This is a genomic window from Gilliamella sp. B3023, from assembly GCF_026536845.1.
In the GTDB taxonomy this organism is placed as follows: domain Bacteria; phylum Pseudomonadota; class Gammaproteobacteria; order Enterobacterales; family Orbaceae; genus Gilliamella; species Gilliamella apicola_E.
In genome coordinates, this window is the sequence record NZ_JAFNNH010000010.1 from 1 (window position 1) to 57,671 (window position 57,671).

Below are 57,671 nucleotides of genomic sequence, written 5' to 3' on the forward strand. Positions count from 1 at the left end.
ATTAGAGGTGTAAGTCAGCCATTGTCTTGGTCTCCTGTTTCTCTGGGTGGTATCACAGTCACAATGTCTAATCCTACAGCTACAAACGTTCGTGTTACTTTAACTGGTCCTAGCGCTAGTCTTTCTTTGCCTCAGACTTTCGAGTTGGTCGGTCGTGATACTAATGGTGCTCCTGTCGTCAAATATGGTTTTACTTTGAAGCAGTGGTTCTTCAACAGTCCTGCGAGGACAAATTATTCTTCTGCTTTATCTTGGTGTAATAGTATTGGTCGTCGTCTGCCTCGCGTAGAGGATTTAACCAATGCAGTTCGTACAGATGCAGTCGTACCTAGCGCCACCCCTTCCTCACGGGGTAATTATTTTATGCGTCATATAGGTTCTGGTTTTTTAGCTGAGTGGGGTCGTATGCCTGATTATTCAGGCGCTGGCTTCAACAACTACTACGTTTGGTACTGGACTAGTGACCTGCGTGGTTATGAACACTTTTCCGTGGGCATAAAAGACGGTTACGTGCGTTGGAACTTCTACGAAAACTCCACACTTTGCTCCTCTTAGTTTTTATTCCTTCGTCCTTAATCCTTAGGGCGGGGATGGGGGTAATTAAAAATAGTATTAAGTCATTAAAAGTAAACTAAGAGTCAACGCCTATCGAGTGATAGAAAACGATATTGTTGTTTTAAAGCGATAAGTCATCCGCCTCATTTGAGGCGGATTTTTTAAGAGGTTTAAAAAAAGTTGAGGAGCGGGGTTTTTGAAACCTTGATATTATTCGGCAAATTTATTTTTATGATCATAACGATTGTAATGAATATCATCACTAATTAAATAATTATAGATATCATCAACTATCTCTATGCCATTTTTTAAGTAATCGGCTTCACGTTTTTTGCTTCTTTCGCCTGGAAAGAAGATTTCACTATTGCCTTTGGCTGGTTTGGTTTGTTTTAGTTGGTCAAGCATAGCTGACATGGTTTGTTTAAAGATTTCGAGTCCAACAAAGTATTGTGGGTTGATCACAATATGCAGATGACCAAGGTTGCGCCCTTGGGATAGATCCGCATACATTGATGACACGTTTTTACCAAATGGTAAGCCAAGTAATATGCCTGAAAGTACATCGACCATCATCATTAGTCCATAACCTTTGGCATCGGCTATTGGTAGTAGGGCGTTTACTTTGTGGGGATCGGTTGTTGGTTCACCATGTTCATCAACCGCCCATGTTGGGGGAATGGAGGCGCCTTTTGATCTGGCGTATAAGACTTTTCCCCAAGCTTGGACAGTGGTTGCCATGTCAAATGAGACAATCCTTTCGTCGTTCGTTGGTGCTGCAAATGCGATTGGGTTGGTTCCAAAAAATTCTTCCGCGCCACCATATGGAACCGCCATTGGGTCAGATTGGCACATGGATATGGCGACTAAGTTTTGTTTAGCTGCCATTTCGGTAAAGTAACAAAGCGAGCCACTATGTGACATTCGACGAATTCCGACTACGGCAACGCCATTTTTCTTCGCCATTTCTATGGCTTTGTCCATACCAACTTTAGCGGCAACTAATCCGCATCCGTTATCAAAATCTAATATTGCTGATGATGGACCGGTTTCTTTATAGGTGACATTGGGGGAGTGAGTCATGCCTCCTTTTGCAATGCGTTCAGCATAATATTCAACTCGTACGGCGCCATGCGAGTGGATGCCTCGTGCATCGGCAAATGCAAGCGTATCGGCAGCAATATCGGCGTGCTCTTGAGTTAATCCAGCTTTATGTAGTTTTTTGGCAATTAAGTTGTGTAGTGTTTGTCTGTCTAGTCTCATTTTATCACTCCTATCTATAGTCGCTATTTGGTGATGATAGTGCCTTTTGTTTGTGCTAATAGCGATTCGATATCTGTTAAGTTGCCAATATAGGCGGTATTGCCAGTTTGTTCGACAAATTCAATAACGGATTTGATTTTTGGTCCCATAGCACCATCATCGATTGCCATTGGTTGTATTCGTTTGGTATCAACCTTGCCTAGAGCGGTTTGCTCAGGTGTGCCCCAGTTTTCATATACGGCGTCAGTGTCGGTTAATATCATTAAGTGGTCCGCCTTTAGTTCGATTGCCAGTTGGGCGGCGCTATGATCTTTGTCGATAACCGCCTCGATACCTTTATAACCCGATTTGTCTTTTATTACGGGAATTCCACCCCCACCATTGCAGATGACGATGGTATCTTGGTTAATTAGCTCTTTGATGGTATTAAGTTCGATAATTTTTTTCGGTTTTGGGGATGCAACAACGCGTCTTAGGTATTTGCCATCTTGTTTAAATTGCCAACCATATTGGGCTTGTAGTTTTTGTTGTTCTTCAGGTTGATATACTGGGCCTATAAATTTGGTTGGATCTTTGAATGATGGGTCGTTGCTGTCTACTTCGACTTGTGTTAATACGCAGGTCACTTGGTTGACATATTGCTGTAAGCTTCGCTGTATCATATACCCTAACATGCCTTGTGTTTGAGCAACAAGGACATCGAGCGGGTAGGCGGGTACGCTTGGGTAGCTGGCATTTTGTAGAGCAAGTAATCCAACTTGTGGTCCATTGCCGTGAACAATAACAAGTCGATATTTATTGGCTAATTTGGCAATAAATTGGGTCGTGCTGTTGATGTTTTGGTATTGGTTGTCAATAGAGAGTAATTCATTTCGTTTTGAAATCGCATTACCACCTAATGCAATAACTATTAGTTCCATACGGTGTCCTTTATTTTTGTTTAGATGTCCACATCCCGATGACAATCTTTTGAGTAGATATAACTCAGTGGTTGTTGGCCAACAGCGTAACACGCTTGTAGCGCATAGGCTCCCATAAAGATGTAGTCGTCTTTTTTAACCGGTATCCACTGGTTATCAAGTAGGTACATACCTTCACCACTAAGTAAGTAGGCGCCGTGTTCTTGTACATGGGTTTCGATATAGCCATGACTTGCACCCGGTAGGAAGGTAAGAATATGGAAGTTCATATCAAAACCGAGTTCTTTGGGGAGAAGGTCTTGTATAAATACGTTATCCATATTTTCATAATTCATGCGCTCTAGTTGTTGAATATGATTAGCAATCACACGTGTTTGATAACCGGAAATAGGGTTGTAGCGACGTTTGTACAGGAATAAGCGTGATGAAGCGGTCATATTTTGTAAATAGAGTTTAACCCCAGCGGGGCAGTAGATGTAGCCACCAGTTTGTAAACGGTGTGATTGGTCATTGGCTTTTGCGTTGACGTCACCCTCTATCACATAGGCAAATACTTCAATATCATCATCCCCAAATCCTTGTAAGTTTTGACCACCTTGGTGCATGGTGACAAGGTAATCGACAAAGGATGCTCCTAGTTTAGGTGTGGCTAAGATGGTGATGTCACAATTTTCAAAACCGGGAATGATATTTTTAACTAAGCCATCAGGCGGTATTAAGGCAAAATTATGACGTTTGATTATCGCGCGGGACGCTAATAGGTCTTTTGGGTAGCCGATGTTGTTATTGATATATCCCATAATGATCTCCTTGGAACATATGCTTTAGATTTAGGCAAGGTTTGCCGTGAGTACTACTTTTTTCGACTATTTATCAAATATCGATAAATAGTCGATGCTTTTGCGTGAATCAGTTGGTTATGTGTTTACGCAAATTAATTAAAAAGAATAATGCTGTTGCAATAACTAAGATTGCAATAGCTACATAGAACCCCGTAATTTTGGTTCCTGTTATATCCGCTAATAATCCAGTTAATGGTGGTGCTATCACTGATGAACTCATGCCAAAGAAGTTAAATACACCAAATGCTGTGCCGTAACTGCTTTTTGGGGCAATTTCAGCCACGTGAGATATTAGAATCGGTTCAACAACAAACTTGCCAAATAATCCATAGAGGATTAATCCCATCAGTAATAAGGTGATGGTGGATGATTGGACTGCCATAAATAGTGTTCCGGCTGAAAGCAGTTCTAATACGATAATAAAGAATAGTCGTTTAGCACGAAATTTATCCGAGATTTTACTGATGACAAGTGCGCCAGGAATAGCGGCGAATGCGACTAAAGATGATGCAGAGCCAATGCTTCCGCCAGTAAAGCCTCGTTCAGTTTCAAGAAAGTTGGGTAACCAGCTTACCACCATGTAATAGCCATAGCATGTTGCAAAGTACATAATGTAACAAGCCACCATTGGGCTACTAAAGAAGTTATGTTTTTCTTTCGGCGCCGTTTCCGTTTTCTGTTTTTGGGTGATGACGCTTTTAATCGATGGCTCTTTAATGATAATTGCAAATCCAGCAATTAAGCAGAGTGTTAGAGCCGCAATAATATAGAGCATATATTGCCATGGCATATCCAACGCTTTAACTAAGAAGCTGGTGGATAATAAGCAAACGCCCATACCTAACGCCGCACCAGTGTTGATAATGGCAGAGGCGAAACTACGATTTTCAGCTGGAATATTTTCGGCTGATAGTGACCAAGCAGAACCATAGTAAGAGCCACAACCAAGACCTGCCAGTAAGCTACCAATATAGATCATCATCATTGAGTGTGCATTACCAATCATGATAGCGGCAATGGTAAAGAGTATGAAGCCAGGAATCACGACGGCTTTTTTACCATATTTGTCAACTAAGATCCCAGCTGGAATTTGCATTAAGGTGTAGGAAAAAAAGTAACAGCTAGCAATTAAGCCCAGCTCAGTATTTGATTGTGGTCCTACAGTTTGTTGAATTTCAGGAAAAATCGCTGCTAATACGGGGCGATAAATCCACATCACTAACCAACCGAGGAATAATAAAGCGACGATTTTATGCCAGTACTGTATGCCACCTTTTTTTTCTGTCATTTTAATTCCTTATTATTCTTGATAAGCCAATTGGTAAAGGGCATAAGTTAATGCTTTTATTCCTTCAACTAAGTCTTCGGTTTTAGTATCTTCAGCAGGGTTGTGGCTGATGCCTTTGATGCTTGGTACAAATAACATGGCGGTCGGTACTCGTGGTGCAAAAATTTGTGAGTCGTGACCGGCACCACTATGCATTACGCGATAGCTTAGTTTTTCTTGGTTGCAGATGTTTTCGAGCATTTTTATGAGTTTGTCATCCATTGGAATTGGGGCTTCATCCATCCAACGATTTATTTCGATCTCAAGGCCTAGTTCTTTGGCGATGCGGATCATGTCAGCTTCAATCTCTTCGGTAAAGCTTTTAAGTTCTTCTTGGTTAGTGTGACGACAATCTATTGTGAACATCACTTCCCCCGGAACGACGTTAACCACATTGGGTTTTGGTTCAACATGACCGAAGGTTAATACTAATGGATCACCCACTTTAATTGCTTTGTTAATGGATTCGTTGCAAATTCGGCTAAAAGCGTAGATAGCATCTTTACGGTAACTCATTGGTGTGGTGCCCGCATGATTTGCTTCACCTATTAAGCGGATGTTGTAACGACGTTGTCCAACGATGCTGGTTACAATCCCTATGCTTTTTTCTTCCCGCTCAAGTACGCCTCCTTGTTCAATGTGTAACTCTAAAAAGGCTTTGATATCGGTTCGTGCTTTTTGGGTGTTAAATTTAAATCCGCAGTTGTTCATCGCATCGACAAATTTAATGCCATTGTTGTCTTCGATATCGGCAACATCATCATTGTTGGCGATGGCAAATACGTTTTTGCTTCCCCAAAAGACATAAGGAAAGCGACTACCTTCTTCTTCTGCCATGGAGATAAGTTCTAAGGTTCGTAATGGTTGGCCGTAGTTCTCTTTTAGGTATTTCATGGCAAGCATAGCTGCAATGATGCCAAGTTGGCCGTCAAGTTTGCCACCATTAACAACGGTATCAACATGCGAGCCAGACATGATGACTTGTTCTTTATATTTACTGCCTTCAAATCGACCATATAAGTTACCAATATCATCAAAATAGGTGTTCATGCCAATTTGTGAGAGTTTTTCTTTAATTGCATTTTGGGCAGTAAGCCATTGTTCAGTATAAAGTAATCGAGTTGTTCCGCCTTGTTCTAAACCACCAAAGCTCGATATCCATTTAACTGCATTAGCAACATCATCATATAAAATATTCATAAATATTTACCTGCTATTTAAAACTCCATCATCGTTAACATTTTGCTTTTAATGTTAACCGCACATATCGTGTCGATACTACGGATCATTTTAAATGTTTTTTTTGTTTACCATACTATTAATATCAAATAATAATGTGATCAAACTAGCTTTTTTATATTTGTGAAATTTAATTAAATTAAGTAGTTATTATTATAAAAAATTTTTTAACAATCTTTTATGATACTGATTTTAAATAATATTATATTTTTGATATCGTTAATGTTTTGTGATGTATAACCTGCTTATTGTTTATTTTTTCCGTAATATATAAATATAATCTAACTATTAGATTTTTTTAATGAGCTTAATGAGGTTCAAAGTTAACAGTATTTATCCTATTTGAGGGGCCTATTCTCATGATTCAATCTTTTATAAAAAAGGGAAGCTTTCAAGATTCTGTTAGTTTGATGTTGATATCAAAAAAACTGAGTAATCTTGATGAGGTTGATGAAGTATCTGTCATGATGGGTACTCCTGCCAATAAATCTTTATTAACCGCAACAGGTTTTTGGAGTGATAGTTTTAATGATGCAACGCCAAATGATATTTGTGTCGCGATTAAAACCAAAGATGATTCTAATGATGTTGTCGAGTTGATTAGTCAACAACTTGAGGATGCACTAAAAAATATCGCTCAAGCTCAGCAAGGTGGTGCAAAACTACTTAAAGCAAGGCGTTTAGCTAGCGCAACGAAAAAATTACCTGATGCTAATTTAGTGTTAATTTCGATTGCTGGGGAGTACGCCGCTGAGTTAGCTGATCAAGCTTTAGATGATAATAAGAACGTGATGATTTTTTCTGATAATGTATCAATCGAAGATGAAATCCGTTTAAAAACTAAAGCGTCTAAAAAAGATTTAATTGTGATGGGCCCCGATTGTGGGACGGCCTTTATCGCGGGGGCACCCTTAGCGTTTTCTAATGTTATTCCTAAAGGGAATATTGGGGTAATTGGGGCGTCTGGTACGGGTATTCAAGAAGTGGTTTCACAAATCGCTCTATTGAATCAAGGTATTACGCAAGCTATCGGTTTGGGTGGGCGTGATTTGTCGCTTGAAGTCGGGGGGATTAGTGCGCTTACTGCCTTAAATATGCTCGCTGCCGATGCTGATACACAAGTGATTACCTTTATTTCTAAACCGCCAGCAGACAGTGTGCGGGAAAAAGTGATTTCAGCCATGAAGTTAATCCCTAAACCGGTGGTGGCTTTATTTTTGGGCTCGAAAATCGATAAACCTCAAGACGATAATATCTATTTTGCACGCACATTAGATGAAGCAGCTCGATTAGCCTGTTTATTAAGTCCAGTTGAAGCGATAGCGAATAAGTTGCCTAATTTAGCCAATAAAACGATTACAGGATTATACACTGGCGGTACCTTAGCTTCAGAAGCGGCGATGTTGCTTGCTCAAGAACTAAATCTCACTACCAGTCATCATCACGATAAAGGGATTATGTTAGATCAACAGGGGCATAAAATTATTGATTTAGGTGATGATTTTTACACTGTAGGTAAACCTCATCCTATGATTGATCCATCTATTCGCGAAGATAAAATTGCTCAGCTTGGTGAAAATCACGACGTAGGTGTATTACTTGTTGATTTGGTTATTGGCTATGGCGCAAATGCCAATCCGGCTGAGTCAGTCATTTCAGGTTATCAAAAAGCCTGTGCTAAACGAGGTGATAATCATCCACTGATAGCTATCGCAACCGTGACTGGTTCAGAGCAAGATCCGCAATGTCGTAGTAAGCAAATTGAAGCGTTAGAATCAGCGAATATTGTTGTAATGAATAATTTACCGGAAGCTATTTTGTTAGCCAAAAAACTGATTACACCGGTTAACTCAAATAATTTCATTAAACCATATCCTTTATTAAGCCATATTAGTGTGATTAATGCTGGTTTAAGAAGTTTTGCTGAAGATCTTCAATCATCGAATATTCCTGTTGTGCATTATCAATGGGCGCCAATAGCCGGCGGTAATAAAAAATTAGCGGCTATTTTGCAAAAATTAAATTAAGAGGTTTTGATATGTTACGTACTGCAATAAATGAAGCAAACCAAAAAATTATTGAACGAATTAAAGCTGCTAGACCTCATTGGGTAGGCGTTATATCCGCCAAAGAAGCTGTACCAACCTTGGCGCAAGGTAAAAAATTACTTCACGCTGGACCACCGATTGTTTGGCATGATATGACTGGGCCAATGCAAGGTGCTTGTATTGGTGCTTGCTTGTTTGAAGGCTGGGCTCAAGATGAGAAGCAAGCTTTGCATTTGTTAGAGTCAGGCCAAGTTGAATTTATCCCTTGCCATTCTGTTAATGCAGTTGGTCCAATGGGAGGAATTACGTCAGCCAATATGCCAATGATTGTGGTTGAAAACATTACCCATGGTAATCGTGCTTACTGCAATTTAAATGAAGGTATTGGTAAAGTGATGCGTTTTGGTGCTTATGGTCAGGAGGTTTTAGACCGTCATCGTTGGATGAAAGAGTCGTTAGGGCCAGCCTTGAATGATGCATTAAAACTGTTTGATAATGGTATCGATTTAACCGCTTTGATGGCACAAGCTATTACAATGGGTGATGAATTCCATCAACGTAATATTGCCGCTTCAGCATTATTATTAAGAACGCTTTCACCAAAATTAATTTTACTTGATCGTAGTAAAGCGGAAATGGAGAAAATCTTTAGCTTTTTAAGCGTGACAGATCAGTTCTTCTTAAATGTTGCTATGGCATTTTGTAAATCAATTATGGATAGCGCAGCGCAAATTAAAGAGGGATCTATTGTTACAGCAATGACGCGTAATGGTAAAGAATTTGGTATTAAAGTCAGTGGTCTTGGCGATCAGTGGTTTACCGCGCCAGTTAATACTCCACAAGGCCTATTCTTTACTGGTTATTCACAAAAAGATGCAAACCCAGATATAGGTGATAGTGCTATTACTGAAACCTTTGGTATAGGCGGGGCGGCTATGGTTGCAGCGCCAGGGGTAACTCGCTTTGTTGGTGCCGGTGGCACGGATGTTGCATATGAAGTATCTGAAGAGATGAGTGAAATCTATTTAGAACATAATATGTTATTCCAAATTCCTACATGGAATTTCCAAGGATGCTGTTTAGGCTTAGATCTTCGTTTAGTTGTCGAAACCGGGATCACGCCATTAATTAATACTGGTATTGCCCATAAACAAGCAGGAGTGGGCCAAATTGGTGCAGGTACAGTTAGAGCACCGTTAGCTTGTTTTGAAAAAGCACTCGAGGCATTAGCAAAAAAATTAGACGTATAGGCTATGAGTTTGATGTATGTAGATGATGAATGCTTAAATAAGTCGCTAAATAATCAGCGACTTACTATCCCCGCTGTTGATTATTTGCAAGAGCGTGGTTTGTCGCAAGCATCTCATATTATCAAACCACTTTTAGTTAGTGCGGATATTCCGATAAAAGCGGGTGAGTTGTCGCTCTTTAGTTCTCATCAGCAAACGATTAATTTAATCAATGATGATCAGCAATTAATTACTATACATCGTTATAACAGCGGTTTGTCGCCCATGGGCATTGTACTTAAATCGTCTGATTTTGATTATGTTTTGTCGTTAGTTAGTGATTTATCTATTTATCAATCGGCTACGGGTGATTTGCAAGTTGGGATTTTTTTAATTTCACTTGATACGCATGTTTGTCAATTAAATGTAAAAAAACATTCATTAGTTAATAAATCACAAATTGCTAATCTATTGAAAGAGATAGAAAATCCTACCGGCTTATTTGGTAAATTAAGCGACAATTTATCGGGTCAATATCAACTCGAATTATTATGTAATACCATGACTAATTTGATGAATGGTAAAGCAGATGATATTACGCCATTTATTGGCTTAGGACCGGGTTTAACGCCAAGTTTTGATGATATTATCGTGGGGATGTTGGCGGTTATCTCAAGCGATTGCCGTTTTGACAATCAAATTCGACAGCTTAAATTCGCCTTTGAGCGTTTGTCATTACATTTGTTAACCACAACTGTTAGTGCTAGTTTTTTGACTTATGCACTGCAAGGTAAATTTTCGTTGTTGGTGCTACAAGTGATTAATTCATTTGCACAACATAAATATCACCATTCATCAATAAAAAATTTATCGAATTATGGTCACACCTCTGGATCCGATCTCTTACTTGGTATATGGTTAGGTATTGATCGTTTTGTTTTAAGGGATTAAATCGTGCTAGATACAGAAACCATGCGGACCTTTATTAAAGTAGTTGAGAGCAATAGCTTTTCAAAAGCGGCTAAGCTACTTTACAAAACACCAGCAGCAATTAGTTATCGTATTAAATCATTGGAAGCTGATCTTAATACTCAACTTTTTGAACGAACCACACGGACTGTGACACTAACGCTGGCAGGGCAACATCTTTATGAGCAATGTAGCCAATGGTTGCTTTGGTTATCAACCATGCCTGATGAGTTACAACAGATTCGTGATGGTGTTGAGCGAAAAATTAATATTACCATCAATAATCTGCTCTATGATGTTGAGGCGGTAGCCGATTTGTTGACGTTTTTAAAAGAGAAATTCCCTTTTACTACTTTCAATATAAATCGACAAGTTTATATGGGAGTGTGGGATTCGTTATTGCATGGTGAGTGCCATTTAGCGATTGGCGCAACAGGCACTGAATCGCTTGATACGATGATTAATATACTACCTCTTGGTGAAGTAAGTTGGGTGTTTGTGGCAGCCAAAAATCATCCGATCACCCAAATTGATGGGGCGTTATCTAATGATACTTTACGTAAGTATCCGGCAATTAATGTTGAAGATACCTCTGTGCATATGAATAAACGAGTGGCTTGGTTATTACCTAGCCAATCTGAGATTATTGTGCCAAATATTACCACTAAGTTGGCTTGTCATTTAAGAGGATTAGGTATTGGTTTTTTACCCAAATCAATCTGCCAATCTTATTTAGATTCAGGTGAATTGATTGCCTGTAAAGTGGTTAATGAACGTAAGCCATCGCCATTGTCATTAGCATGGAAAAAATCGCATATGGGCAAAGTGATGAATGAAATTGTTAATCTGTTTAAGTTTCATCATCCCATTGCCAATAATTTTTTGAAAAATATAGATAAGAGAAGATGAGTTAGTGTAATCTTCAAACAATTAACTCGATATTAATAAAGGAAAAAATAATGTTAGACCTAGATAAATATGACCAAATTAATCCGCCTACGCGACTATTAATGGGACCAGGTCCAATCAATGCTGATCCTCGTGTCACTAGAGCGATGGCTGCACCTTTAATTGGCCAGTTTGACCCAGTTATGACTGATTATATGAATCAGACTATGTCACTTTATCGAGATATTTTTAAAACCAAAAATGAGCAAACTTTTGTTATTGATGGTACTGCAAGAGCCGGTATTGAAGCCGTTCTTGTGTCAACAATTAAACCGGGTGAAAAAGTATTAGTACCCGTATTTGGTCGTTTTGGTTTATTACTTTGTGAAATTGCCCACCGTTGTCGTGCTGATGTGCATACTATTGAAGTGCCATGGGGTGAAGTTTTTGATCCTAATGTTATTGAAGATGCTATCAAAAAAGTCAAACCCAAACTATTACTTTGCGTGCAAGGTGACACTTCAACCACATTATTGCAACCATTGGATAAAATTGGTGAAATTTGTCGTCGCCATGGTGTGTTGTCTTATGTCGATGCAACTGCTTCGATTGTGGGTAACCCACTTGAAGTTGATAAATGGCAACTTGATGGCGTTTCAGTGAGTTTACAAAAATGTTTAAGTGGACCTCCAGGTGTTGCTCCTCTTACTTTAAGTCCAAAAATGGTCGAAATTATTCAAGCTCGTAAATGTGTTGAACTGGGTATTCGTGCTGAAAATGATGCGGGTGGCCGAGATGAGATGATCTATTCTAACTATTTTGATATCGATATGATTATCCGTTACTGGAGTTCTGAACGTATCAACCACCACACTGAAGCGACCTCAATGCTTTATGCTGCACGCGAATGTGCTCGAATTGTGTTACAAGAAGGTTTAGATAACGTGATTGAGCGTCATCGCGTTAATGGGGCTGCAATGGTTGCTGGTTTACAAGCTATGGGACTTGAGCTGTTTGGCGATCTCGATCATAAAATGAATAATGTCGTTGGTGTGGTTCGTCCGGAACATATTAATGACCTTGAAGTTCGCAATTTAATGTTAAATGATTTTGGTATTGAAATCGGTGCTTCATTCGGTCCGCTTAAAGGCAATGTATGGCGTATTGGTACTATGGGCTATAATGCTAGAAAATCTTGTGTCATGCAAACATTAACCGCGTTTGAAGCTGTGTTAAATCGAGTTGGTTTTAAAACAGTACAAGGGGCTGGTTTACAAGCTGCCTGGAACGTTTATAACAGCTAATAATTAAATAATAATAAAAGTTCACTGAAGTGAGCGGAATTATACCCATTGGATTTTTGAGCTTTTAATTTAGAACGAAGTAATTTGTTGGTCAAAATGTCAACAAATTACTCTAAAAATAGAGTAAATTTAAAATAGTAGCAAAAATGTTAACTTTAAGTTAATTGGGATGATATTATTTAAGGAAATTTTATGAATAAATTGAATACTAAAATTCCTACCTCTGGGTATAATCAAAAAAAATGGAAAGGGCGTTATACCATTTTATTACTATTATGGTCAGGTTGGTTACTTTCGTTTCTTGATCGTATGGTAATGAATGTATCATTGCCGTTTATTGGCCATGATCTTGGTATCGATAAAACTGTACAAGGTTCAATTATTAGTGCATTTTTTATTGGTTATGCACTGTTCCAAATTCCCGGTGGTTATTTATCAGATAAATTTGGTCCGCGTAAAGTGATGGCTTTTGCCATTATTTGGTGGTCGATGTTTACGCTTTTTACCGGTCTAATTTATGTATTGCCATTAATGTTACTGACTCGCTTCATGTTTGGTGCCGGTGAAGGTTGTTTCCCAGCTTCGTCTTGGAAAACTATCGCCACTTATTTTCCTGCCAAAGAACGAGGACGAGCAACAGCAATTCAATCTTCCGTCAACACATTAGGACCAGCAATATCTGTAATTGTGGCAGTTGCCATTATTGAATGGTTAGGTTGGCGCGATGTATTTATCATCTTAAGTATTCCTGGTTTTATATTAGGCTTTTTTATCTATAAGTTTATTCGCAATAATCCATCTGAAAATAGTCTGATTGGTGCTGATGAACTGCAAGAATTAGAAATAATCAACGATAATGTCTCAGTCGAAGAGAGCTCGTCTTCGTTAATAGATGTATTGAAAATGCCAATACTCTGGAAGTTATCGCTAATTTGGTTCTTATTTGATATCACATTTTGGGGATTCACCACATGGTTACCAAGTTATTTACTTGAGGCAAGAGGATTATCGCTCTCCAAAACCGGTATCTTAGCTGCAATCCCATTCTTATTTGGTGCATTAGGGACCTTAGTTGGTGGCTATTTTGCTGATAAGTTCGAACAAAAATTAAAATATGTATATGGTTTAACCGCTTTTATCTCTGGGATATTTCTTTTCTTAATGTTCCAAGTCGATAATCTTGAGGCTGCTATAGTCTTCCAATGCGTATCAGCACTCTTTATGTTTATCGCATTTGCTATCTTTTGGGGAATGCTAATGCATATGATTCCGCCGGTAATCATGGGCAAAGCCTCAAGTATTGTCAACTTTGGTGGACAAGTTGCAGGCGTATTATCACCATTCATCATCGGCTTCCTTATCGACAACGCCAACGGAGGCTACAACCACGCCTTCTTATTTATGGTGATCGCGTTAATAAGCTCAGCGGTATTGACCTTTTTCATTAAAAAAATGAATATTTAGTTAATCTACATGATGAGATATATTGGGAAAATACTCAAACTTGGTTTGAGTATTTTTTCTTTGATGAATTGTTTATTCTAAAAGTAATTTAATTTTTTAACCGTGCATTTTTTAAACGTAAAAAAGTTGAGGAGCGGGGTTTTTAGCCTCTATAAAAGCATTAATTAATCACCAATCAAGTTAAATATTCTGTTGAAATATTTTGCTTAAAAGTTATTATGTTGCAAATATTTATTTATAGATAGGAATCTGTATGCGTAATTCTTTTTTTTCTGTAATTTTGTCTTCTCTTTTATTATTCACATCTTCATTTAGTTTTGCCAGTGAGCAGACTTATGTGGTTGGAGCAGGGGGAACATATCGTCCTTTTGAGTATGAAAATAGCGATAAGCAGTTAGAAGGCTTTGATATTGATCTTATTAAAGCGATTGCTGAAGCTCAAAATTTTAAAATCAAATTAATTAATACGCCATGGGAAGGTATTTTTGCTACTTTAGATAATGGTGAGCGCGATATTATCATTTCAGGTATTACTATAACTGAAAAGCGTAAAAACTCTGTTGATTTTTCATTACCGTATTTTCCTGCTGAACAAGTTATTGTTTCTCAAAAAACAACTGAAATTAAGTCAATTGCTGATTTAAGTAATCATACTGTTGGAGTAGTTAATGGTAGTACGGCTGATGTGGTTGTTTCTAAAGTACTCGGTAAAAATAGCACTGCAATTAAACGTTTTGATAATACGCCATTATTGCTACAAGAGCTTTATGAAGAGGGTATAAGTGCAGCCGTTGCTGATGTTGGTGTGGTTAAATTTTATATTAAAATGCATCCCGGTAAAGATTTCAATTTAGTTTATGATAATAGTTTTGAATCGCAATATTTTGGTATTGCCGTTGCTAAAGGTAATACTGAATTACGCAATAGCATCAATGAAGGCCTGAAAAAAATTGTTGCAGACGGTACTTATGCTTCAATTTATAAAAAATGGTTCGATAATAATGTTCCATCTTTACCATTAGATTCTAAAGAGTAAAGTGGAATAGTCATGGCATTTAATTGGCAAATTATTGAAGAATATACGCCCCTCTTTATCGAGGGGGCAAAATTAACCGTTCAATGTACTATTATTTGTGTCATTTTAGGGACATTATGGGGATTGACGTTAGGTATTGGGCGAACCGCATCAGCTAAATTTGGTTTTTGGAAATGGGTGCTTCACTATGGTGTACAATGGCCTGTTAAAATTTATGTTAGTGCTTTTCGTGGTACACCACTATTTGTTCAAATCATGGTAGTGCATTATGTGTTAATGCCATATTTTCTAAACCCACGTGATGGATTATTGGTTTCCGATAATCTTATTTCAATGTCCACCGCTCGTTATTGGCGTACTGAGTATGGGGCGTTTATTTCCTGTGTTACGGCAATTACGTTAAATGCAGGTGCCTATATTTCCGAAATCTTTAGAGCAGGGATTGAATCAATCGATAAAGGACAAATGGAAGCTGCAAGGTCACTTGGAATGAGCTATGGTAGTACCATGCGTAAAGTAATTTTACCACAGGCTTTTAAACGTATGCTTCCACCTTTGGGTAATAATGCAATTGCTATTTTGAAAGATTCGTCACTCGGTGCAGCGATCGGTCTGGCTGATTTAGCTTTTGCTGCAAGAACATCTGGAGCTGCATATGGGTCTTATACTGAACCTTATATTGTGATTTCTATTGTGTATTGGGTAATGACATTCTTGCTTTCATTATTAGTAAAATATTTAGAAAAAAGGTTAGGCAAAAGTGATTCACATTAAAAATCTACAAAAACAATTTGGCGATATTCATGTGCTACGAGGTATTTCTTGTGATATTCAGGAAAAAGAGGTGATTTCTATTATTGGCCCTTCGGGCTCAGGTAAAAGCACCTTTTTACGTTGCATTAATGGATTAGAAGATATTACTTCAGGCGAGATTGAAGTTAATGGGTTTAAATTGCCTGATGCTAAAACCAATATCAATCAACTCCGTGAATCAGTTGGCATGGTTTTTCAGCGTTTTAATCTTTTTCCACATATGACGGTATTGGAAAATTTAATTTTGGCACCAATGGATGTCAAGAAGATGCCAAAAAATGATGCAATTAATAAGGCTGAAGGTTTATTAGTTAAGGTTGGTTTGATTGATAAGATTGATGCTTATCCAAATCAATTATCCGGTGGTCAACAACAACGTGTCGCGATTGCTAGATCATTGATGATGGACCCGAAAGTTATGCTTTTTGATGAACCTACTTCGGCGTTAGATCCTGAGTTAGTCGGTGAAGTTTTAGCCGTGATGAAGGCACTTGCTCAAGAGGGGATGACCATGGTGGTTGTCACGCATGAGATGGGTTTTGCTAGAGAGATGTCAACTCGTGTTATTTTTATTGATCAGGGCATCATTCAAGAACAAGGTTCACCTGAGCAAATTTTTAATAATCCTCAAAATGAAAGAACACAGCTGTTTTTAAGTAAAGTATTATAATTGATCTACTTGATTGATTAAGCTATAAAAAAACCGCACTAATGAGTGCGGTTTTTTATTAAACATTAACTATGAGACTTAAGCTTTATATTTTTTCATGACAATTGAAGCGTTAGTGCCACCAAAACCAAAGCTATTTGACATTACTGTTGTTAATTCACGTTCAGTTGGCTCGGTAATAATGTTCATTCCAACTGCTTCATCAGCGAGTTCGTCGATGTTGATACTTGGTGTGATAAAGCCATGTTCAAGCATAAGTAATGAATAGATTAATTCTTGAGCACCGGTTGCACTCAATGAGTGACCTGTCATTGATTTAGTCGAAGAGATAGCTGGAATGTTATCTCCAAATACTTGTTTGATTGCCCATAATTCTTTAACGTCACCAACTGGTGTTGAAGTTCCGTGAGTGTTGATATAATCAACTGGTGCGTCAAGATCTTGAATAGCGAGTTGCATACAACGCATAGCACCTTCACCAGATGGTGCAACCATGTCATAACCATCAGATGTTGCACCGTAACCAACTAGTTCACCATAGATATGTGCACCACGTGCAAGGGCGTGTTCAAGTTCTTCAACAACTACCATTCCAGCACCGCCAGCGATAACGAAACCGTCACGGTTTTTATCATAAGCGCGTGATGCTTTTTCTGGGGTGTCGTTGTATTTGGTTGATAATGCGCCCATTGCGTCAAATTCACATGACATTTCCCAGCAAAGTTCTTCTCCACCACCAGCAAATACAATGTCTTGTTTGCCAAGTTGGATAAGTTCTGCTGCGTGACCAATACAGTGAACTGATGTTGCACAAGCAGATGTCATTGAGTAGCTAACACCTTTAATTTTAAATGGTGTGGCTAAACATGCAGATATTGCAGATGACATTGATTTAGTTACTGCGTAAGGGCCAACACCTCTTAAACCTTTTTCTTTCATGCCGGCAACGACATTATATTGAGTTTTGGTTGAGCCACCATAACCAGCGATTAGACCTGTACGAGGATTGGATACTTGTTCTGGGGTTAATTTTGCATCTTCGATTGCTTGCTGTAGAGCCAGATAACCATAAATAGATGCATCGTTCATAAAACGGACAACTTTGCGATCAATAAGCCCAGTTGTATCTAATTTTACATTACCACATACATGACTGCGCATTCCGCTATCTTTCATTTCTTGAGAGAAAGTAATACCACTTCGGCCCACTTTCAATGATTCTAAAACTTCTTTGGTATTATTCCCAATACTTGAAAGAATACCTAATCCTGTGATTACTACACGTTTCATCTAATGCTTTACTCCTAAGTTAACCAGCTTCGTATGAAAAATTGGTGTGATTATAGCGTACACTTGTAAGCTGAACAATACCCTATGATTGATTTTATTTCACAATTTTTAAATAAGATAGGGTTAGTGGAATAAGTAATCAATAATACTCCCGCTTTTTACATTTTATTTATAGTCTCTTAATAAAGTAGAGTTTATATGCAGTTTTATTGAGCAAATATTTCCTATTTTTGATCTGATAATTTACTTGCACATGCAAGTAAAATAGCTATAATACTGTAAATATATACAGTTATTGGTGGTGATTATGATTCAAGACAAAATGATGTCAAAGCTTGAGATATTGGCAGAATCAGCAAAATATGATATTTCGTGCGCATCAAGCGGTACCTCTCGCAATAATAAAAATAAAGGTATTGGTAGTGCTTCTCGTTGTGGTATCTGTCATTCTTTTACCGCCGATGGTCGATGTGTCTCGTTATTAAAGATTATGCTAACCAATTACTGCATGTTTGATTGTGCTTACTGTATTAATCGCCAAAGTAATGATATCCCACGAGCTGGATTTACTCCAAAAGAGTTAGCGGATTTAACCATTGAGTTTTACCGTCGTAATTATATCGAAGGACTTTTTTTAAGCTCTGGTATTATGCGTAGCGCTGATCACACAATGGAAAAAATGATTCGGGTAGTCAAAATTCTACGTCAAGAATACAATTTTAATGGTTATATCCATATGAAAGCTATTCCTGGAGCAAGTAATGAGCTTATCAAAGAAGCCGGTTTATTAGTAGATAGAATGAGTGTCAATCTAGAGATTCCTACTGAACGTAATTTAAAATTACTTGCACCAGATAAAGATCATCAAACGATCTATCAACCAATGCGTCATATCCAACAAAATTTGATGGAAAATATTGAAGATCGCAAAAAAATTAATTCTACTCCAAAATTTGTACCAGCAGGGCAGAGCACCCAGGTTATTATTGGGGCGACAGATGAAACCGATAATCAAATATTACAACTTACCGCCAAACTTTATAAACGCCCAAGCATGAAGCGGGTTTACTATTCGGGGTTTATTCCGGTCAATAGTTATGACAAGCGATTGCCGGTGTTGCAAGAAGTTCCACGCGTTCGCGAAAATCGTTTGTACCAAGCTGATTGGTTACTTCGTTTTTATGATTTTAGTGTCGATGAGATTGTTAATGATGAACATCCTGATCTTGATTTAACTGTCGATCCAAAATTGTCTTGGGCGATTCGTAATCCGCAGTTTTTTCCGGTAGATATCAATCGTGATAGTTATCGAAAAATTTTGCGAGTTCCTGGCATTGGTGTTAAATCAGCAAAATTAATAGTGATGGCAAGGCGACATCGAAAACTTAATATTGAAGCGTTAAAACGTATAGGCGTTGTGCTTAAACGTGCGCAATTTTTTATTGTATGTCACGAAATGAGTACCTATAAATTGCTCGAGTCATCTGCTGAATATATTCGACTGAACCTGCAAGATCCGCCATTACTTGAAGCTAAAAAAGATCCTATTCCTCAGCAGCTTGTGATGGGATGGTAAGTTATGCTAGCTTTTTATTATGACAAATCTTTCGAAGGATTGTTATGCGCGGTTTTTGATGCGTTTAAACTTAAAAAAATGCCAGAATGCTTGTTGTCGGATGATGATGTTGTACCGCTATTGGTATCTGATTCTCACCATGTTGAATTTCGTAATAGCAAGTATGAAAGGGTATACTCGGCGCTACAAAAAAAGTTATCCAAGATTGCACTAAATCAGATCTTATTTACTTGGTTATCAGAGCTGCCTGAAAGTGATTTAATCATTTTTCGTTATATTTGCAAAGTATTTAAATCTAACTATTCAATTGAAACTGATTTTGGCGATCCAGATGTATTAGCCATTCATGATATCGCTAAAAAAGTGAATAAAGAAAAACACCATATCCAACAATTTGTTCGATTTAATGCTATCAAAAATCCAACAAGTGATGAAAAGATCTATTTTGCGGTTATTGGTCCCATTTATAATGCTTTACCATTAACCACACGATTCTTTAAAGATCGTTATGCCGACCAAAAATGGGCAATTTATGATGAAAAACGCCAGTATGGCTATTTTTATGATTTAGAAAAATTGGAGAAAATATCGCTAAACGATGATCTGATTGTCAATAACAAAATTAACCAAGATTATTTAACTGATGATGAAAAACTTTTTCAGACCATGTGGTACCGTTATTGTAATGCACTAACGATAAAAGAAAGAATTAATCCAAAATTACAACGACAAAATATGCCAAGACGATTTTGGCAACACTTACCAGAAATGCAGGAAAAATAAAAAACGCCGAACAAGCCGGCGTTTTTTATTAATGTAGGGAAAATTCTATTGGGCGTCGATATCGCCAATAATACCGTTGATACTTTCTTGACGTTGTTGCTCTTTTTTCTCATCAACTTTACCGCCTGACGCATTAAAGTCATTACGTTGGAAGTAAGCATTACGCATAAAGTTATAAGGGTCATCACTATTTTTAAGCAGATCTTCATACTCAATAGCTACGGCACGAGCTTCAACGCCATCAACAACGCCTCGAACTAGTGCCCATTCCCAATCTAACCAAACAAGTGGTGGGTATAAGGTGTCAACGATGTCACCACCTTCCTGACGAAGTGTCGCAGAACCATAGAAAGGTAATACAACATAAGGACCATAAGGTACATCATAGTGACCTAATGTTTGACCAAAACTACGTTTAGAGCCTTTTTGCAATTGAGGATCCGCCATTCCAGCAACATCAAATATACCCGCCACACCAAAAACGGTATTGATAAAGAATCGAGCTAAATGTTTACCAGATTCACGGCCTTCACCTTGTAGTGCACTATTAACTACTGAAGCTGGCTCAGAAAGGTTAGATGAAAAATTAACAACGCCTTTACGCACAGGTGTTGGTACATAATCTTTCCATACCACAGCTGCAGGGCGTAAAATATAAGGATCAAGGGCATAATAGTTAACATCAAACATGGTTTTGTTAAAACCCGATAATGGGTCACTATAACTGTTGGTTTCAGCTTGATAAGTGGCACAACTTGTCAGTGCTAAAACCGAGAACATCATACCTATTATTCTTTTTTTCATAATGTTATAAATCATAATTGACGAATGTTAAGATTGTATCATGTTTGTTCAAAATAGAAAATTTTTCATTATTTAAATAGTAATATCTTGATAAATTTATTAGAATAACCGCCCGAGATGACCTCATAGTTAAATGGATATAACGAGCCCCTCCTAAGGGCTAGTTGCAGGTTCGATTCCTGCTGGGGTCAAATTCCCTTATATTCATTATGACGCCTTTTTACTTTAATCCTGCCTATTAATCTTGTAATTTATTCAATTAAAAAAGTTGAGGAGCGGGGTTTTTTGAACATCTTCTGCATCTCTTTTCTTAATCTTTCTCTTGTACGATAAAAGATTGTTGATATATAGATAATATTTATCTAAAAACAAAAAGCTTAAACCTTTGCTGTTAAAGTATTGTAATGAATGAAAATATATGTATAAATATAAAATGTATTTTATATGAATTATTTAGGAAATAATTAATGGCTAAATTAATAAGAATTTTTATTTTAACGCTGATGGTTATTAGCGTGAACTCCTGTTCAAGTAGAGGCGATTTATGTTTGTTTGGCTATACTGACAGTGAATTTCCAGATTATGATAAAGAATATTGGCGATCAGTTGTAAAGAATAAATCAAAAGCTTCAAAAAGTGATCTTGAAAAATGTAATCAAGAAACAGAAAATACAAGAGTAATTATGGTTAATATCTTTACCGAGTTGTGTTCAAGTGGGCATATATCTCAGGAAAATTTACCTAATGCAATTGCGATTCAGCACAATTATCTTGAAGACCATTTTAGATCAAGACCTAAAAATTTGATAGGAACAACGGACCAAATTTTTCTCCGGCTTTTAGGCGAAAATATCGAAAATAAACCGCTTAATGCAGATTTACTTCATAAAGCATGTGCTCGTTATATACCCCAAAATAACATACGTTATCATTATCAAGGAATCGGTCCCGATTCTCAGTTTTTCTATTATTTTAATAAGTATCATTTTCAACAATGTATGCGCAGAAATAACTTTGAGTTAATTACTCCTACAAAAACAGAGAGATGGTGTAAGGGAGTTATGTGGTAAGTTTACTATACTGATATTTGGCTTTGATATGCAGTTGGACTGATTATTTGAGACTTAGATAATTTGTAATAATTGATAGTTAATATAATTAATATTAATTCTGTTTTACTAATTATTTCTTGAATAAAAATTTTGATTTCAATTTTTGTAACAATAGGGTAGTTAGCATAATCACTATGAAATTATTAGTTTGATTTAAGGCTGCTATTTAATCCTAATTTAAATTCATTAATGAAGATAACTATCTCGATTAAATATAAATTGAGATAGTTATATTTATACTTTAAATTGATTATTCAACAAAAGTCACAATAACTTTTGAGGAGCGGCTTTTATCTGAAGCAGTAAGCAACGCTTCTTCAATTTCTTGGTAATTAAATTCACTTGAAATTAATGGTTCAGGATTAATTATTCCTTTTTCTAACCATTTTACAGCGACAGCAAATTCATCAATAAATCTAAATGATCCTTTCCATATTATTTCTTTAGCTAACATTTGAGCAACAGGATATTGAATAGGACTGGCTCCCATACCAACTTGAACAATAATGCCGTTTGGCCTAGTAAAATACACAGTTGATTCAATTGCCGAGTTTGCACCACTAGCTTCAAAGGTAACATCGAAATAACCTTTATTTTCCATAAACCGTGCATAAGTTTCTTTATCTGATGGATTTATTGTTAGATCTGCTCCCATTTGTAACGCAACGTTTTGACATCTATCACTAATATCAGACGCTATTACTTCTATAGCACCGGCTGCTTTTGCTGCAGCTACAATTAATCCGCCGATAGGTCCTGCGCCAATAACTAAAACTTTTTTACCAACCAATGAACCTGCAACATTAATTGCATGGATAGCAACACTAGTAGGTTCACTAAATGCCATGATTTGGGAAGGGATTTTTTCATCGTAAGTAAAACACTGTTGCTCAGAAACAATAACATATTCTGAAAATCCACCATGTACATGGGGGTTAAATTGAGCACTCCCCATGAATCGCATGTTTGGACATTCGTTTTGCTTACCTTTAAGGCAATAATCACATTTATTACATGGCTGAGATGGATTAATTGCGACTTTTTTTCCAACTTTTAATTTTGAATTTGTTGGTGCCTTGTAGACTTCACCTACAAATTCATGACCAATTACCATTGGGTGTTTTAAGACGGATAAACCAGCTTGACCTTCTTGATAATAGTGAATATCTGAACCACAAATTCCACCGGCTTCTACTTTAACTACTACATCATCATTAGTATAAGCAAGTTCTCTATTTTCGATTCGAATATCCTTTTTTTTATGTGCAAAGCAAGCTCTGCATGTTAGTTTTTTACTCATTTTTTTACATCCTTTATTTATAATACAGCCAACCACCCACCATCAACATAGATAACTTGACCATTGATGTAATCAGATGATGGTGCAGCAAGAAAAATTGCAGTACCAATAAGCTCTTGCGGTTTTCCCCAACGTTTTGTTGGATTGCTATTTTTCACCCAACTATCAAATGCCTGATCTTTGATTAAAGCCTCATTCATATCGGTTAAGATATAACCTGGACCAATAGCATTGGCTTGTATATTGAACAGTCCCCATTCAGCAGCCATTGATTTTGTTAACATTTTTATACCTCCTTTTGCTGCTGTGTAAGGCGCGACTGTGGGACGAGCTTGTTCACTTGTTAGCGAACATATATTGATAAATTTTCCACCAGAATTACGTGCTATCATCCTTTTAGCGGCCTCACGAGAGACTAAAAATGTACCTGTTAAATGAATATCAATAATTCGTTGCCAATCTTTTAATTCAATTTCAATTATTGGCTGGCGATGTTGAATGCCAGCATTGTTGATAACAATATCTATCTGAATATTGTCTTTATCCATCGAATTGAAGGCATCAATTATTTGTTTTTCATCTGATACATCCATAACGTATCCTGATACTTTGTACCCTTTATTTTTTAGTTTATTTACTGCTGAATCTAAAACTATTGAGTTGATATCACTTAGAATGATTGTGGCACCTGCTGAAGCTAACCCTTCTGCATAAGAAAAACCTAGACCTCGAGCTGCTCCAGTAATTAATGCTGTTTTTCCTGTTAAATCAAAAAGTTCATGCATAATATAAAATCCTGTTATAGAAAAAATTAGTTTAATAAATGAATATAAGCGAAATACATTGTCATACATCAACTTGTAATACAACATACAAGGTATTTGGTAAAATGCGCCTATTTTGTTGTTTATGCAACAACTAATATTAATTTTTGTGATCTAGGCAACAAAATAGTATTAATTTATATTCATTGTATTTGTTAAAGACGTTGATAAAGTTGATGAGATAAGTTGTAATATGATGAAAAAGAATTTTAAGATGACAAAAACTAATGATTAAATCGATTTCTAAAACAAATATAGTCGATGCTGTTTATGAACAGATGCTAAAAAATATACTCGACAACAGTTGGCCAGAAGAAAGCAAATTACCCTCTGAATTTGAGCTAACAGAACTATTTAATGTTAGTCGTACCAGTATTCGTAGTGCCGTACAAAAACTTCGTGATCTTGGTATTATTTATACTAAACATGGAATGGGTTCATTTGTTTCGAAAAATTTAGATAAAAATAAAATTGTTTCTATAAATCAACCTATTATGCATTTAAGTCAGGAAGAATTTTCTGATATGATGATTTTTAGACAGACGGTAGAATTTAAATGTATTGAATTAGCTACAATTAATGCTAACGATGATGATATTGTAGCTATTGAAGAAGCTCTAAATCGAATGTTGATTAATAAAAATGATTACAAGAAATACTCACAAGCTGATTTAGATTTTCATATTGCAATTATAAAATCCTCACACAATAAAATATTTATCAATATAATTCATGATATTAAAGATATCTATTATTATTATTTAGAAGAACTTAACCGTGTCTTTGGTCCAACGTTGGAAAGTATTGAGGCTCACATCAAAGTTTTTATGGCAATCAAAGAACATAATGTTGAAACAGCTAAAGAAGCTTTAAATAACGCCATGAAAACAAATACTCTCGCAATTAAAAAGTTGCAAGAAGGGGCATAAAAACAAAAAAACACTTGCAACATTTATTTCCTTAATGTTATTTTTAATATGCGAAATACGATGTCATACAAGTTGATTATATAACTTAAGTATGAATCGGAGATTTTTATGTTAAAAATAACAGATGTTAAAACTATTTTGACAGCACCAGGAGGTATCGATTTAGTTGTTGTTAAGATTGAAACAAACCAGGATGGTTTATATGGATTAGGTTGTGCGACATTTACTCAACGAGTTTTAGCTGTTCAGTCCGCGATTGAAGATTATATAAAACCATTTTTACTTGGAAAAGATCCTTGCCGAATAGAAGATCTTTGGCAATCAGCTATTGTTAGTGGTTATTGGCGAAATGGTCCAATTATTAATAATGCAGTGTCTGCCATGGATATGGCGTTATGGGATATTAAAGGCAAAATGGCAAATATGCCAGTATATGAATTACTAGGCGGTAAATGTCGTGATGCTATTCCACTTTATCGACATTGCGATGGTGCTGATGCTGTTGAAGCTGAAGATAATATCCGCGCTGCAATAGAAGAAGGTTATCAATATGTTCGTTGTCAAATGGGAATGTATGGAGGAGCTGGTACTGAAGATTTAAAATTGATTAACACTCATTATGATAAAGCTAAAAATATACATCCCAAACGTTCTCCTCATCATAAAACCTCAGGAATTTATTTTGATCCTGATGCTTATGCGCGCAGTATCCCTAAATTTTTTGATCATTTACGTAACAAAATTGGTTTTGATATCGAATTCATTCATGACATTCATGAAAGAGTTCAACCTATCACCGCTTTACAAATGGCAAAAAGCCTTGAAGATTATCGACTATTTTATCTTGAGGATCCTGTTGCGCCAGAAAATGTCGATTTCTTAAATATCATACGTCAGCAAACATCAACACCTATTGCAATGGGTGAGTTGTTTGTTCATGTCTCAGAATATAAACATCTAATCACACAACATTTAATTGATTTTATTCGTTGTCATATCAGTATGATTGGAGGCATAACTCCAGCAAAAAAACTTGCTGCATTATGTGAACTTCATGGTGTACGTACTGCATGGCATGGCCCAGGTGATATTTCTCCTGTTGGAGTGGTAGCGAATATGCATATAGATCTAAGTATTACGAATTTTGGTGTACAAGAATATACACCAATGAATGATCAACTTAGAGATGTCTTTATTGGTTGCCCAGATATCATCGATGGCTATGCTTATTTAAATAATAAGCCAGGCCTTGGTATTGATATAAACGAAGAAAAAGCCAAAAAGTTCCCAATAACTGGTGGTTTGCCATCTTGGACAAATGCTCGAACACCGGATGGAACAGCTTCTAGACCTTGAGTCTAACTTGTTCGTATTTAGATTTTTTAATTTTTTATTATTGGCAAAACAATTGAGTTGTTTTTCCAGAATAATCAAAGGTAGTACATTATGAGTAAATCAATAACGTTAGACCCGAAACGTAATACAGGGGATTTGGTTAAGGCTGCAATGTCTGGTTGGTTAGGAACAGCTTTAGAATTTATGGATTTCCAATTATATTCACTTGGAGCTGCATTAGTTTTTCATCAGGTTTTCTTTCCTGAACAATCGGCAGCTATGGCATTGATCTTAGCTATGGGAACTTATGGAGCTGGTTATGTCGCTCGTATTATAGGTGCATTCTTATTTGGGCGGATGGGAGATAAATTAGGACGAAAAAAAATATTATTTATTACAATAACCTTAATGGGGCTTTGTACTACTTTAATCGGAGTATTACCCACTTATGCTCAAGTTGGGATTTTAGCACCATTATTGCTTATTTTATTAAGAATTATTCAAGGATTAGGTGCAGGAGCTGAAATTTCTGGTGCGCGAACTATGCTAGCTGAATATGCGCCAAGAGGAAGAAAAGGTATTATTGCTTCACTCGTTGCAATGGGCACAAACTGTGGCACACTTGCTGCTACTGCTATTTGGGCCATAATGTTTTATTTTTTTGATAATGAGCAATTGTTATCATGGGGCTGGCGTATTCCATTTCTTGCAAGTTCAATTGTGATGTTGTTTGCTATATGGTTACGGTTAAATTTAAAAGAAAGTCCTGTTTTTGAGGAAGTTAATGAAAATGATAACATCATCAAAAATAAATCTTATTTAGAAATTTTCAGTGGTAAGTCTTTTTGGTTAGCTACTGGTCTAAGATTTGGTCAAGCAGGTAATTCAGGATTAATTCAAACTTTTTTAGCTGGTTATATGGTCCAAACATTACTATTTAGTAAAGCAATACCTACTGATGCTATGCTAATTAGTTCTTTCATTGGATTTTTAATCATCCCTTTATCAGGTTGGTTATCTGATAAGTTTGGCCGAAAAATTATGTATATTTTACTTAATTTATTGACCATAATTTTAGCCTATCCAATGCTTGCTATTATATTAGATAAAAATTATCATCCAAATACTATTATGCTATGTTTAATAGTTATTCATAACGTTGCAGTTTTAGGACAAGCAGCTATTGAAGCTATTACTATGGCCGAGATGTTTGGTTCTCGTAGTCGTTTTGCATCAATGGCTATTGCTAATGAAATTGGTGGTTTATTAGCTGTTGGATTAGGACCTTTATTTGCTGGTATTTTTTGTAAAATTTGTGATGCTTGGTGGCCAATTGTAGCTATGATTATATTTTACTCAGCCATCGGTCTGTTATCAGCTATTTTGATGCCTGAAGTCGCAGATCGCAATTTACAAGATGTAAAAGATGCAACAGAGAATTAATTTTTATTAAAAATTATTAAAATAAATAAAAAAGCCATTATATTGATTTATTGATGGCTTTTTTAATTTTATAGATAATAGAATTTTTTCATGTCTTAGAAATAGGTTAGGTATTTTTCAATACTATCAAAAGCTAAATAGCCAGTTGATAAAAGCTATTCTTATAACTAATAACTGAAACCAATAAAATGTGAATCATAACTATAAAATAAATATTAATATATTATTGTTTGATATAAATAGTATGAAAATAAGAATCTGGTTGAACAACGAATAAATTCTATTAAATCTGGCGCTGCTGTAAAAGTAGAATTGAGATACGTAGTGATAAAATCTATTTTAAGCGTCTTACCCAAAAACTACTCACAACCCTGTTTCATTTTTACATCAAATGAAGAATAAATATTTCTATGCGTTCCACTCTGGATAAAGAGTTTATTGTGAGCAAGTTATGAAAGTTTAGTTAGTTTTATTCATCATAAACTAATATTTTTCTGGAGTGTGAATTGAAGTGAAAAGTTGGGAAGTGGATCGCAAAAATTTGATAAAAATGGTATGAGTTTTACCCCGGTTTTACCCCAGCAAAAAAATGATGTGAAACAGAACCTTTATGAAGCCTTTTAGTATAAGGCTTTAGGATGGTACGCCCGGGTGGACTCGAACCACTGACCCCCACCATGTCAAGGTGATGCTCTAACCAACTGAGCTACGGGCGTATATTTAGAAAACACGCAAATATTAGCGGGCAAATAGTTTTGTTTCAAGTAAAATAATTAAAAATAGCTGTTTTTTTAATCTTTTGAACTAGATTGGTGATAAAATAGGCAAAACCAATATTGAAAATTCAGATATTTGTCACATTTTTGTACTTTTTATTTTCACTAATTCATTTAACAGTTCGATATGGATTCTGTTTTTTATATTGTTTATAGGTAAATGCATGTTCTCGGTGGTTTGTTAGTGCTAAATTAGCTATACTCCACAGCGTCGTTAAGTTATTACTGGTTCAGGTTGTTATGTCGTTTAAAGATCAGATTGAAGATGTTCTACATAATATTTTTGGTTATAAGTCGTTTAGGAATCAACAAAAAGATATTATTGAATCAGTGATTGACGGGCGTGATGTTTTGGCCGTTATCCCTACCGGTGGCGGTAAGTCGCTTTGTTATCAAATTCCAGCGGTCGTATTACCAGGCACAGCTATAGTCATTTCGCCACTTATTTCATTAATGAAAGATCAGGTCGATCAATTGTTGGTGAATGGTATTCCTGCTGCATTTTTAAATGCAACTCAATCAGGTATCGAACAACAAAATGTTATCAACCAGTATTTAAACCATTCAATTAAATTGTTGTATATTTCCCCCGAGCGCTTGACAGTATCATCTTTTGGTGCGTTGCTTGATCAGCATCCTCCTTCTTTAATTGCGATCGATGAGGCGCATTGTATTTCACAATGGGGACATGACTTTAGACCTGATTATCGCCAATTAAACCAGTTATCAAAACGTTTTCCTGATGTACCAATTATCGCGCTTACAGCCACTGCCGATGAGATGACACAGAGGGATATTCTTAATCAGCTCAATTTAGTTGATCCGTTGTTTGTGGTTCGTAGTTTTGATAGGCCGAATATTCGCTATACCGTGGTAGAAAAGTTTAATCTTACTGAACAAGTTGTGTCGTTTATTGAAACGCAAAAAGGGAATAGCGGGATTATTTATTGTTCCAGCCGTTCTAAAGTTGAGGACATGACAACAAGGCTTGTGGCAAGAGGGTTTTCGGCTATCGCTTATCATGCTGGATTGTCTACAAGCGAACGGCAAAGCGCTCAGGAGAGTTTTTTAAAGGATAATACACAAATTATTGTGGCAACAGTTGCTTTTGGAATGGGGATTAATAAGCCAAATGTTCGGTTTGTTGTTCATGCAGATTGTCCGCGTTCAATTGAGGCTTATTATCAAGAAACAGGTCGTGCTGGGCGCGATGGTGTTCCTGCAGAAGCGATGCTATTGTTTAAAAGTAATGATTTAAGTTGGTATAAGCAGCAAATCATTGAAAAGTATGATAACGATCAGAAGCAAGTGGAGCTTCATAAGATTCAGGCGATGGAGTCATTTGCGCAATGTATGACGTGTCGTCGTATTGTACTGTTAAATTATTTTGGTGAACATCGAACTGAGCCTTGCAATAACTGTGATATTTGTCTTTATCCACCTAAGCAATATGATGCGTTGATTGATGCGCAAAAAGTTTTGTCTTGTGTTTATAGGGTTGAACAGCGTTATGGTGCCCAATACATAGTGGATATTTTACGTGGTTCGGGGCGTTCACAAATTAAAGATAATCGACATGATAAGCTTTCAGTTTATGGAATTGGTAAAGAGCATAACGCTGATTATTGGCTTAGTGTAATAAGGCAGTTAATTTTTTTAGGCTATTTGCGGCAAAATATTTCCAATTTTAATACTTTGCAATTGACTGAAAACGCACGGGCAATATTGAAAGGTGAGGTGCAGTTAAAGTTAGCAAAACCACGATTAGAAATTGTTAAGAAGAGTCGTTTAAATCGTTATGCTCGATCAATTAATTTAACGACTATTCTATCTTATGAAGAGCGAATTTTATTTAATAATCTTAGACGATTACGTAAAGAGATTGCCGATATGGAAGATATCGCTCCTTATATTGTATTTAGTGATGCAACCTTACTTGAAATGGTGCAAACGATGCCTGAAAGTAAGACACAACTTATTAATGTGTCAGGTGTTGGTAAAATTAAATTGGAGAAATACGGCAATCTGTTTTTGGATGAGATTAATGACTTTGTAATTAAAAATATATAACGCTGAGAGTTAAAATTTAAATCAATTTATTCATTGAAAAAAAGTTGAGGAACGGGGTTTTTGAGCAAAAAAATCCTGTAATATGACGCTAATTATTATATGTTTTACTCAAAATAGCGTTTTTATAATCTAATTTGTTTATAAATTAATTAAGGTCTATTATTAATTCGAAAAGTGGCATCTTAAAGACTAATTTGGCTCTTTATGATATGATTAGCAAAATTTAATCGTAATAAGTAATGGTGATTATGAGTTATCAAGTTTTAGCACGTAAGTGGCGACCAAAGTCGTTTTCTGAGGTAGTAGGGCAACAACATGTGTTGAAAATTTTATCTAATGCCCTCTCTCTTGGTCGGGTGCATCATGCTTATCTGTTTTCTGGTACACGAGGTGTAGGAAAGACGTCGATTGCTCGTTTGTTAGCTAAAGGCTTGAATTGTGAAAGTGGTATCACTGCAACACCTTGTGGTGTTTGTGATAATTGTCGTGAGATTGAGCAAGGTCGTTTTGTTGATTTGTTAGAAATTGATGCTGCATCACGAACTAAAGTCGAAGATACGCGTGAAATTCTAGATAATATCCAATACTTGCCAACTAAAGGGCGTTTTAAAGTTTACTTGATCGATGAAGTGCATATGTTGTCTCGCAACAGTTTTAATGCATTATTAAAAACTTTGGAAGAACCACCTGAACATGTTAAATTTTTGTTAGCGACAACCGATCCTCAAAAATTACCTATTACTATTTTGTCTCGCTGTTTGCATTTGCATTTAAATGTGCTTGATACATCTTTAATTGGTGATCAGTTAAATCACATTTTACAATTAGAGCATATTGAAAGTGAGCCAAAAGCTATTCATTTATTAGCCAAAGCAGCCAATGGAAGTATGCGAGATGCGTTAAGTTTAACCGATCAGGCTATTGCGCTAGGTAATGGTAAAGTCGATGCCGTATCAGTTGCATCAATGCTTGGAACATTAGATAAGGCTATTCCTTTTGCGTTAGTTAATGCACTTTACCAAGGCGATGGTAATGCGTTAATGCAACAAATTGAATTGGCGGCAATGCAAGGAGCTGATTGGGATAATTTATTAGCTGAAAGCATTTCTTTCTTACATCAAATTGCTTTATTACAAGTAGTACCTACAGCCTTAGGTGATTATTCAGATAGTGAGGAGCAATTGCGTTTTTTAGCTCAATACATTTCACCAAATGATGTGCAATTGTTTTATCAAATTTTATTGATGGGTCGAAAAGAACTCGCGCTTGTACCTGACAAGAAAATGGGCGTGGAGATGAGCTTTTTACGCGCGTTAGCCTTTATGCCAAAAGATGTTGATTCGATTTCTCAACCGGTTTCAACCACTAATCCTTCAGCTGTAGGACACGCACCTGTCCCAAAGTCTAATCCGCCAAAAGTTGAATCAGCAACATCAGCTTCTGTGCCACCGATTCCAGTAAAGAAGGATGCAGCTAAGTCATCAGTTCAATCAACGGCACATTCACAATCATCATTAGCTGATAATAATGTTTCTCCTGTGCATCAAGCTAATAATTCGATGCCAGCCCATTCTATATCGCTTCCAGATGATGCTTCGTCTATCACTAAAAATATTTTAGAGATGAGAATGCAGTTAATGGAGGAACAAAGTTCAAAAAAGTCTGAACCGGTTGGTGCCAATCAACCATCAAGCGATTTAGTTAACTCGAGCCGTGTTAAACAGGCTACTAAGACTGAAGTTAATAGTGCCGTGGTGGATGAAGTTGTAGAGGACGACGAAGAGGAAATTACAGCAGAAAATTATCAATGGCAATCGACTGGACTGTTTGAGTCTAAGAATGAGCCGGTGATTGATGCGAAGTCAGTTAGGGAGTCACTTAAGGTTGATAAAACTCCAGAGATGACAAAAAAATTGATTGAAGAGATGGTCGAAAAAGATGCTTGGAGTGCGGAAATTGAGAAATTGGAGATTGCACCGCTAATTAAACAGATTGCGGTTAATTCGTATCCTGAAATAGTCGATGATAATAGTGTAATTTTGCATACGCGTTCGGCTGTTGAGCATTTAACTAAGTCGTCGGCAAATTGTATTAAGCTACGAACTGCGATGTCAGCTTATCGTCAAAAAACACTTAATTTAGAGGTTGTGATTGATGATAGTAAGGATATAAAAACGCCATTAGAATTACGTGAAGATTTATATCAGCAGAAGCTTGAACAAGCTAAACAAACGATACATCAAGATTCTAAAGTTGAGACGATTTGTCAATATTTTGATGCCAAGATTGATGAATCGAGTATTCGTCCTGTATAATTACAGACTAAATGTTTTTAATGAGGAATAATTATGTTTCCAGGTGGAAAAGGTGGTTTGGGCAATTTGATGAAACAAGCCCAACAAATGCAAGCAAAAATGCAGCAAGCTCAGGAAGAGATTGCTAAGTTAGAGGTTACTGGAGAGTCTGGCGCGGGTATCGTTAAAGTTACTGTAAATGGTGCACATAGTTGTAAACGCGTTGATATCGATCCGTCTTTATTAACCGAAGATGATAAGGAGATGTTAGAAGATCTTATCGCTGCAGCCTATAATGATGCTACTCGCCGTTTGGAAGAAGCTCAAAAAGAGCGTATGGCTCAAGTTACTGGTGGAATGCAATTACCACCTGGTTTTAAAATGCCATTCTAATTTGAATCTTTAACTCTATTTTTCTGATATTGCTGACTTTTGTCGGCAATATTTTTGTCTACTGACTGTTTATTTATACAGTTTGTCTTTATTAATTTTCTCCTATCAGGTAAACTAACTCACAATTGTTTTTTTAATTCACATTCAATTTTGATCATAATAATTAGGCTGATGTTGAACGAGAGTTTTTGTTTAATACTGATTGATCAACGTTGTTTAATTGACATTATTTATTAAGGATATATTGTGATAGGTCGTTTACGTGGAATCATTATTGAAAAGCAACCACCCAAAGTGTTAATTGAAGTTGGTGGTGTTGGCTATGAAGTATTTATGCCAATGACCTGTTTTTATGAATTACCTGATAATGGTAAAGAAGTGATTGTGTTAACTCATTTTGCCGTTCGTGAAGATGCTCAAGTGCTGTATGGCTTTAATCATGAACAAGAGCGTGAATTGTTTCGTGAGTTGATTAAAGTGAATGGTGTTGGTCCTAAATTAGCGTTAGCAATTTTATCAGGAATGTCAGCAGGGCAATTTATTAGTGCAGTTGAGCAAGGTGAAATTAAGACGTTAGTTAAATTACCTGGCGTGGGCACTAAAACGGCTGAACGATTGATTGTCGAAATGAAGGATCGAGTTAAACGGTTTGGTGAAGAGTTAGCTAATGTAAACGTAACTGTTGAGACTGGAAGTCTTAAAAAATCCTCAAGTCAGATTGAAGGTGAAGCCGTTTCGGCACTTATCGCTTTGGGTTATAAACCACAAGAAGCAAGTCGTATTATTAGTAAAGTCATTAAGCCAGACATGGATTGTGAAATGCTAATACGTGAAGCATTAAAGTCAGCACTATAAAGAAAATAGGGAACGATGATGATTGAAGCGGATCGTTTAATTGCGCCACAGGCTCAAAAAGAAGAAGAGTCGTTAGATCGGGCTATTCGACCTAAATATTTGGATGAGTATATTGGTCAACCTCAAGTGCGAGAGCAGATGAAAATCTTTATTCAGGCAGCCAAGCAACGTAGTGATGCGCTTGATCATGTTTTAATTTTTGGTCCTCCAGGTCTTGGTAAAACCACTTTAGCTAATATTGTTGCTAATGAAATGAATGTTAACTTGCGTACTACCTCTGGTCCAGTGTTGGAAAAAGCAGGTGATCTGGCTGCAATGTTAACCAATCTCGAGCCTAATGATGTGCTGTTTATTGATGAAATCCATCGATTATCTCCTGTCGTTGAAGAAATATTATATCCTGCTATGGAAGATTATCAGCTCGATATTATGATTGGTGAAGGTCCAGCCGCACGTTCAATTAAAATTGATCTTCCGCCCTTTACACTTATTGGCGCCACTACTCGAGCGGGTTCGTTAACATCGCCATTACGCGATCGTTTTGGGATTGTGCAACGCCTTGAGTTTTACCGTGTTGAGGATTTGGAGTATATCGTTAGTCGTAGTGCTAAGTTTTTAGGTTTAGATCTTTCCAAAGAGGGTGCCTTTTTAATAGCTAAACGCTCACGCGGAACGCCTCGTATTGCTAATCGTTTATTGCGACGTGTGAGAGATTATGCGGATGTTAAATCCAAAGGTGTTATTGATGAGCGTATTGCGACTCAAGCTTTAGATATGTTAGATGTGGATAATGAAGGCTTTGACTATATGGATCGTAAGTTACTTCTTGCCATCATCGAAAAATTTATGGGTGGTCCAGTAGGATTAGATAATATTGCTGCAGCAATTGGTGAGGAACGTGAAACGATTGAAGATGTGTTAGAGCCGTTTTTAATTCAGCAAGGTTATATCCAAAGAACACCAAGAGGACGGATTGCAACACCACATGCTTATCGACATTTTGGTATTGTTCAAGATAATTAATTTGATTTATTTTAATTTGAATTATCCGATTTTTAATCCAACACCGCCAAATGGCGGTGTTTTGCGTTTATAGGATAATTAACCAAGTTCTTTCTCAGTGAAAATACCACTAAATAAATCAGTACTAAGGTAACGTTCACCTGAAGAGGGTAATATTACCACGATGGTTTTATTCGCATTTTCTGGTAATCGAGCCAAACGATCAGCTGCAAATACTGCAGCACCGGATGAAATTCCTGCTAAGATACCTTCTTTTTCCATTATAATGCGAGCTGTTTCGATTGCTTCTTCGTTAGATACTTTTTCGACCAAATCAATCAAACTCAAATCTAAGTTACCAGGAATAAATCCAGCTCCGATACCTTGTATTTTATGTGGGCCAGGTTTGATAGGCTCGCCGGCAAGTGCTTGCGTAATTACAGGTGAGGTAGTTGGCTCAACTGCGACAGCCGTAATGCTTTTTCCTTGAATTTTTTTGATATATTTTGTTACGCCAGTAAAGGTTCCACCTGTTCCCACACCTGCAACGAAAATATCGATTTTTCCATCTGTATCAAGCCAAATTTCTGGTCCTGTGGTTTTTTCATGAATTTCTGGATTGGCGGGATTGCTAAATTGTTGGAGCATAATATTGTGTTTTGGATTACTAGCAACGATTTCTTCTGCTTTTTCAATCGCACCTTTCATTCCCTTGGCAGCTTCAGTTAATACAAGGTTTGCACCTAACGCTTTTAGAAGTTTGCGGCGTTCAATGCTCATGCTTTCTGGCATGGTTAAGGTTAATTTATAACCACGAGCAGCGGCAACAGCAGCTAATGCGATACCAGTATTACCACTAGTTGGCTCTATAAGTTCGACGTCAGGGTTAAGTAAACCACGTTTTTCGGCATCCCAAATCATATTTGATGCAATTCGGCATTTGACGCTGAAACTTGGATTACGAGATTCGACTTTAGCTAATATATTACCATTCCCAAAATGTTTTAATCGAACTAGGGGAGTATGGCCGATGGTTTGTGAGTTATCATCAAATATCTTACTCATGGAAAAAGTCCTTATTAGTTTATTCTTAGATTCAAAAGTGGTGGCAAGTAATTAATTAATGTTGATGACTATATTATAGATTGAACTGAAAAGATGATACTAATTATTAATTATATTCATATGCATTTTTGATATAAGGGCCTTTATTTTGACTAGCTGGTATCCTTTTTAGTGCTCGGATCTTACTATAGTATTGAAATGTGAATTTACATATACGCTATATTCAGGCGTGTTTTGTTAAGACATTATTTTAAGTTAGGTAATCGTTGATCATCAAATATTCAGAAATTTATGATTATCTATGAAACCATTATTCAATGAAACTATTTTCCATGTCTAATTCAATCCTTTTAATAGCTTGTTCGCAGCGGTATATTCGATTATCAAGGGCAGCGATTTTGGTGTGTTCTATTGACTCTAAAGAGAGTTCGAGCTCATATTTCATCTCTTGTAATCGTCGTAAATAATCTAAATGTCTTGAATGTTTTTCAGCTAATGTTTCTGTAATAATATGGCCAGTAGTTTGTTTACGTAAATGTACTGTGGCAAGCTCACGTGTTAGGGCGGTAATTTGGTTTATAAGTCTTTCTGATAAAAATTCGATTTGTGTACGTTTTTCTGAAAGTACTGCATCACAAAGTGCTAGATAGGTTTGCTTTACTTTATCTAAATAGAATTGATTGTCGGTTTCAATTTTACTGGTGTTAAACAGATGCTCATCAAAATAATGCTCTTGATAGCTTTGTTGTTCGGATAAGTTCAACTGCTGCTCAAGCTCGTTTATTTGATTTTTCAATTTTTCCAAAAATTTTTGCATGGATATATCTTTATGGTTGGTTATCGTCATTTTGCCCAAAATAATTCCCTAAATGAATTTTAGATAAGTTTATTAGTTTCATTAACGATTCAAAAGTTAATTTTTCATTTGGATTTTTATTCGTACTTAATATCTTTTTTTCAATTAATTGCAATTTGATTCGGTTGTAGCTGTCAATTAAGTTGAGCGGTAATGGCGATTGAGAACGATATCCTAACCACAAGATCCCTTGAATAGGTAAACTTAAGGCAAATAGAATTGTGATTGCGGTTACCGCTAATTGCGCGGGTAAATAATATTGCCAAAGAATTAAGCCGATGATGATCGGCGGTAAAATTTTTTTTGCAACTTTGATGTAGTTAATAATTTTTAATTCAGGAAATGAATAGGATAGGGCTTTATCTTTTGGGCAAATATCCATATATATTTGACCTGCCTTAAAAATTTTAACTAAGTTCATCTGGTTTGGATTCCTCGACATTCACATTTTATTGTCTTAAAATAGTGCCATTCAAATTGGGGGCTCTCTTTATTTTATCTCAAATTTCAAGATATCAGAAGTCGCCTTATATAACACATTGATTAATGTGTAGAGTTGCCAATATTGATTGGTAAAAATCTTTTATTCAATTTATAGGAATTACTATGTCATCAAGTAATAACGCTCTCGTTCTGAATTGTGGAAGTTCATCTTTAAAATTTGCTATTATTAACCCTGAAAATGGTGATGAGTTTTTATCTGGTTTAGCTGAATGTTTTCACCTTCCTGATGCTCGTATCAAATGGAAATTAGATGGTGAAAAGCAAGAAGCTTCTTTAGGAGCTGGTGCAGCACATAGCGAAGCGATTAAATTCATTGTTAATAACATTTTTCCACAAAAACCAGAATTATTAGACAGCATAAAATCAATTGGGCACCGTATTGTTCATGGTGGTGAGAAGTATACCCAATCAGTTGTGATTGATGATTCCGTTTTAAAAGGTATTGAAGAAGCTTCTGCTTTTGCGCCTTTACATAATCCAGCACATTTAATTGGTATTCGCGAAGCTTTTATTGCATTTCCTCATTTAAAAAATAAAAATGTTGCAGTATTTGATACAGCTTTCCATACTACAATGCCTAAAGAAGCATATTTATATGCAATTCCTAATGAATTATATACTAAGTACGGTGTTCGCCGTTATGGTGCTCATGGTACTAGTCATTATTATGTCAGCCGAGAAGCTGCAAAATTATTAAATAAACCTGTTGATCAAACGAATGTGATTACATGCCACTTAGGTAATGGTGCTTCAATCACTGCTGTGAAAAACGGTAAAAGTATTGAAACTTCTATGGGCTTAACACCACTTGAAGGTTTAGTTATGGGGACACGAAGTGGTGATATCGATCCTGCTATCATGTTCTTTTTACATGACAATTTAAATATGTCAGTTGCTGATATAAATAATTTATTAAATAAAAAATCAGGATTATTAGGTTTAACTGGTGTAAGTAGCGATTGCCGTTATGTAACAGATAATGCAGATAAAGACGAAAATGCTAAAAATGCTTTAGAAGTATTTGTTCACCGTTTAGTCAAATACATTGGTGGTTATGCGATGTTGTTAGACGGCCGTTTAGATGCAATCGTGTTTACTGGTGGTATTGGTGAAAATGCTGAATGTATTCGTCGTAAAACTTTAGAAAAATTAAGTATACTTGGTTTTGAGATTGATAAAGAACGCAATTTAGCTGCACGTTTTGGTAACGGTGGTGTGATCACTAAAGATGGTTCTGCTATTGCAATGGTTATTCCTACCAATGAAGAACTTGTCATCGCACAAGATGCAGCACGCTTAACAGCTTAAGCACTTTAAAACCGCCGTTAAGGCGGTTTGTTTTTGGATTTAATAAAGAATTAAGAGGAAACTTATTATGTCTCGTACCATTATGCTGATTCCAACTGGTACTAATGTTGGATTAACGGGTGTAAGTCTTGGTGTTATTCGAGCAATGGAACGTCAAGGTATTAACTTAAATGTATTTAAACCAGTTGCCCAACCAAGAGCAGGTGGTGATGCGCCTGATAATACAACGACTTTAGTTAGTAATAATACATCGATTCCAACTTTGAAACCTTTAAAAATGAGTTATGTTGAAAACTTATTAGGTTTGAATCAACAAGATGTTTTGATGGAAGAAATCGTTGCACTATATGCAGAAAATACTAAAGGTGCTGATGTTGTTTTAGTTGAAGGTATTGTACCAACTATTGATTATCCATTTGCTAATGAGCTAAATAATAACATCGCGAAGACTTTAGGCGCTGAGATTATTTTTGTGGTTAATATGGGTAAAGATGATCCAGAGCAGTTAAAAGAACGCATTGAGATTGCTCGCTCTAATTTTGGTGGCATCAAAAATGATAAAATTATTGGTGTGATTGTTAACAAAGTCAATGCACCAGTAGAAGAACAAAATCTCGCTCGTCCAGATGTTGTTGAAATTTATCATACACCTAAATTTGATGGTAAGAAAATTACAATTAATGATTTAAGCGAGCATAGCCCATTACCTGTACTTGGCTGTATTCCTTGGAACATCGATTTAAGTTCTTGTCGTACATATGACATTGCTAATCATTTACAAGCTAAAATCATTAATGAAGGCGGTATTAAAAATCGTCGAATTAAACATGTTTCTTTCTGTTCTCGTAGCGTTCCAAATATTATTAATCACCTTCAACCGAACGCGTTATTAGTAACTTCAGCTGATCGTGCTGATGTTTTAGTAACAATCTGTTTAGCTGCAATGAATGGTGTTGCTATTGGTGGTGTATTATTGACTGGTGGCTATGATATTGATGAAAAAATCTATAAATTGTGTCAACCTGCTTTTGATACAGGATTACCAGTATTTACTGTTAAAACCAATACATTCCAAACTTCAATCAATTTACAACAATTCAATTTAGAAATCCCGGTCGATGATAAAGAACGTATGGATAATACTCAGAATTTTGTTGCCGATCACATTGATCCAAGTTGGATTAAATCATTGAATGAAGTGGTTAGTTCTGCTCGTCGATTATCTCCTCCAGCATTCCGTTATCAATTAACTGAGCTTGCACGTAATGCGAAAAAAGTGGTGGTGTTACCAGAAGGGGATGAGCCGAGAACAATTAAAGCAGCTGCAATTTGTGCAGAGCGTCATATTGCTAAGTGTGTGTTAATTGGTAATCCTGATGAAGTCCGTAAAGTGGCTGCGTCGCAAGGTGTTACTTTAGGTGCAGGTGTTGAAATTGTTGACCCAGAACGCATTCGTGATAAATATGTACCTCGTTTAGTTGAATTACGTAAAAACAAAGGTATGACTGAAGTTATTGCGCGTGAGCAATTAGCTGATAATGTTGTGCTTGGTACAATGATGCTTGAAGCAAATGAGGTTGATGGTTTAGTCTCTGGTGCTGTTCATACTACGGCCAATACTATTCGCCCTCCGCTACAATTAATCAAAACTGCTCCAGGTAGTTCGCTTGTTTCATCGGTGTTCTTTATGTTAATGCCTGATCAAGTTTATATCTATGGGGATTGCGCTATTAATCCAGATCCAAATGCGCAAGAACTTGCTGAAATCGCTATTCAATCTGCTGATACTGCTATTGCTTTTGGTATTGAACCACGTGTGGCGATGATCTCTTACTCAACCGGTAGTTCTGGTCAAGGTGCTGATGTTGAAAAAGTGAAAGAAGCAACACGTATTGCTCAAGAAAAACGCCCAGATTTAATGATTGATGGTCCTTTACAATATGATGCTGCGGTTATGCCTGATGTTGCGAAATCAAAAGCGCCAAATTCTAAAGTTGCAGGTAAAGCGACGGTGTTTATATTCCCTGATTTAAATACTGGTAATACAACTTACAAAGCTGTACAACGTTCAGCTGATCTTGTTTCAATTGGACCTATGTTACAAGGTATGCGTAAGCCTGTTAATGATTTGTCTCGTGGTGCGTTAGTTGATGATATTGTTTATACAATTGCATTAACCGCTATTCAATCCGCGCAAGAAAAAAATAGCTAGTAAATTATTAATATTTATGTTTAAATTTATGAGAGGTTTTTCACAGACCTCTCATTTTTTATCTGTCCGATAAGTCCAATCACATAAAGTGACGAAATTAGTTAAGGATGATGTAAGTTATACATTATTTAGCGCTGTTTTTTGTTCCAATTCTATACATTATAAAGTTCTTTTTGATTAATTTATTCAAGCTATATGACTACACATGGTCTATATCTCCCTAATTTAATCAATTTGTTAATTATTTGTCCATTTCATTACCTGTTTAAAGATTAAGCAAAGCTGTTTTTATATTCCTAAGTTTTAAGAAAGATAAGTTTTATTTTCAATATTATTTTTAATTAAAAATACTAAAGGTATAACGGAATGAATTGTCTTAATCAGGACTCCATTAGAGTCATTGCACCCAGCATTTATCATGATACTTCATGGAATGAAGCCGAAGTATTAGGCGCCATGGTTTGGTTATGGAACAGGAATTCCAATTATAGAAATGTTGCCATAAGTTCAGCATTGGAAACTTTACTGCCTACTATTCAGTCTAGGAATTTTATTTTACTCATTAAAAATAATCGACCACTCGGTTATCTCAATTGGGCATATTTAAATAAAGATGAGGAACGGGAATATCTAAACAAAACGAAAAGTTATGTGAATTTTGTTCAATGTAATAAGAATGATGAAAGTAAACAATTATGGCTTTTATCTTTCTTTTGCCCATTTGGACGGAATGAATCTTTCTTATTGAAATCTGTTTGTAAAAAAGTTCTAAAAAATAATCTCTGCTTTTTTGGTTATCACAAGTCAAAAACAAACACCGTTGTAAAAAAAGTTCAATGTTAGAGTCTATAAGGAAAGAATTATGAATCAAATATACCAAACAAAATTTAATTTTCTAACTGGTACTAGCATAGTTTGTTCTGAATTGGCACGACGTGTTAGTAAAGTAGCGATAACTGTTTCAATTTTATCAGCCTCAACCTCTTTATTTGCATTGGATTGTACAGCAAATCCTGATGGATCTTATTTAGTAGGCCAAGACGCTCCTAGTTGTAATAATATAAATGCTGCTACTGCAACGCAAAGTGGTAATGCTGGTTTTTATATTTTAACTAGAAGTAAACTGCATGAACAACTAAATGTGGGTGATACGACCCTTACTGCAAATGTCAGTGCCGATTATACTGGCTTAGGTAACCAATATACTTATGGTGTTTCCGGTGGCTCAATTAAAGCGGGCAATTTAAATTTTACTATAAAGAATGATGGTAATGTGATGGGGCTTACGACTTATCACAATGTCGATATCACTGCTAAAGATGTTGTATTAAATATAACTGATAACTATACACGTGGTCGTAACTCTAGTGGTGGTGTGGCTGCTTATGGGATATTAACCGGTTCAGCTGCAAATGCCGGTGAGAGAAACGCCTATAATGGTAAATATAGTACAGTCACAGTTGATAAATTGACGATCAACCAAACAACGTCAGGTGGTAAAACCTCTCCAATATTAAATAATGGTATTCGTGCTATTCAAGGTGCATATGACAATAATGGTCAAGGTTCTGCAGGGCGAGTTATTGTTAATGATGATTTGGATATGACTTTGACTGGTAATCGCGCCATCGGTATTTATGTATCGGGTAATGCAACCAATCATGGTGGCGCGAATGATACTGGTGCTGATGGTCAATTAACACCAATAGTGATTTTAAAAGGCGCTAAAAATAGCATAGTGTTGAATAAAGGTAGCGATAGTTCATCATTGAACTGGGACAGTGTGGGTGTCAAATTAGGAAAGACGCGTAATACTGGTGAAGGTGCTGGTATTTTAGAATCTCATGGTGAACTTAATATTGATACTACAAATGCTTTAAATGGTTCTGGTATTAAGATGGTTCGCAATTCTTTATTAAAAGCAGATTATGACGATAGTTCGACAATCATCAAAACAAATGGTTATGCACTTGAAATCGGGACTCATGATGATGCGAATTCAAGTGGAGTATTTGAACAGGCTGCATCACATGGTGTAAGTGCAAGCTTTAAAAATGCGATATTTTCTACCAATGGTACTAGTGCTGACCCGGTTATCAGTGGTTCTGTTGGTCGCAAAGATTTAATTTTTGTCGATCAAGGTCAAGTCGATACTGTATTATCTTTTACCGGTGATAAAACTGATCTAACAGCAAATGATGCGGGTTATATTCTTAACGTGAGTGGAAATTATACCGCATCTGGTTATCAGTTCTTTTCAAATACCTATGATCAAACTGGAACAGAACAAAGTCATGATGATTATCAAGCGTCATCAGTTACCTTTAATGCTTCTGACAAGGGAAGTATGACTGGGCTGGTTTATAAAGGTTTGGTTAAAACTGAAGAGGGTGAAGTTTTAGATGCCAATAAAACGCCTACACTCAACTTAAACTTAAATAATGGCTTTACTTGGAACTTGAAAGCAAATGATACCAGTAAAACTGCTTTATTTGATAATTTAACCTTATCAAATGGTGCGTTACTTAATGCTGCATTTGATGATGCGGGTGCAAATGAGTTTATTTTACAAGGTAATGTTATTAGTGATGGTGGTATTATTAGTTTGGATAATCATTCTCATGGAAAATATAATGATAGTTTAACTATTCAAGGTAATTACTCGGCATCGAATAATGCAATAGTTAAGATGAATACGTTATGGAATAATAATACTTCACAATCAGACTTACTAAAAATCACTGGAGCTGCCAGTGGTGTTACTAAAGTTATTCCTGTTAATGCAAATGGGGCTGAAAATTTTATTGATGGTAACATAAAGCAAGTTGCTGCAGTATTGAATAGTATTCCTGTTATTAATGTAGGAACTTCAAGCTCAGAAAGCAATTTTACTGGTGATGCACAAACGACAGGTGCAACAGAAGTTCAATTGGCAAAACGTCAAACAACTAATGGTGATGAATACTATTGGACTATGAAGGCAAGTAATCCAGGTGAACCCGTTGGCCCAGTCAAACCCGTTGACCCAGACAACCCCGTCAAACCTGTTGACCCAGTAAAACCACCTAAAAAGGTGATCTATTCAAATGCAGTTTCTGGCTATGTATCAATGCCACGAGTAAACCAAGAACAAGGATTATTAAGTATTGGTACTTTGCATGAACGTAGAGGCGAATATGCTAACTTTAACTTAGCTAATTGTAGTACTTGCGATGAACATTTAAGTGAAACTTGGGGAAGAATATTAGGCAAACATCTTAAATCAGACGGAAAAAAACGGTTGAATTTAGAAACTGACGTTTATGGATTACAACTTGGCCATGATCTGGTAAACAATTTATTCGAAGATGGAAGCCACAATTATACAGGTGCTTATCTTTCATATACTAAAGCTAACACTGATTTTTCCGATAAATATCGTGCTGTTAATGGTTTAATTTCTCATAACAAAAAAACCGGAAAAGGTACTTCGGAAGCATTTAGCCTTGGGTTAACTAATACCTATTTTTCTGCTAATAACAGTTATTTAGATTTAGTTGGACAGTTCTCTTCAATCCGCAATAAATATGATGCACGAAAAGAAGCCCGTTCTATCCATCAAAATGGGTTTGGTGTAGCTGTTTCAGCAGAAGCCGGACATGCCTTCAACTTTAGTCAAGTTGATTCAAGCCAATGGCTAATCGAACCTCAAGCTCAACTTGTTTATCAATATCTTAATTTGGATAGTTTTAAAGATAAATATCGTCAAGTCGATCAGAATAATCAGGATCAATTGCGTGGCAGAATAGGTGTACGAGTAGACCATAATAATCAAGCAGCAGATCGACAAATAATGTCGATTTATGCAATTGGTAATGTTTGGCATGACTTTATTAAGCCAACTCATGTCACAATAGGTAAAGATAGTTTACGTGAAAATTATGCAACTACTTGGGGAGAATTGGGGGTTGGTATAAAAACGGAATTAGGCAAAGATAATTTTCTTTATGGTGATGCTCGTTATGAACATGATTTTGGAAGTACTAAGCATCAAGGCTATAAAGGAAATATTGGAATAGAACATAAATGGTAATTTAGAATTATAAGTTTATTTCTCTGTTCTATACGTAATGGCTAGTCATGCATTACGTATAGACTTTTTTATAAAAAAGTAACTAATAATCAAGTTAAATAAAATAATATGGCTTAATGTTCATCGCGTAAAACTTATTGCAAATGGCAAAAGTGATATTTTTAAGATTGGAATAAATTTAACTCAACAAATCATTTTATAATGAAATTTTTGTTAAATAGAACTCATTTATTAATACTTAACAAATTGATTTTTAGATGAATTAAAGCCATTTGATGTTTTAAACTTGAATAAATATGATAAAGGATAATTACTTTACTCACCTTGACTTTCTAATAGTGTTAATAACATTGACATAAATAGTTTTTTATCATCCTTTAATGTTGAAAAAAACTCTTTATCAATTTGTTCAACTAAAGGTACAGTTTCATTTGCTTTATCAAACCCTTTTTGTGTCAGTTGAATGGATTTTGCTCGACTATCTTTGCTTGAACAGTGGCGCTCAATATAATCTTTTTTCTCTAAATTCTCTAAAATTTGTGAGATTGTCATCACATCGATATTTGTTCGATTGGATAGAGTGACTTGTGTTATTTCATCGTTGTATTGTGATAAATAAGCAAGTGTTGCAAGTACGATAAATTGAGGATGAGTGATAGACCGTTTTTTCAAACAACTTTTAATATTTGCATGCCAGGACGAATAAGTTTTCATAAAAATAAAACCAACGGATTGAGAATCACTTTGAAATTTTGTCAAAAACTTATCGCCCTTTGCCATAATTTATCCTTCAACTAAGCCATTTAATTTGCAAGTTTTATCAATAATATCATCAGAAATCTGTTTTATAAAATCATAGGATGCTTTAGTGTCCATTTTTGTATCTGGTTTTAATGAAATCTCTGATTTCAAAGCATATTGATTTTCTGAAATTTCAACAATTTGATGGGAGAAAAATAATAAACCTATTTCAGGCATATCAAATTGTTCAGTAAATTCTTGCTCATCAATGATTTTTGATAAAGTCACTTCCATTTCTGGTATATTTTGTAATTTAAAAATACCTTTAGTGCCTGTTTTCAAGTCACCAAAAATACGAAAGTCTTCAAGATCAGTTTCCCATAATTTTCTTAAATTAAGATCGGTATAGTATTGCCAAATTTTTGATGGTTTTGCCTTTGTTGGTAATACGAAAGAGATTGAAATTGTGTTCATTATTTTTTTCCTATATTTAGTAAGCAAGCTTATTATAAGTATACTTATTAAATAGGTAAAGAAAATTTTTTGCATAGATTAAAATTGTGGGATTATTTAAAATTCCTCAATTAACGTAATGAATAAATAAGTATTATATAGTCAGGTATTTGATTCTTTAATATAATTAATTATCTAATAAAATTAACAAGATTAAATGTTTAACAGATTTAAAATATATTAATGTAAAATATTTACAATTGTTTTTCATTTAATCCGTTCAATTTAATCGGTAAATGATACAATAGCGCCTTGATTTTGTATTAGTCCATAGTTTAGGAATAAATTTGATGAAAAATGACATCCACCAGCAACGTATTTTAATTCTTGATTTTGGTTCGCAAGTTACCCAATTAATTGCTCGACGGGTTCGTGAAATAGGTGTTTATTGTGAACTTTGGCCATGGGATGTGTCGGAAGAAAAAATCAAACAATTTAACCCTAAAGGTATCATTTTATCTGGTGGTCCTGAAAGTACTACTGACCAAAATAGCCCTCGAGCACCAGAATATGTGTTCAACGCTGGCGTGCCCGTGTTAGGTATCTGCTATGGTATGCAAACTATGGCAATTCAAGTAGGTAAGGGTGGACAAGTTACAGCTTCTAATCAACGAGAGTTTGGTTATGCTAAAGTTGATATTGTTGCAAAATCAAAATTAACAGACGGTATTTTAGATAGCACCAATGATGCTGGTATAGAGCAACTTGATGTATGGATGAGTCATGGTGATAAAGTTACTTCATTACCTGACACATTTACCTTAATTGGGCAAACAGAAACTTGTCCATTCGCCATTATGGCCAACGATGAAAAACAGTTTTATGGCGTACAGTTTCATCCAGAGGTTACGCATACGGTTAAAGGATTAGAGTTATTAACGCGTTTTGTTATTGATATTTGTCAGTGTGAAAAGCTATGGACACCGTCTTCTATTATTACTGATGCAATTGCTCGTATAAAAGAAAAAGTCGGTAAAGATAAAGTATTATTAGGTTTATCAGGTGGTGTTGATTCTTCGGTTACTGCATTATTATTACATCAAGCCATTGGTGACCAGTTAACTTGCGTATTTGTTGATCATGGCTTATTACGTTTAAATGAAGCAAAGCAAGTCATGGATATGTTTGGTGATAAATTTGGGTTAAATATTATCGCAATTAATGCCGAAGATCGCTTTATGGCTGCTCTGAAGGGAGAGGCTGATCCTGAAGCTAAACGTAAAATTATTGGTCGTGAATTTGTCGCTGTTTTTGATGAAGAGGCGGCAAAATTAAAAGATGTCAAATGGCTTGCTCAAGGTACTATCTATCCAGATGTCATTGAATCTGCTGCTGCTGATACAGGTAAAGCCCACGTGATTAAATCACATCATAATGTTGGTGGTTTACCTGAAGATATGAAAATGGGGTTAGTAGAACCATTAAGAGAATTATTCAAAGATGAAGTACGTAAAGTTGGTTTAGAACTCGGTTTACCTTACGATATGCTTTACCGTCATCCATTCCCAGGCCCAGGTTTAGGAGTGCGTGTTCTCGGTGAAGTGAAAAAAGAGTATTGTGATTTACTGCGTCAAGCCGATGCTATTTTTATCGAAGAACTTTATAAAGCTGACCTATACCACAAAGTCAGCCAAGCATTTACCGTATTCTTACCAGTACGTTCAGTTGGAGTAATGGGAGACGGACGTAAGTATGATTGGGTTGTCTCATTACGTGCTGTTGAAACTATCGACTTCATGACCGCTCACTGGGCACATTTACCTTACGAATTCTTAGGGCGAGTATCAAATCGTATTATCAACGAAGTCAATGGAATATCACGAGTTGTATATGATATAAGTGGAAAACCGCCTGCCACTATTGAGTGGGAATAATTGCAACAAATACCATATAATCTTTTTATCTTAAGCCTTGTTTATCAAGGCTTTTTTATATCATTTCTATCTTTGAATGATGGATTTTTAAGGTTTAGGGGATAAACTTAAACACTCAGTGTGAAATAGCATTTTAATTAAAATATAAAAACCTTTAAAAACTTATTGCTAAATGATCTACAAAAATGACTAACTTAAGTATATACTTCTTTTTATATAGGTTTCTTCGCTATTGAGTAAAAGCGGATAAAGCTAATTTAAGTTATTACCTCATTTGAGAAATTAAGGACCGTTAAGTATGATTTTAGGTAATGTTAATCATTTGGATTTAATTCCTTATTTGCCTACCAAGATTAAACAATCAATTGAATATGTAAAAGACAACGTTAATAGCAATACACCAGCTGGTCGTTATGATATTGACAGCGATAATATGTTTTTTATGGTTTCTGACAATTCATTAAGATATATTCATGAAGCAAACCCTGAGTACCATAAAAAGTATATTGATGTGCAGATTGTTTTAGATGGTCAAGAAGGAATGGCTGTTTCCACTCTACCTCCTCATACACAAGTATTAGAAGATAAAATAGCAGAAAATGATATCGCTTTTATCAAAACACCTAACGAAGAAACTATGTTAGTATTACAGAAAGACGATTTTATTGTATTTTTACCTAATGAAGTACATAAACCGCTTTGTGCTGTCGATAATAAGATTGCAACGGTTCGTAAAGTTGTGGTAAAAATCGCATTAGATTATTTATAAATAGAAGTAAGGATTTTAGGTAGCACTATGACAACAAAAATCGCTGTTATTGGCGAATGTATGATTGAACTTTCAATAAAACAAGATTCAACAACCCGTAGCTTTGGGGGAGATACTCTTAACACGTCGGTTTATTTATCTCGCTTATTAAAAAATAAAGATTTTTCGATTCATTATGTGACTGGTTTAGGAACAGATCCTTTCAGTCAAGAGATGCTTGATAGCTGGCAAAAAGAGCATATTTCAACTGATTTGGTACAAAGAATGTCTGATAAAATGCCAGGACTTTATTCTATTGTGACTGATGAACAGGGTGAGCGTTCTTTCTATTATTGGCGTAATGATGCAGCTGCTAAATTTTGGTTAAAAACAGCAGAAACAGCAAAAATTGCTGAGCAAATTGCTAAATACGATTATGTCTATCTAAGTGGTATCAGTATTGCAATTTTAGATGCGGAAAGTATTATCAAATTATTAGATCTATTAAAACAAGTTAAAGCCAATGGTGGTAAAGTGATTTTTGATAATAACTTTAGACCACGTTTATGGAGTAGCTTGGATTTAGCTCGAAGTGTCTATTCTGATATTTTATCATTTACTGATATTGCGTTTTTAACTTTAGATGATGAAGACTTATTATGGGGCAAGTTACCGTACGAACAAGTAATTGAACGAACTAAAAAGTTTGGTGTTTCTGAAGTGGTCATTAAACGTGGTAGCGATAGTTGTATTATTGATTCTGTGGAAGGGCGTTTTGACGTTCCAGCAAATAAAATCGCTAAAGAAGATGTTATTGATACCACGGCAGCTGGGGATTCATTTAGTGCGGGTTATTTAGCTGCACGTTTAAGTGGTAAAAATCCTTCACAATCAGCAAGCCAAGGTCACCTAGTTGCCGGTACCGTGATTCAGTATCGAGGTGCTATTATTCCTTTGGATGCTACGCCAAAACTAATTGAAGGTTAGTAAATAAAACGGTCAGTAATGACCGTTTTTTATATCAGAATAGTTTGGCTCTAAAAATTTTTAATATCGATTTTTAGGCAAAATAGATTACGGTAGTATTGCAAAAGAGCGTACTGGAAAACCCGAAGCGTTATTTGGTTTGGCTACAATGTTAAAGATAACCGCGCCTTTGGTTGGCAATTGATCTAAATTTGTCATTAATTCTACTTGATAAGTATCTTGCTCTAAAACATAGTATTCGCCTTTTAGCGCATTATTTTCTCGAAATGCTTTCGCTGAATCAGTATCAAAAGTTTCGTGGCCAATAGCTTTAATCTTTCGTTCTTCAAATAAAAATTTTAATGCATCAATTCCCCAGCCTGGAATTTGATTGTTTCCATCCTCATCTTTATTTTCCATTGCAGATTGTGATGGCCATTTCTTACTCCAGTCTGTTCTCAATGCAACAAAACTACCCGCTTCAATTTGCCCATGTTGCTTTTCAAAAGCTAAAACGTCATCTTTAGAAAAAGAAAAATTGGGATCTTGCTTTGCGCGTATAGATTGGTCAATTACGATTAGAGGTAATACTAATTCCTGTAATTCAAGTTCATGCAAATAACGAGTATTAGGAACAAAATGAATTGGTGCATCTAAATGAGTACCATATTGACCAGCAAAACTAAAGTTTTGCGCTAAAAAGCCATCACTGTGGTCAAATAGTGTTTTTATTTCAGCCGGTTTAAACATAAAAAAATGGGGTGAATTGTGATCAAATGCATGAGTCAAATCTATCCATTTTTTCGATTTTAATAAATTTAATGCTTGTAAAACGTCGTTATTCAAAATTATTCCTTATATCAAAAAAGTGTATCAATGATTTATTGTAAGATGATTAAAGTCAAGAAACCAATAATTTACAGTTATAGAAATATAACTTTTAGTTCTAATCTATTTTGAAAAAAAGTTGAGGAGCGGGGTTTTTGAGGGGTAAAAAATGCTTAATTTGTGCTATTTAATTGACAATTTTGGCTTATATTATTGAATTTCTACTAATAGACCCTATTGAGCTATATAGTTGTATATTTAATCACTTGATACTGGTATAATATACAGTTAATTTTATTTATCTAAAAACACACATAAGAAGAGATCTATGTCAATTAAAGATATCGATATTCGTGGTGCAAGAACACACAATTTAAAAAATATAAATGTAGTTATACCAAGAGATAAATTGGTTGTTATCACCGGTCTTTCCGGCTCTGGTAAATCATCATTAGCATTTGATACCTTATATGCTGAAGGCCAAAGGCGATATGTTGAGTCATTATCAGCTTATGCTCGTCAATTTTTATCACTAATGGAAAAGCCTGACGTCGATCATATTGAAGGATTATCTCCTGCCATTTCGATTGAGCAAAAATCAACATCGCATAATCCTCGCTCAACAGTGGGAACAATCACTGAGATTTATGACTATTTGCGACTTTTATTTGCTCGAATCGGTGAGCCACGCTGTCCAAATCATAATTTACCCTTAGCTGCACAGACTGTGTCGCAAATGGTTGATAGTATTATGGCTCTGCCATCTGAAAACCGCTATATGTTGCTTGCGCCGGTTGTTACTGAGCGTAAAGGTGAGTTCGTTAAATTATTTGAACAACTTGCAGCAAGTGGTTATATTCGAGTTCGAGTTGATGGTGATGTTTATGACCTTTCAGATCCACCAATACTTGAGCTTCAGAAAAAACACACAATTGAAGTCGTTGTTGATCGTTTCCGAATTCGGGATGATTTGAAATTACGTTTAGCCGAATCAATCGAAACTGTGCTTTCCATAACTAATGGTATTGTCAAAGTCGCGAATTTAGATGATCCGAAAGCAGAAGAGCATCTATTTTCTGCCAATTTTGCTTGTCCTATATGTGGTTATAGCATTCCAGAACTTGAGCCGCGATTATTCTCATTCAATAATCCTGCTGGTGCATGTCCGGAATGTGACGGTTTAGGTGTACAACAATATTTTGATCCAAAGCGTATTGTTCAAATGCCTGAGGTTTCTTTAGCTGCTGGAGCAATCAAAGGATGGGATAGACGTAATTTCTACTATTTTCAAATGTTAAAATCGCTAGCAAACCATTATAAATTTGATATCGATAAGCCATATGAAAAATTATCTGACAAAGTAAAAGATATTCTATTAAATGGTTCTGGTGATGAAGAAATACAGTTCGTTTATACCAATGATCGTGGTGATGTCGTTAAACGTAATCACCCTTTTGAAGGGATCATCAATAACCTTAGTCGTCGTTATAAAGAAACTGATTCACAAACTATACGTGAAGAGTTAGCTAAATATATCAGTAATCGTCCTTGCCCGTGTTGTGGCGGTTCACGATTATGTAGAACTGCGCGTCATGTGTTTATTAATGATACTAATTTACCAACAATTAGTGATTTAAGTACACAACAAGCTAAAGATTTCTTTGATAAGCTTACTTTAACCGGACAACGAGCGCAGATAGCCGAAAAGATTCTAAAAGAAATTAATGATCGCCTGCAATTTCTAATCAATGTTGGTTTGAATTATTTAACCCTGTCACGTTCAGCTGAAACCTTATCGGGTGGAGAAGCTCAAAGAATTCGACTGGCTAGTCAAATTGGTGCGGGGCTTGTCGGTGTTATGTATGTTCTCGATGAACCATCAATTGGTTTGCACCAGCGTGATAATAGTCGCTTGATTGATACATTAACTCACTTACGCGATTTAGGTAATACCGTCATTGTTGTTGAACATGATGAAGAAGCGATAATGGCTGCTGATTATGTGATTGATATTGGACCAGGCGCTGGTGTCCATGGTGGTGAAGTTGTTGCTCAAGGTACGCCAAAACAGATTATGGCAAGTAAGAACTCTTTGACTGGTAAATATCTTTCTGGAAAAGAGAAAATTGAGATCCCAGCTAAACGTCATAAAGTTGATAAGAAAAAAATGTTATCATTGATTGGCGCGACAGGAAATAATCTTAAAGATGTCACATTAAACATTCCTGTAGGGCTATTTACTTGTATTACTGGCGTCTCTGGATCAGGTAAATCAACATTAATTAATGACACCTTATATCCATTAGCTCAAAACGAATTAAATGGCGCTGAAAAAACCGAAATTGCACCATTCAAATCAATTAAAGGATTAAACTTTTTTGATAAAGTTATTGCAATAGATCAGAGCCCAATTGGACGGACACCACGATCTAATCCAGCAACTTATACTGGCTTTTTTACATCAATTCGTGAGCTTTATGCAGGGGTACCAGAAGCCAGGGCAAGAGGCTATAATCCTGGACGTTTTAGCTTTAATGTTAAAGGTGGACGTTGTGAAGCTTGCCAAGGTGATGGTTTAATTAAAGTTGAAATGCATTTTTTACCTGATATCTATGTACCTTGTGATCAGTGTCATGGCGCACGATATAATCGAGAAACATTAGAAATCAAATACAAAGGTAAGTCGATTAATGAAATCCTCAACATGACTGTTGAAGAAGGTCGAGAATTTTTTGACGCGGTACCGATGATTTCACGCAAATTACAGACTTTAATTGATGTTGGTCTTGCTTATATTACCATTGGTCAATCAGCAACAACATTATCTGGAGGTGAAGCGCAACGAGTAAAACTTGCAAAAGAGTTATCTAAGCGAGATACTGGTAGCACACTTTATATCCTAGATGAACCAACTACGGGCTTACATTTTGCGGATGTAAAACAATTGCTTGCTCAACTACACTCATTGAGAGATAAAGGCAATACTATTGTAGTTATCGAACATAATTTAGATGTTGTCAAAACTGCCGATTGGATTGTCGATTTAGGTCCAGAAGGGGGTAGTGGCGGTGGAGAAATCATCGCCGAAGGAACACCAGAAGACGTTGCTAAATCGAAAAAATCTTATACTGGTAAATACTTAAAACCATTACTGGAAAAGCAAAAGTAGTAAGTATTGTTATATAAATAAAGTTAACCATAGGAGAAGGGTTTTGTCATTACAGATTATACTAATGATCATTATTGCTTATCTCTGTGGTTCACTTTCAGGTGCTATGATAATTTGCCATTTGATGAAGTTACATAATCCTTCTTTATATGGTTCTCATAACCCCGGTGCGACAAATGTATTAAGGATTAATGGGCGATTACCTGCTGTTTTTGTATTAATCTTTGATATGTTAAAAGGTGCTATTCCGGTCTATATTGCTTATCGACTTGGAATATCACCTTTCTTTTTAGGTATTATTGGTATTTCGGCTTGTCTTGGACACATTTTTCCATGCTTTTTTCATTTTCGTGGTGGAAAAGGTGTTGCAACTGCGTTAGGAATGATGGCGCCGATTGGACTTGATTTTACAGGTTGCTTTTTGTTGACTTGGTTTTTTACATTAATTACAACGGGTTATTCTTCTGTCGCGGCAATAGTCGGTTTTCTTTTTGCACCTTTATATGTTTGGTTATTTAAACCAGAATTGACATTACCTGTTACAATGCTTTCATGCTTAATCATTATTCGCCATAGTAGCAACATAATGCGCCTATTAAAAGGCGAAGAGCCCAAAAGCTTTTATCGTCACAGTAAAAAATAATCTAAAACACAACTAAGCTTAATTTTCAGTTACTAATCGTTATTAGTGATATATGAAAGATTAATTATTTTTAAATTAAAGTAATAGAATATTTTTTGTTTTACAGACAATTCAAACAAGGTATTATTATTCATCTTTTAATTATGTGGTTAATTCATGCAAATCAGTCCGTTACTAGAATCACTTATTAGCGCACTTCGCTGCTTACCTGGAGTTGGTCCAAAATCAGCACAACGAATGGCTTATCATCTATTACAACGTAATCGTCAAGCTGGTCTCCATTTAGCTCATGAGTTAAATGAGGCTATGAATAATATTGGTCATTGCAAACAATGTCGAACCTTTACTGAACAGGAGATCTGCAATATCTGCGCGAATATCCGTCGACAAAGTAGCAATCAACTCTGTGTGGTTGAATCACCAGCAGATATTTTTGCTATTGAGCAAACAGGGCAGTATAGTGGTCGTTATTTCGTTTTACTGGGTCACCTGTCACCACTTGATGGTATTGGTCCGAGTGATATTGGTTTGGACCTCTTAAAAAGTAGGTTAAGTTCAGAATCAATTAGTGAAGTTATTTTAGCTACCAATCCCACTGTTGAAGGTGATGCTACAGCTAATTATATCGCCCAAATGTGTAATGAATTTAATATCGTTGCGACTCGCATTGCGCACGGTGTACCAGTGGGTGGAGAGCTTGAAATGGTTGATGGTACGACATTGTCGCATTCATTTGTTGGGCGACAAAAGATAGATTTTTAGCTTTTGATGATTTACCAACAATCAGATTATTAGCTATTAATGGGTATTAAGAAGAAAGAGGAAGAGAAATCTTATGAAATATAAAGCAGTCGCATTTGATATGGATGGAACGTTACTTGGTAGTAATCGTTTAATCCTTCCTGAAACAGTAGATATGATACAAAGAATTAGTGATAAAGGAATTAAAGTTATTTTGGTATCAGGTCGTCATCATACCGTTATTCACCCTTATTACTACCAACTAAAATTATCTACACCTGCGATTTGCTGTAATGGGACCTATTTATACGATTTCGAAAAGCAGCAAAACTTTGCTGCAAAACCAATGACTAAACAACAAGCAAAGACATTGTTAAATTTAGTTAACCAATATGGCATTCATACTATGATTTATACTGATCAGTTTATGAATTATGAAGTTCTTGATGATCATTTAGAAGGTTTCTTTCAATGGGTGAAGTCTTTACCTGAATTTCTACAACCAGAAGTTAAAAAAGTTGATGACTTCGAGAAACTGATTGATCAAGCAAATTTGATTTTCAAATTTGCGACCAGTAGTCATGATATTTCAGCATTAAAACAATTTTCAAATGCGGTTGATGCGCTTGGTGAGTTTTCTTGTGAATGGTCATGGTCAAATCGTGCTGATGTCGCGGTAAAAGGGAATACTAAAGGAAACGGACTAAAGCATTGGGCTGAACATGAAAATATCAAATTAAGTGAAATTGTAGCTTTTGGTGATAGTTACAATGATATCAGTATGTTATCCATAGCAGGATTAGGCATAGCAATGGGTAATGCGGATAAAGAAGTCAAAGAAAAAGCCAATTATTCAATTGGCGATAATAACAGCCCAAGTATTGCCGCTGAACTTGAAAAAATATTTTTAAATTAGAAATATTAATTTTAAGATGGTCTTTGAAATTCTTTATCAAGATAATGATTTAATCGCAATCAACAAGCCAGAAGGGTGGTTAGTACACCGAAGCTGGCTTGATAAAAATGAAACTGTCGTTGTCATGCAAACGTTGCGCGATCAAATCGGACAGCATGTTTATCCCATCCATCGTCTTGATCGACCAACATCAGGTGTATTAATTTTTGCTTTATCTAGTGAGATTGCAAGATTGTTGTCTGAACAATTTGCATCCAAACAAATAGAAAAAGTTTACCATGCTATTGTACGTGGTTATGTTGATGATGAAGCAATCATTGATTATCCCTTAGTTGAAGAGTTGGATAAAATCGCTGATAAGTTTACTCGTAAAGATAAGCCGGCCCAAGATGCTATAACTTTTTATAAAGGTTTGAGTAAAATAGAGTTGCCTATTGAAGTGGGTAAATATAAAACAGCTAGATATAGCTTTGTTGAATTAAAACCACAAACAGGAAGAAAGCACCAATTACGTCGTCATCTTAAACATATTTTTCACCCTATCATAGGTGATAGTAAACATGGTGATCTTCATCAAAATCGAGCTTTTAGTCAATATTTTGGTGTTAAACGTCTTATGTTACATGCTAGCACTGTCAAAATGATTCATCCCATTACATCTAACCCTATCACTATTCATGCAAAATTAAGTGATGATTGGTTAACGATATTACAAAATTTTAAATAAGTTTTTTTGGGGTTAAATGTCTTCTAAAATTATTAATAGTTTTTGTCTTTTAGCATGATAAACATAATATGGCATTACTAATATCGGGTATATTCTTTGTCTCAATTAAATACTTTAAAACAAAATAGTTAAAAGGCATTAGATTAAGAATTTAATCAAATATAATGATTGATTTATAGCTTTATAACGTTAATTATCTATTTTTAAAATTTTTTTGATTATTAAATATAAAGTTAGTTTCACTCCAGAATGCAAATATATCTAACATCTTTTGATAAGTGGTAATTATTGATTTCTTTGTATATTCTAAAATTATCTAAGATTAATTAGATTTAGTTAAATAGTGAAAATAGTGGAAAGTTCATTTTTAAAGCTTTACATGACTTTTTATTTGTATTCAATATTTCTACAATTTATTTCAATAAGTTGTTTAAATTG

Annotated in this window: 47 protein-coding genes, 2 tRNA genes and 1 pseudogene; 34 read left to right on the forward strand and 16 right to left on the reverse strand. The window is 35.7% G+C overall.

Annotated features, from left to right (window positions below; genetic code table 11):
* Positions 1-555: pseudogene (locus J3U16_RS07345) on the forward strand (hypothetical protein); the annotation flags it as partial.
* 210 nt (positions 556-765) lie between these two features.
* Here the strand turns inward: J3U16_RS07345 and allD are convergent.
* The 5 genes from allD to allC all read right to left on the reverse strand — a co-directional run bounded on the left by allD (position 766) and on the right by allC (position 6,104).
* On the reverse strand, positions 766-1,815 hold the full coding sequence (gene allD, locus J3U16_RS07350) for an ureidoglycolate dehydrogenase (RefSeq protein WP_065562620.1): 1,050 nt from the start codon (positions 1,813-1,815) through the stop codon (positions 766-768).
* Positions 1,816-1,838: 23 nt separating this feature from the next.
* Positions 1,839-2,735 carry a carbamate kinase gene (locus tag J3U16_RS07355; protein ID WP_267338750.1) on the reverse strand — a complete coding sequence of 299 codons (897 nt, stop codon included), beginning with the start codon at positions 2,733-2,735 and terminating at the stop codon, positions 1,839-1,841.
* A gap of 20 nt (positions 2,736-2,755) precedes the next feature.
* Positions 2,756-3,535, reverse strand: coding sequence for a (S)-ureidoglycine aminohydrolase (gene allE / locus J3U16_RS07360; RefSeq protein ID WP_220225963.1), 780 nt, complete (start codon positions 3,533-3,535; stop codon positions 2,756-2,758).
* Between the two features lie 109 nt (positions 3,536-3,644).
* Positions 3,645-4,865, reverse strand: coding sequence for an MFS transporter (locus J3U16_RS07365; protein ID WP_065733976.1), 1,221 nt, complete (start codon positions 4,863-4,865; stop codon positions 3,645-3,647).
* 12 nt (positions 4,866-4,877) lie between these two features.
* The gene (gene allC, locus J3U16_RS07370) at positions 4,878-6,104 is read right to left on the reverse strand and encodes an allantoate deiminase (RefSeq protein WP_267342781.1); all 1,227 of its coding nucleotides are present in this window, start codon (positions 6,102-6,104) and stop codon (positions 4,878-4,880) included.
* Between the two features lie 398 nt (positions 6,105-6,502).
* On the opposite strand from allC, the gene fdrA reads away from it, so the two are divergent.
* The 9 genes from fdrA (at position 6,503) to J3U16_RS07415 (ending at position 16,564) form a co-directional block, all read left to right on the forward strand.
* Positions 6,503-8,170: an acyl-CoA synthetase FdrA gene (gene fdrA / locus J3U16_RS07375; protein ID WP_267342782.1), complete on the forward strand. Its 1,668-nt coding sequence runs from the start codon at positions 6,503-6,505 to the stop codon at positions 8,168-8,170.
* Between the two features lie 11 nt (positions 8,171-8,181).
* Complete coding sequence (locus J3U16_RS07380) at positions 8,182-9,441, forward strand: DUF1116 domain-containing protein (RefSeq protein ID WP_065562974.1); 1,260 nt, start codon at positions 8,182-8,184, stop codon at positions 9,439-9,441.
* Between the two features lie 3 nt (positions 9,442-9,444).
* Positions 9,445-10,371 (forward strand): DUF2877 domain-containing protein, encoded by a 927-nt coding sequence (locus J3U16_RS07385; protein ID WP_267342784.1) that lies wholly within the window; start codon positions 9,445-9,447, stop codon positions 10,369-10,371.
* A gap of 3 nt (positions 10,372-10,374) precedes the next feature.
* The gene (allS, locus tag J3U16_RS07390) at positions 10,375-11,298 is read left to right on the forward strand and encodes an HTH-type transcriptional activator AllS (RefSeq protein ID WP_065562976.1); all 924 of its coding nucleotides are present in this window, start codon (positions 10,375-10,377) and stop codon (positions 11,296-11,298) included.
* Positions 11,299-11,348: 50 nt separating this feature from the next.
* Positions 11,349-12,581, forward strand: a complete 1,233-nt coding sequence (locus J3U16_RS07395; RefSeq protein ID WP_267342786.1) for a pyridoxal-phosphate-dependent aminotransferase family protein — start codon at positions 11,349-11,351, stop codon at positions 12,579-12,581.
* A 192-nt stretch (positions 12,582-12,773) separates the two neighbouring features.
* Positions 12,774-14,045 (forward strand): MFS transporter, encoded by a 1,272-nt coding sequence (locus J3U16_RS07400; RefSeq protein WP_065733979.1) that lies wholly within the window; start codon positions 12,774-12,776, stop codon positions 14,043-14,045.
* 253 nt (positions 14,046-14,298) lie between these two features.
* Positions 14,299-15,081, forward strand: coding sequence for a basic amino acid ABC transporter substrate-binding protein (locus tag J3U16_RS07405; protein ID WP_065733980.1), 783 nt, complete (start codon positions 14,299-14,301; stop codon positions 15,079-15,081).
* Positions 15,082-15,093: 12 nt separating this feature from the next.
* The gene (locus tag J3U16_RS07410) at positions 15,094-15,855 is read left to right on the forward strand and encodes an amino acid ABC transporter permease (RefSeq protein ID WP_065562980.1); all 762 of its coding nucleotides are present in this window, start codon (positions 15,094-15,096) and stop codon (positions 15,853-15,855) included.
* Positions 15,842-16,564, forward strand: coding sequence for an amino acid ABC transporter ATP-binding protein (locus tag J3U16_RS07415; RefSeq protein WP_267342788.1), 723 nt, complete (start codon positions 15,842-15,844; stop codon positions 16,562-16,564). The genes J3U16_RS07410 and J3U16_RS07415 overlap by 14 nt, the downstream gene beginning before the upstream one ends.
* Positions 16,565-16,642: 78 nt before the next feature.
* Here the strand turns inward: J3U16_RS07415 and fabB are convergent, their stop codons facing one another.
* Positions 16,643-17,854: a beta-ketoacyl-ACP synthase I gene (fabB, locus tag J3U16_RS07420; RefSeq protein ID WP_065733982.1), complete on the reverse strand. Its 1,212-nt coding sequence runs from the start codon at positions 17,852-17,854 to the stop codon at positions 16,643-16,645.
* Positions 17,855-18,164: 310 nt separating this feature from the next.
* Here fabB and J3U16_RS07425 point away from each other — a divergent pair, with 310 nt between their 5' ends.
* On the forward strand, positions 18,165-19,430 hold the full coding sequence (locus tag J3U16_RS07425; RefSeq protein ID WP_416380747.1) for a putative DNA modification/repair radical SAM protein: 1,266 nt from the start codon (positions 18,165-18,167) through the stop codon (positions 19,428-19,430).
* A 3-nt stretch (positions 19,431-19,433) separates the two neighbouring features.
* Positions 19,434-20,213: a TIGR03915 family putative DNA repair protein gene (locus tag J3U16_RS07430; protein ID WP_267342791.1), complete on the forward strand. Its 780-nt coding sequence runs from the start codon at positions 19,434-19,436 to the stop codon at positions 20,211-20,213.
* Between the two features lie 45 nt (positions 20,214-20,258).
* Here J3U16_RS07430 and J3U16_RS07435 read toward each other — a convergent pair whose 3' ends face one another.
* The gene (locus tag J3U16_RS07435; protein ID WP_220225972.1) at positions 20,259-21,017 is read right to left on the reverse strand and encodes an MlaA family lipoprotein; all 759 of its coding nucleotides are present in this window, start codon (positions 21,015-21,017) and stop codon (positions 20,259-20,261) included.
* Between the two features lie 119 nt (positions 21,018-21,136).
* Between J3U16_RS07435 and J3U16_RS07440 the strand changes: the two genes are divergently transcribed.
* Positions 21,137-21,208 (forward strand) — tRNA-Arg (locus J3U16_RS07440).
* A gap of 276 nt (positions 21,209-21,484) precedes the next feature.
* On the forward strand, positions 21,485-22,087 hold the full coding sequence (locus J3U16_RS07445; protein WP_065734022.1) for a hypothetical protein: 603 nt from the start codon (positions 21,485-21,487) through the stop codon (positions 22,085-22,087).
* 292 nt (positions 22,088-22,379) lie between these two features.
* Here J3U16_RS07445 and idnD read toward each other — a convergent pair whose 3' ends face one another.
* Positions 22,380-23,429 (reverse strand): L-idonate 5-dehydrogenase, encoded by a 1,050-nt coding sequence (idnD, locus tag J3U16_RS07450; RefSeq protein ID WP_267342792.1) that lies wholly within the window; start codon positions 23,427-23,429, stop codon positions 22,380-22,382.
* A 17-nt stretch (positions 23,430-23,446) separates the two neighbouring features.
* Positions 23,447-24,214 (reverse strand): SDR family oxidoreductase, encoded by a 768-nt coding sequence (locus J3U16_RS07455; RefSeq protein WP_267342793.1) that lies wholly within the window; start codon positions 24,212-24,214, stop codon positions 23,447-23,449.
* Positions 24,215-24,480: 266 nt separating this feature from the next.
* Between J3U16_RS07455 and J3U16_RS07460 the strand changes: the two genes are divergently transcribed.
* The 3 genes from J3U16_RS07460 to J3U16_RS07470 all read left to right on the forward strand — a co-directional run bounded on the left by J3U16_RS07460 (position 24,481) and on the right by J3U16_RS07470 (position 27,960).
* Positions 24,481-25,182, forward strand: a complete 702-nt coding sequence (locus J3U16_RS07460; RefSeq protein WP_065734025.1) for a FadR/GntR family transcriptional regulator — start codon at positions 24,481-24,483, stop codon at positions 25,180-25,182.
* 102 nt (positions 25,183-25,284) lie between these two features.
* A complete protein-coding gene (locus J3U16_RS07465) occupies positions 25,285-26,538 on the forward strand; it encodes an enolase C-terminal domain-like protein (RefSeq protein WP_416380748.1) in 1,254 nt (417 codons plus the stop codon).
* Positions 26,539-26,628: 90 nt separating this feature from the next.
* Entirely contained in the window at positions 26,629-27,960 is a 1,332-nt protein-coding gene (locus J3U16_RS07470; protein WP_267342795.1) for an MFS transporter, read from the forward strand.
* Positions 27,961-28,599: 639 nt separating this feature from the next.
* Here the strand turns inward: J3U16_RS07470 and J3U16_RS07475 are convergent.
* Positions 28,600-28,676: transfer RNA gene (locus J3U16_RS07475), tRNA-Val, on the reverse strand.
* A 300-nt stretch (positions 28,677-28,976) separates the two neighbouring features.
* Here J3U16_RS07475 and recQ point away from each other — a divergent pair.
* The 5 genes from recQ to ruvB all read left to right on the forward strand — a co-directional run bounded on the left by recQ (position 28,977) and on the right by ruvB (position 35,371).
* A complete protein-coding gene (gene recQ, locus J3U16_RS07480; RefSeq protein ID WP_065734028.1) occupies positions 28,977-30,806 on the forward strand; it encodes a DNA helicase RecQ in 1,830 nt (609 codons plus the stop codon).
* Positions 30,807-31,054: 248 nt separating this feature from the next.
* Complete coding sequence (dnaX, locus tag J3U16_RS07485; protein WP_267342796.1) at positions 31,055-33,121, forward strand: DNA polymerase III subunit gamma/tau; 2,067 nt, start codon at positions 31,055-31,057, stop codon at positions 33,119-33,121.
* A 33-nt stretch (positions 33,122-33,154) separates the two neighbouring features.
* Positions 33,155-33,493, forward strand: coding sequence for a YbaB/EbfC family nucleoid-associated protein (locus J3U16_RS07490; RefSeq protein ID WP_065563043.1), 339 nt, complete (start codon positions 33,155-33,157; stop codon positions 33,491-33,493).
* Positions 33,494-33,739: 246 nt separating this feature from the next.
* Positions 33,740-34,348: a Holliday junction branch migration protein RuvA gene (gene ruvA, locus J3U16_RS07495; RefSeq protein ID WP_065563044.1), complete on the forward strand. Its 609-nt coding sequence runs from the start codon at positions 33,740-33,742 to the stop codon at positions 34,346-34,348.
* Between the two features lie 18 nt (positions 34,349-34,366).
* The gene (ruvB, locus tag J3U16_RS07500) at positions 34,367-35,371 is read left to right on the forward strand and encodes a Holliday junction branch migration DNA helicase RuvB (protein WP_267338696.1); all 1,005 of its coding nucleotides are present in this window, start codon (positions 34,367-34,369) and stop codon (positions 35,369-35,371) included.
* A 78-nt stretch (positions 35,372-35,449) separates the two neighbouring features.
* On the opposite strand, the gene cysK is transcribed toward ruvB, so the two are convergent.
* From cysK to yfbV, 3 genes are all read right to left on the reverse strand, one after another.
* On the reverse strand, positions 35,450-36,415 hold the full coding sequence (gene cysK / locus J3U16_RS07505; protein ID WP_267331858.1) for a cysteine synthase A: 966 nt from the start codon (positions 36,413-36,415) through the stop codon (positions 35,450-35,452).
* Positions 36,416-36,725: 310 nt separating this feature from the next.
* Complete coding sequence (gene priC, locus J3U16_RS07510; protein WP_220225978.1) at positions 36,726-37,232, reverse strand: primosomal replication protein PriC; 507 nt, start codon at positions 37,230-37,232, stop codon at positions 36,726-36,728.
* A gap of 10 nt (positions 37,233-37,242) precedes the next feature.
* Positions 37,243-37,692 carry a terminus macrodomain insulation protein YfbV gene (yfbV, locus tag J3U16_RS07515; protein ID WP_267342798.1) on the reverse strand — a complete coding sequence of 150 codons (450 nt, stop codon included), beginning with the start codon at positions 37,690-37,692 and terminating at the stop codon, positions 37,243-37,245.
* Positions 37,693-37,877: 185 nt separating this feature from the next.
* Here yfbV and J3U16_RS07520 point away from each other — a divergent pair, with 185 nt between their 5' ends.
* The 4 genes from J3U16_RS07520 (at position 37,878) to J3U16_RS07535 (ending at position 45,367) form a co-directional block, all read left to right on the forward strand.
* On the forward strand, positions 37,878-39,083 hold the full coding sequence (locus tag J3U16_RS07520; protein WP_065563049.1) for an acetate kinase: 1,206 nt from the start codon (positions 37,878-37,880) through the stop codon (positions 39,081-39,083).
* Between the two features lie 67 nt (positions 39,084-39,150).
* A complete protein-coding gene (pta, locus tag J3U16_RS07525) occupies positions 39,151-41,295 on the forward strand; it encodes a phosphate acetyltransferase (protein ID WP_065734033.1) in 2,145 nt (714 codons plus the stop codon).
* Positions 41,296-41,661: 366 nt separating this feature from the next.
* A complete protein-coding gene (locus J3U16_RS07530; RefSeq protein ID WP_267342799.1) occupies positions 41,662-42,138 on the forward strand; it encodes a toxin-activating lysine-acyltransferase in 477 nt (158 codons plus the stop codon).
* Positions 42,139-42,157: 19 nt separating this feature from the next.
* A complete protein-coding gene (locus J3U16_RS07535) occupies positions 42,158-45,367 on the forward strand; it encodes an autotransporter outer membrane beta-barrel domain-containing protein (protein WP_267342800.1) in 3,210 nt (1,069 codons plus the stop codon).
* Between the two features lie 315 nt (positions 45,368-45,682).
* Here J3U16_RS07535 and J3U16_RS07540 read toward each other — a convergent pair whose 3' ends face one another.
* Together J3U16_RS07540 and J3U16_RS07545 are read right to left on the reverse strand one after the other, a co-directional pair.
* Complete coding sequence (locus J3U16_RS07540; RefSeq protein WP_267342801.1) at positions 45,683-46,147, reverse strand: MarR family winged helix-turn-helix transcriptional regulator; 465 nt, start codon at positions 46,145-46,147, stop codon at positions 45,683-45,685.
* Positions 46,148-46,150: 3 nt separating this feature from the next.
* Positions 46,151-46,582, reverse strand: a complete 432-nt coding sequence (locus tag J3U16_RS07545; RefSeq protein WP_267342803.1) for a hypothetical protein — start codon at positions 46,580-46,582, stop codon at positions 46,151-46,153.
* A 329-nt stretch (positions 46,583-46,911) separates the two neighbouring features.
* Between J3U16_RS07545 and guaA the strand changes: the two genes are divergently transcribed.
* From guaA to J3U16_RS07560, 3 genes are all read left to right on the forward strand, one after another.
* Positions 46,912-48,495 (forward strand): glutamine-hydrolyzing GMP synthase, encoded by a 1,584-nt coding sequence (gene guaA, locus J3U16_RS07550; RefSeq protein WP_065563541.1) that lies wholly within the window; start codon positions 46,912-46,914, stop codon positions 48,493-48,495.
* 298 nt (positions 48,496-48,793) lie between these two features.
* Positions 48,794-49,264 carry a YhcH/YjgK/YiaL family protein gene (locus J3U16_RS07555; protein ID WP_065734038.1) on the forward strand — a complete coding sequence of 157 codons (471 nt, stop codon included), beginning with the start codon at positions 48,794-48,796 and terminating at the stop codon, positions 49,262-49,264.
* A gap of 27 nt (positions 49,265-49,291) precedes the next feature.
* The gene (locus J3U16_RS07560) at positions 49,292-50,230 is read left to right on the forward strand and encodes a sugar kinase (RefSeq protein ID WP_065563538.1); all 939 of its coding nucleotides are present in this window, start codon (positions 49,292-49,294) and stop codon (positions 50,228-50,230) included.
* Positions 50,231-50,317: 87 nt separating this feature from the next.
* On the opposite strand, the gene J3U16_RS07565 is transcribed toward J3U16_RS07560, so the two are convergent.
* The gene (locus J3U16_RS07565) at positions 50,318-51,055 is read right to left on the reverse strand and encodes a cyclase family protein (protein WP_267342805.1); all 738 of its coding nucleotides are present in this window, start codon (positions 51,053-51,055) and stop codon (positions 50,318-50,320) included.
* Positions 51,056-51,371: 316 nt separating this feature from the next.
* Between J3U16_RS07565 and uvrA the strand changes: the two genes are divergently transcribed.
* The 5 genes from uvrA (at position 51,372) to truC (ending at position 57,233) form a co-directional block, all read left to right on the forward strand.
* Positions 51,372-54,206, forward strand: a complete 2,835-nt coding sequence (gene uvrA, locus J3U16_RS07570) for an excinuclease ABC subunit UvrA (protein ID WP_416380560.1) — start codon at positions 51,372-51,374, stop codon at positions 54,204-54,206.
* A 43-nt stretch (positions 54,207-54,249) separates the two neighbouring features.
* Positions 54,250-54,849 carry a glycerol-3-phosphate 1-O-acyltransferase PlsY gene (gene plsY, locus J3U16_RS07575; protein ID WP_267342809.1) on the forward strand — a complete coding sequence of 200 codons (600 nt, stop codon included), beginning with the start codon at positions 54,250-54,252 and terminating at the stop codon, positions 54,847-54,849.
* 156 nt (positions 54,850-55,005) lie between these two features.
* Positions 55,006-55,611, forward strand: coding sequence for a recombination mediator RecR (recR, locus tag J3U16_RS07580; protein WP_267342810.1), 606 nt, complete (start codon positions 55,006-55,008; stop codon positions 55,609-55,611).
* Between the two features lie 73 nt (positions 55,612-55,684).
* Positions 55,685-56,506 carry a pyridoxal phosphatase gene (locus tag J3U16_RS07585; RefSeq protein ID WP_065563533.1) on the forward strand — a complete coding sequence of 274 codons (822 nt, stop codon included), beginning with the start codon at positions 55,685-55,687 and terminating at the stop codon, positions 56,504-56,506.
* 16 nt (positions 56,507-56,522) lie between these two features.
* Positions 56,523-57,233 (forward strand): tRNA pseudouridine(65) synthase TruC, encoded by a 711-nt coding sequence (gene truC, locus J3U16_RS07590; RefSeq protein WP_065734043.1) that lies wholly within the window; start codon positions 56,523-56,525, stop codon positions 57,231-57,233.
* Positions 57,234-57,671: the final 438 nt, after the last annotated feature.

Excerpts from the sequence above, each read along its gene's own strand:
- allD (WP_065562620.1), bottom strand. The coding sequence starts at position 1,815 with ATGAGACTAGACAGACAAACACTACACAACTTAATTGCCAAAAAACTA.
- J3U16_RS07355 (WP_267338750.1), bottom strand. The coding sequence starts at position 2,735 with ATGGAACTAATAGTTATTGCATTAGGTGGTAATGCGATTTCAAAACGA.
- allE (WP_220225963.1), bottom strand. The coding sequence starts at position 3,535 with ATGGGATATATCAATAACAACATCGGCTACCCAAAAGACCTATTAGCG.
- J3U16_RS07365 (WP_065733976.1), bottom strand. The coding sequence starts at position 4,865 with ATGACAGAAAAAAAAGGTGGCATACAGTACTGGCATAAAATCGTCGCT.
- allC (WP_267342781.1), bottom strand. The coding sequence starts at position 6,104 with ATGAATATTTTATATGATGATGTTGCTAATGCAGTTAAATGGATATCG.
- fdrA (WP_267342782.1), top strand. The coding sequence starts at position 6,503 with ATGATTCAATCTTTTATAAAAAAGGGAAGCTTTCAAGATTCTGTTAGT.
- J3U16_RS07380 (WP_065562974.1), top strand. The coding sequence starts at position 8,182 with ATGTTACGTACTGCAATAAATGAAGCAAACCAAAAAATTATTGAACGA.
- J3U16_RS07385 (WP_267342784.1), top strand. The coding sequence starts at position 9,445 with ATGAGTTTGATGTATGTAGATGATGAATGCTTAAATAAGTCGCTAAAT.
- J3U16_RS07395 (WP_267342786.1), top strand. The coding sequence starts at position 11,349 with ATGTTAGACCTAGATAAATATGACCAAATTAATCCGCCTACGCGACTA.
- J3U16_RS07400 (WP_065733979.1), top strand. The coding sequence starts at position 12,774 with ATGAATAAATTGAATACTAAAATTCCTACCTCTGGGTATAATCAAAAA.
- J3U16_RS07405 (WP_065733980.1), top strand. The coding sequence starts at position 14,299 with ATGCGTAATTCTTTTTTTTCTGTAATTTTGTCTTCTCTTTTATTATTC.
- J3U16_RS07410 (WP_065562980.1), top strand. The coding sequence starts at position 15,094 with ATGGCATTTAATTGGCAAATTATTGAAGAATATACGCCCCTCTTTATC.
- fabB (WP_065733982.1), bottom strand. The coding sequence starts at position 17,854 with ATGAAACGTGTAGTAATCACAGGATTAGGTATTCTTTCAAGTATTGGG.
- J3U16_RS07430 (WP_267342791.1), top strand. The coding sequence starts at position 19,434 with ATGCTAGCTTTTTATTATGACAAATCTTTCGAAGGATTGTTATGCGCG.
- J3U16_RS07435 (WP_220225972.1), bottom strand. The coding sequence starts at position 21,017 with ATGAAAAAAAGAATAATAGGTATGATGTTCTCGGTTTTAGCACTGACA.
- J3U16_RS07445 (WP_065734022.1), top strand. The coding sequence starts at position 21,485 with ATGGCTAAATTAATAAGAATTTTTATTTTAACGCTGATGGTTATTAGC.
- idnD (WP_267342792.1), bottom strand. The coding sequence starts at position 23,429 with ATGAGTAAAAAACTAACATGCAGAGCTTGCTTTGCACATAAAAAAAAG.
- J3U16_RS07455 (WP_267342793.1), bottom strand. The coding sequence starts at position 24,214 with ATGCATGAACTTTTTGATTTAACAGGAAAAACAGCATTAATTACTGGA.
- J3U16_RS07460 (WP_065734025.1), top strand. The coding sequence starts at position 24,481 with ATGATTAAATCGATTTCTAAAACAAATATAGTCGATGCTGTTTATGAA.
- J3U16_RS07470 (WP_267342795.1), top strand. The coding sequence starts at position 26,629 with ATGAGTAAATCAATAACGTTAGACCCGAAACGTAATACAGGGGATTTG.
- recQ (WP_065734028.1), top strand. The coding sequence starts at position 28,977 with ATGTCGTTTAAAGATCAGATTGAAGATGTTCTACATAATATTTTTGGT.
- dnaX (WP_267342796.1), top strand. The coding sequence starts at position 31,055 with ATGAGTTATCAAGTTTTAGCACGTAAGTGGCGACCAAAGTCGTTTTCT.
- J3U16_RS07490 (WP_065563043.1), top strand. The coding sequence starts at position 33,155 with ATGTTTCCAGGTGGAAAAGGTGGTTTGGGCAATTTGATGAAACAAGCC.
- ruvB (WP_267338696.1), top strand. The coding sequence starts at position 34,367 with ATGATTGAAGCGGATCGTTTAATTGCGCCACAGGCTCAAAAAGAAGAA.
- cysK (WP_267331858.1), bottom strand. The coding sequence starts at position 36,415 with ATGAGTAAGATATTTGATGATAACTCACAAACCATCGGCCATACTCCC.
- priC (WP_220225978.1), bottom strand. The coding sequence starts at position 37,232 with ATGCAAAAATTTTTGGAAAAATTGAAAAATCAAATAAACGAGCTTGAG.
- yfbV (WP_267342798.1), bottom strand. The coding sequence starts at position 37,692 with ATGAACTTAGTTAAAATTTTTAAGGCAGGTCAAATATATATGGATATT.
- J3U16_RS07520 (WP_065563049.1), top strand. The coding sequence starts at position 37,878 with ATGTCATCAAGTAATAACGCTCTCGTTCTGAATTGTGGAAGTTCATCT.
- pta (WP_065734033.1), top strand. The coding sequence starts at position 39,151 with ATGTCTCGTACCATTATGCTGATTCCAACTGGTACTAATGTTGGATTA.
- J3U16_RS07530 (WP_267342799.1), top strand. The coding sequence starts at position 41,662 with ATGAATTGTCTTAATCAGGACTCCATTAGAGTCATTGCACCCAGCATT.
- J3U16_RS07535 (WP_267342800.1), top strand. The coding sequence starts at position 42,158 with ATGAATCAAATATACCAAACAAAATTTAATTTTCTAACTGGTACTAGC.
- J3U16_RS07540 (WP_267342801.1), bottom strand. The coding sequence starts at position 46,147 with ATGGCAAAGGGCGATAAGTTTTTGACAAAATTTCAAAGTGATTCTCAA.
- J3U16_RS07545 (WP_267342803.1), bottom strand. The coding sequence starts at position 46,582 with ATGAACACAATTTCAATCTCTTTCGTATTACCAACAAAGGCAAAACCA.
- guaA (WP_065563541.1), top strand. The coding sequence starts at position 46,912 with ATGAAAAATGACATCCACCAGCAACGTATTTTAATTCTTGATTTTGGT.
- J3U16_RS07555 (WP_065734038.1), top strand. The coding sequence starts at position 48,794 with ATGATTTTAGGTAATGTTAATCATTTGGATTTAATTCCTTATTTGCCT.
- J3U16_RS07560 (WP_065563538.1), top strand. The coding sequence starts at position 49,292 with ATGACAACAAAAATCGCTGTTATTGGCGAATGTATGATTGAACTTTCA.
- recR (WP_267342810.1), top strand. The coding sequence starts at position 55,006 with ATGCAAATCAGTCCGTTACTAGAATCACTTATTAGCGCACTTCGCTGC.
- J3U16_RS07585 (WP_065563533.1), top strand. The coding sequence starts at position 55,685 with ATGAAATATAAAGCAGTCGCATTTGATATGGATGGAACGTTACTTGGT.
- truC (WP_065734043.1), top strand. The coding sequence starts at position 56,523 with ATGGTCTTTGAAATTCTTTATCAAGATAATGATTTAATCGCAATCAAC.